The organism is Streptomyces sp. NPDC005262 (assembly GCF_042872425.1).
Lineage (GTDB): Bacteria > Actinomycetota > Actinomycetes > Streptomycetales > Streptomycetaceae > Streptomyces.
In genome coordinates, this window is sequence record NZ_JBIAKK010000026.1 from 1 (window position 1) to 57,671 (window position 57,671).

General features: G+C 69.9%; 47 protein-coding genes and 3 pseudogenes (1 of these 50 running past the window's edge). 29 read left to right on the forward strand and 21 right to left on the reverse strand.

Annotation, left to right across the window (positions count from 1 at the left end; all coding sequences use genetic code 11):
* The 3 genes and pseudogenes from ACFYP5_RS36840 to ACFYP5_RS36850 all read left to right on the forward strand — a co-directional run.
* Window positions 1-160, forward strand: a pseudogene (locus ACFYP5_RS36840) (4-hydroxy-3-methylbut-2-en-1-yl diphosphate synthase); the annotation flags it as partial.
* 174 nt (window positions 161-334) lie between these two features.
* Window positions 335-1,180, forward strand: a complete 846-nt coding sequence (locus tag ACFYP5_RS36845) for a GNAT family N-acetyltransferase (protein ID WP_389044061.1) — start codon at window positions 335-337, stop codon at window positions 1,178-1,180.
* A 117-nt stretch (window positions 1,181-1,297) separates the two neighbouring features.
* Window positions 1,298-1,867: a GNAT family N-acetyltransferase gene (locus ACFYP5_RS36850; protein WP_389044064.1), complete on the forward strand. Its 570-nt coding sequence runs from the start codon at window positions 1,298-1,300 to the stop codon at window positions 1,865-1,867.
* On the opposite strand, the gene ACFYP5_RS36855 is transcribed toward ACFYP5_RS36850, so the two are convergent.
* Together ACFYP5_RS36855 and ACFYP5_RS36860 are read right to left on the reverse strand one after the other, a co-directional pair.
* On the reverse strand, window positions 1,864-2,760 hold the full coding sequence (locus ACFYP5_RS36855) for an IS5 family transposase (RefSeq protein ID WP_389044066.1): 897 nt from the start codon (window positions 2,758-2,760) through the stop codon (window positions 1,864-1,866). The two genes, ACFYP5_RS36850 and ACFYP5_RS36855, sit on opposite strands and share 4 nt — an antisense overlap.
* Window positions 2,761-2,802: 42 nt before the next feature.
* Entirely contained in the window at window positions 2,803-3,408 is a 606-nt protein-coding gene (locus ACFYP5_RS36860) for a TetR family transcriptional regulator (RefSeq protein ID WP_389044069.1), read from the reverse strand.
* Window positions 3,409-3,504: 96 nt separating this feature from the next.
* Here ACFYP5_RS36860 and ACFYP5_RS36865 point away from each other — a divergent pair, with 96 nt between their 5' ends.
* Together ACFYP5_RS36865 and ACFYP5_RS36870 are read left to right on the forward strand one after the other, a co-directional pair.
* The gene (locus ACFYP5_RS36865; RefSeq protein ID WP_389044073.1) at window positions 3,505-4,467 is read left to right on the forward strand and encodes an aldo/keto reductase; all 963 of its coding nucleotides are present in this window, start codon (window positions 3,505-3,507) and stop codon (window positions 4,465-4,467) included.
* A 323-nt stretch (window positions 4,468-4,790) separates the two neighbouring features.
* Window positions 4,791-6,488 (forward strand): proline--tRNA ligase, encoded by a 1,698-nt coding sequence (locus ACFYP5_RS36870; protein ID WP_389044074.1) that lies wholly within the window; start codon window positions 4,791-4,793, stop codon window positions 6,486-6,488.
* An 88-nt stretch (window positions 6,489-6,576) separates the two neighbouring features.
* On the opposite strand, the gene ACFYP5_RS36875 is transcribed toward ACFYP5_RS36870, so the two are convergent.
* The 3 genes from ACFYP5_RS36875 to ACFYP5_RS36885 are packed head-to-tail and all read right to left on the reverse strand — an operon-like array spanning window position 6,577 to window position 8,536.
* The gene (locus ACFYP5_RS36875) at window positions 6,577-7,482 is read right to left on the reverse strand and encodes an aminoglycoside phosphotransferase family protein (protein WP_389044077.1); all 906 of its coding nucleotides are present in this window, start codon (window positions 7,480-7,482) and stop codon (window positions 6,577-6,579) included.
* Window positions 7,483-7,511: 29 nt separating this feature from the next.
* Window positions 7,512-8,021 (reverse strand): ferritin-like domain-containing protein, encoded by a 510-nt coding sequence (locus ACFYP5_RS36880; RefSeq protein WP_389044079.1) that lies wholly within the window; start codon window positions 8,019-8,021, stop codon window positions 7,512-7,514.
* Complete coding sequence (locus ACFYP5_RS36885) at window positions 8,018-8,536, reverse strand: hypothetical protein (RefSeq protein ID WP_389044081.1); 519 nt, start codon at window positions 8,534-8,536, stop codon at window positions 8,018-8,020. The genes ACFYP5_RS36880 and ACFYP5_RS36885 overlap by 4 nt, the downstream gene beginning before the upstream one ends.
* Before the next feature lie 177 nt (window positions 8,537-8,713).
* Here ACFYP5_RS36885 and rimP point away from each other — a divergent pair, with 177 nt between their 5' ends.
* The 10 genes and pseudogenes from rimP (at window position 8,714) to ACFYP5_RS36935 (ending at window position 19,792) form a co-directional block, all read left to right on the forward strand.
* A complete protein-coding gene (gene rimP / locus ACFYP5_RS36890) occupies window positions 8,714-9,220 on the forward strand; it encodes a ribosome maturation factor RimP (RefSeq protein ID WP_389044082.1) in 507 nt (168 codons plus the stop codon).
* Window positions 9,221-9,222: 2 nt separating this feature from the next.
* Window positions 9,223-10,263 (forward strand): transcription termination factor NusA, encoded by a 1,041-nt coding sequence (gene nusA, locus ACFYP5_RS36895; protein ID WP_030979797.1) that lies wholly within the window; start codon window positions 9,223-9,225, stop codon window positions 10,261-10,263.
* 225 nt (window positions 10,264-10,488) lie between these two features.
* Window positions 10,489-10,767, forward strand: coding sequence for a YlxR family protein (locus tag ACFYP5_RS36900; protein WP_078879240.1), 279 nt, complete (start codon window positions 10,489-10,491; stop codon window positions 10,765-10,767).
* Between the two features lie 149 nt (window positions 10,768-10,916).
* Window positions 10,917-14,024, forward strand: coding sequence for a translation initiation factor IF-2 (infB, locus tag ACFYP5_RS36905; RefSeq protein WP_389044085.1), 3,108 nt, complete (start codon window positions 10,917-10,919; stop codon window positions 14,022-14,024).
* Between the two features lie 137 nt (window positions 14,025-14,161).
* Complete coding sequence (locus tag ACFYP5_RS36910; protein ID WP_389044087.1) at window positions 14,162-14,455, forward strand: DUF503 domain-containing protein; 294 nt, start codon at window positions 14,162-14,164, stop codon at window positions 14,453-14,455.
* 100 nt (window positions 14,456-14,555) lie between these two features.
* Complete coding sequence (rbfA, locus tag ACFYP5_RS36915; protein WP_030933275.1) at window positions 14,556-15,020, forward strand: 30S ribosome-binding factor RbfA; 465 nt, start codon at window positions 14,556-14,558, stop codon at window positions 15,018-15,020.
* Window positions 15,017-15,916, forward strand: a complete 900-nt coding sequence (truB, locus tag ACFYP5_RS36920; RefSeq protein WP_389044089.1) for a tRNA pseudouridine(55) synthase TruB — start codon at window positions 15,017-15,019, stop codon at window positions 15,914-15,916. Before rbfA ends, truB begins: the two co-directional genes overlap by 4 nt.
* Window positions 15,917-16,138: 222 nt before the next feature.
* Window positions 16,139-16,579: pseudogene (locus ACFYP5_RS36925) on the forward strand (trypsin-like peptidase domain-containing protein); the annotation flags it as partial.
* A gap of 350 nt (window positions 16,580-16,929) precedes the next feature.
* Window positions 16,930-18,795: pseudogene (locus tag ACFYP5_RS36930) on the forward strand (serine protease); the annotation flags it as partial.
* Window positions 18,796-18,838: 43 nt separating this feature from the next.
* Window positions 18,839-19,792: a bifunctional riboflavin kinase/FAD synthetase gene (locus tag ACFYP5_RS36935; RefSeq protein WP_389044091.1), complete on the forward strand. Its 954-nt coding sequence runs from the start codon at window positions 18,839-18,841 to the stop codon at window positions 19,790-19,792.
* Window positions 19,793-19,871: 79 nt separating this feature from the next.
* Here ACFYP5_RS36935 and ACFYP5_RS36940 read toward each other — a convergent pair whose 3' ends face one another.
* The 4 genes from ACFYP5_RS36940 to ACFYP5_RS36955 form a co-directional block, all read right to left on the reverse strand.
* Window positions 19,872-21,236, reverse strand: coding sequence for an MFS transporter (locus ACFYP5_RS36940; RefSeq protein WP_267001143.1), 1,365 nt, complete (start codon window positions 21,234-21,236; stop codon window positions 19,872-19,874).
* Between the two features lie 189 nt (window positions 21,237-21,425).
* Window positions 21,426-23,726, reverse strand: a complete 2,301-nt coding sequence (locus tag ACFYP5_RS36945) for a xanthine dehydrogenase family protein molybdopterin-binding subunit (RefSeq protein WP_389044093.1) — start codon at window positions 23,724-23,726, stop codon at window positions 21,426-21,428.
* Complete coding sequence (locus ACFYP5_RS36950) at window positions 23,723-24,256, reverse strand: (2Fe-2S)-binding protein (protein WP_389044096.1); 534 nt, start codon at window positions 24,254-24,256, stop codon at window positions 23,723-23,725. The genes ACFYP5_RS36945 and ACFYP5_RS36950 overlap by 4 nt, the downstream gene beginning before the upstream one ends.
* On the reverse strand, window positions 24,253-25,074 hold the full coding sequence (locus ACFYP5_RS36955) for an FAD binding domain-containing protein (protein ID WP_389044099.1): 822 nt from the start codon (window positions 25,072-25,074) through the stop codon (window positions 24,253-24,255). Before ACFYP5_RS36955 ends, ACFYP5_RS36950 begins: the two co-directional genes overlap by 4 nt.
* Before the next feature lie 229 nt (window positions 25,075-25,303).
* Between ACFYP5_RS36955 and ACFYP5_RS36960 the strand changes: the two genes are divergently transcribed.
* A complete protein-coding gene (locus ACFYP5_RS36960; protein WP_389044101.1) occupies window positions 25,304-25,903 on the forward strand; it encodes a MarR family winged helix-turn-helix transcriptional regulator in 600 nt (199 codons plus the stop codon).
* Between the two features lie 71 nt (window positions 25,904-25,974).
* Here the strand turns inward: ACFYP5_RS36960 and ACFYP5_RS36965 are convergent, their stop codons facing one another.
* The 8 genes from ACFYP5_RS36965 to eccE all read right to left on the reverse strand — a co-directional run bounded on the left by ACFYP5_RS36965 (window position 25,975) and on the right by eccE (window position 37,323).
* The gene (locus ACFYP5_RS36965; RefSeq protein WP_389044104.1) at window positions 25,975-26,970 is read right to left on the reverse strand and encodes an oligopeptide/dipeptide ABC transporter ATP-binding protein; all 996 of its coding nucleotides are present in this window, start codon (window positions 26,968-26,970) and stop codon (window positions 25,975-25,977) included.
* The gene (locus tag ACFYP5_RS36970; protein ID WP_389044107.1) at window positions 26,967-27,995 is read right to left on the reverse strand and encodes an ABC transporter ATP-binding protein; all 1,029 of its coding nucleotides are present in this window, start codon (window positions 27,993-27,995) and stop codon (window positions 26,967-26,969) included. Before ACFYP5_RS36970 ends, ACFYP5_RS36965 begins: the two co-directional genes overlap by 4 nt.
* Complete coding sequence (locus tag ACFYP5_RS36975; RefSeq protein ID WP_389044110.1) at window positions 27,992-28,927, reverse strand: ABC transporter permease; 936 nt, start codon at window positions 28,925-28,927, stop codon at window positions 27,992-27,994. Before ACFYP5_RS36975 ends, ACFYP5_RS36970 begins: the two co-directional genes overlap by 4 nt.
* Window positions 28,924-30,006, reverse strand: a complete 1,083-nt coding sequence (locus ACFYP5_RS36980) for an ABC transporter permease (RefSeq protein ID WP_389044114.1) — start codon at window positions 30,004-30,006, stop codon at window positions 28,924-28,926. Before ACFYP5_RS36980 ends, ACFYP5_RS36975 begins: the two co-directional genes overlap by 4 nt.
* A gap of 95 nt (window positions 30,007-30,101) precedes the next feature.
* Window positions 30,102-31,982 carry an ABC transporter substrate-binding protein gene (locus tag ACFYP5_RS36985; RefSeq protein WP_389044116.1) on the reverse strand — a complete coding sequence of 627 codons (1,881 nt, stop codon included), beginning with the start codon at window positions 31,980-31,982 and terminating at the stop codon, window positions 30,102-30,104.
* 197 nt (window positions 31,983-32,179) lie between these two features.
* The gene (locus ACFYP5_RS36990; protein WP_389044120.1) at window positions 32,180-34,903 is read right to left on the reverse strand and encodes an SCO5717 family growth-regulating ATPase; all 2,724 of its coding nucleotides are present in this window, start codon (window positions 34,901-34,903) and stop codon (window positions 32,180-32,182) included.
* Between the two features lie 336 nt (window positions 34,904-35,239).
* Window positions 35,240-35,962 (reverse strand): hypothetical protein, encoded by a 723-nt coding sequence (locus ACFYP5_RS36995; RefSeq protein ID WP_389044122.1) that lies wholly within the window; start codon window positions 35,960-35,962, stop codon window positions 35,240-35,242.
* On the reverse strand, window positions 35,962-37,323 hold the full coding sequence (eccE, locus tag ACFYP5_RS37000; protein WP_389044158.1) for a type VII secretion protein EccE: 1,362 nt from the start codon (window positions 37,321-37,323) through the stop codon (window positions 35,962-35,964). Before eccE ends, ACFYP5_RS36995 begins: the two co-directional genes overlap by 1 nt.
* A 229-nt stretch (window positions 37,324-37,552) precedes the next feature.
* On the opposite strand from eccE, the gene eccB reads away from it, so the two are divergent.
* The 4 genes from eccB (at window position 37,553) to ACFYP5_RS37020 (ending at window position 41,343) form a co-directional block, all read left to right on the forward strand.
* Entirely contained in the window at window positions 37,553-39,103 is a 1,551-nt protein-coding gene (gene eccB, locus ACFYP5_RS37005; protein WP_389044125.1) for a type VII secretion protein EccB, read from the forward strand.
* 46 nt (window positions 39,104-39,149) lie between these two features.
* Window positions 39,150-40,373 (forward strand): type VII secretion-associated serine protease mycosin, encoded by a 1,224-nt coding sequence (gene mycP, locus ACFYP5_RS37010; protein ID WP_389044128.1) that lies wholly within the window; start codon window positions 39,150-39,152, stop codon window positions 40,371-40,373.
* Window positions 40,374-40,633: 260 nt separating this feature from the next.
* On the forward strand, window positions 40,634-40,984 hold the full coding sequence (locus ACFYP5_RS37015) for a WXG100 family type VII secretion target (RefSeq protein ID WP_030979817.1): 351 nt from the start codon (window positions 40,634-40,636) through the stop codon (window positions 40,982-40,984).
* 53 nt (window positions 40,985-41,037) lie between these two features.
* Window positions 41,038-41,343 (forward strand): WXG100 family type VII secretion target, encoded by a 306-nt coding sequence (locus ACFYP5_RS37020; RefSeq protein WP_389044130.1) that lies wholly within the window; start codon window positions 41,038-41,040, stop codon window positions 41,341-41,343.
* Between the two features lie 69 nt (window positions 41,344-41,412).
* Here ACFYP5_RS37020 and ACFYP5_RS37025 read toward each other — a convergent pair whose 3' ends face one another.
* Both ACFYP5_RS37025 and eccCa read right to left on the reverse strand, forming a co-directional pair.
* Window positions 41,413-41,646, reverse strand: a complete 234-nt coding sequence (locus ACFYP5_RS37025; RefSeq protein WP_030933207.1) for a DUF397 domain-containing protein — start codon at window positions 41,644-41,646, stop codon at window positions 41,413-41,415.
* 236 nt (window positions 41,647-41,882) lie between these two features.
* Window positions 41,883-45,842 (reverse strand): type VII secretion protein EccCa, encoded by a 3,960-nt coding sequence (eccCa, locus tag ACFYP5_RS37030; RefSeq protein WP_389044133.1) that lies wholly within the window; start codon window positions 45,840-45,842, stop codon window positions 41,883-41,885.
* 187 nt (window positions 45,843-46,029) lie between these two features.
* Between eccCa and eccD the strand changes: the two genes are divergently transcribed.
* From eccD to ACFYP5_RS37060, 6 genes are all read left to right on the forward strand, one after another.
* Window positions 46,030-47,511: a type VII secretion integral membrane protein EccD gene (gene eccD / locus ACFYP5_RS37035; protein WP_389044135.1), complete on the forward strand. Its 1,482-nt coding sequence runs from the start codon at window positions 46,030-46,032 to the stop codon at window positions 47,509-47,511.
* 242 nt (window positions 47,512-47,753) lie between these two features.
* The gene (rpsO, locus tag ACFYP5_RS37040) at window positions 47,754-48,044 is read left to right on the forward strand and encodes a 30S ribosomal protein S15 (RefSeq protein WP_030933198.1); all 291 of its coding nucleotides are present in this window, start codon (window positions 47,754-47,756) and stop codon (window positions 48,042-48,044) included.
* A 336-nt stretch (window positions 48,045-48,380) separates the two neighbouring features.
* On the forward strand, window positions 48,381-50,594 hold the full coding sequence (locus ACFYP5_RS37045; protein ID WP_389044138.1) for a polyribonucleotide nucleotidyltransferase: 2,214 nt from the start codon (window positions 48,381-48,383) through the stop codon (window positions 50,592-50,594).
* The gene (locus tag ACFYP5_RS37050; protein WP_389044141.1) at window positions 50,591-51,970 is read left to right on the forward strand and encodes a M16 family metallopeptidase; all 1,380 of its coding nucleotides are present in this window, start codon (window positions 50,591-50,593) and stop codon (window positions 51,968-51,970) included. Before ACFYP5_RS37045 ends, ACFYP5_RS37050 begins: the two co-directional genes overlap by 4 nt.
* Before the next feature lie 23 nt (window positions 51,971-51,993).
* Window positions 51,994-52,746, forward strand: coding sequence for a 4-hydroxy-tetrahydrodipicolinate reductase (dapB, locus tag ACFYP5_RS37055; RefSeq protein ID WP_389044142.1), 753 nt, complete (start codon window positions 51,994-51,996; stop codon window positions 52,744-52,746).
* Window positions 52,747-52,760: 14 nt separating this feature from the next.
* Complete coding sequence (locus ACFYP5_RS37060; RefSeq protein WP_389044145.1) at window positions 52,761-53,237, forward strand: hypothetical protein; 477 nt, start codon at window positions 52,761-52,763, stop codon at window positions 53,235-53,237.
* 63 nt (window positions 53,238-53,300) lie between these two features.
* Here ACFYP5_RS37060 and ACFYP5_RS37065 read toward each other — a convergent pair whose 3' ends face one another.
* Window positions 53,301-53,852 (reverse strand): hypothetical protein, encoded by a 552-nt coding sequence (locus ACFYP5_RS37065; protein ID WP_389044147.1) that lies wholly within the window; start codon window positions 53,850-53,852, stop codon window positions 53,301-53,303.
* A gap of 94 nt (window positions 53,853-53,946) precedes the next feature.
* Window positions 53,947-54,186, reverse strand: a complete 240-nt coding sequence (locus ACFYP5_RS37070; protein WP_389044149.1) for a hypothetical protein — start codon at window positions 54,184-54,186, stop codon at window positions 53,947-53,949.
* Between the two features lie 186 nt (window positions 54,187-54,372).
* Here ACFYP5_RS37070 and thyX point away from each other — a divergent pair, with 186 nt between their 5' ends.
* From thyX to ACFYP5_RS37085, 3 genes are all read left to right on the forward strand, one after another.
* Window positions 54,373-55,110 carry an FAD-dependent thymidylate synthase gene (thyX, locus tag ACFYP5_RS37075; RefSeq protein WP_389044152.1) on the forward strand — a complete coding sequence of 246 codons (738 nt, stop codon included), beginning with the start codon at window positions 54,373-54,375 and terminating at the stop codon, window positions 55,108-55,110.
* A gap of 152 nt (window positions 55,111-55,262) precedes the next feature.
* On the forward strand, window positions 55,263-56,162 hold the full coding sequence (dapA, locus tag ACFYP5_RS37080; RefSeq protein ID WP_389044153.1) for a 4-hydroxy-tetrahydrodipicolinate synthase: 900 nt from the start codon (window positions 55,263-55,265) through the stop codon (window positions 56,160-56,162).
* A gap of 129 nt (window positions 56,163-56,291) precedes the next feature.
* Window positions 56,292-57,671: the 5' portion of a ribonuclease J gene (locus tag ACFYP5_RS37085; protein WP_389044156.1), read on the forward strand. 306 nt of this gene lie beyond the right edge of the window; only the first 1,380 of its 1,686 coding nucleotides appear in the window; its start codon is at window positions 56,292-56,294; the stop codon falls past the right edge of the window.

Sequence of the window (57,671 nt, forward strand, 5' to 3'; positions counted from 1 at the left end):
GGGGAACGGCAAGGGGCAGATCTTCGTCAAGGGCGAGATCATCAAGACGGTTCCCGAGTCGAAGATCGTCGAGACGCTCATCGAGGAAGCCCTGAAGATCGCCGAACAGATGGAGAAGGACGGCATCGCCTCCGGCGAGCCCGAGGTCTCCATCAGCTGAGGCCGATCCCCACTTCCTGACTGTGCCCCGCCCGGCGGACGAACCGCCCGGCGGGGCACGGTCGTGAGAGACCTCACGGCGGGCCGGAGGTACCGGTGACGGCCATGGGGCGGCGTCCCCCAGCCTCTTTGGGTACAGTGCGGAAATCAGCAGACCGCATGGTGAGGCCCCCTCGTGTTGACGCAGACCACCACCCGGGTCCTCGAACCCAGCGACCTCGGCGCAGCGCTCGCCATCCTGGAGAGCGAGCCCGTCGCCAACGCTTTTGTGACGTCCCGGGTTCAGATCGCAGGACTCGACCCATGGCGCCTCGGTGGCGAGATGTGGGGCTGGTACGCCGACGGCCGACTGCGGTCGCTCTGCTACTCCGGCGCCAATCTCGTCCCCATCTGCGCCACCCCCGAGGCCATCAGGGCCTTCGCCGACCGGGCCCGCCGGGCCGGCCGCCGCTGCTCCTCCATCGTCGGTCCCGCCGAAGCGACCACACAGCTGTGGCGGCTTCTCGAACCCGGCTGGGGACCCGCCCGAGAGGTCAGGGCCAACCAGCCGCTCATGGTCACCGAGAGCCCCGCCGCCGATGTGACACCCGACCCTCTCGTACGTCGCATCCGCAAGGACGAGATAGACGTCCTGATGCCGGCCTGTGTCGCGATGTTCACCGAGGAGGTCGGCATCTCTCCGCTGGCCGGTGACGGCGGACTCCTCTACCAGGCACGCGTCGCCGAGCTCATCGGCGCCGGCCGCTCCTTCGCCCGTATCGAGGACGGCAAGGTCGTCTTCAAGGCGGAGATCGGCGCGGCCACCCCGCAGGCCTGTCAGATCCAGGGTGTCTGGGTCGCCCCCGAACACCGTGGCCGCGGCTTGTCCGAGACCGGTATGGCGGCGGTCCTGCGCTACGCGCTCGCCGATGTCGCTCCGGTCGTCAGCCTGTATGTGAACGACTACAACACCGCGGCCCGCAAGGCCTACACCCGGGTCGGCTTCCGCGAGGTCGGCGCGTTCATGAGTGTGCTCTTCTGACCTCGCCGTGGGAACCGCTCCGGCCCGGCCCCGGGCACCGTTCCGGCCGGTCCGAAGGTACGCCCGACCGTCCCGGGCACGTATCCCACAGCCCGGCGCGGACAGTAGGGTCGGCGCATGGCAGCAGTTTCCGGGGGCGGTGCCCACACTCCGAGTGTCCTGGTCGGGCCGATCGATCTCGCCGCACGCGTGGACGAGGCGCTTGCCGTGCAGGCCGTCGCCTTCGGTCTAGGGCGGAACGAGGTCGACGTACGCAGGCACATCGTCCTCAGACACCTGGAGCACCCGTGTGCCCGCGCCCTCGGAGCCACCACCGAATCCGGCCGGCTCATCGGTTTCGTGTACGGCATGCCGAACGAGCGCGGCCACTGGTGGTCCACCGTCGTCGAGCCGTATCTGCGCGCCACCGGCTCCGAGGACTGGCTCGACGACTCGTTCGTGATCACCGAACTGCATGTCCACCCGGAGTTCCAGAACCAGGGCATCGGCCGTTCGTTGATCACCACCATCACGGACGCGGTCGACCAGCCCCGTTCCATCCTCTCCGCCATCGACACGGAGAGCCCGGCACGTGGTCTGTATCGCACGCTCGGCTACCGGGACCTGGCCCGACAGGTGCTGTTTCCCAGCGCTCCCAAGCCGTACGCGGTGATGGGGGCGCCTCTTCCGCTGCGCCGCCGGGCCTAAGACGTGTCTGACAATCTCTTGGTCCAGGCGATGGTGGCGTGGATGAGGACGGCGGCGCGGTAGACGATCGCGTGTTTGTCGTAGCGGGTGGCGAGGCCCCGCCATTGCTTGGTGTGGCAGAAGCGGCGTTCGATGACGTTGCGGGATTTGTAGTCGTCGGCGTCGAGGCCGACGGGTCTGCCTCCGCGTGATCCGCGCCGTTTGCGATGTCCTTGCTGGTCACTCGGTTCTGGGATCACGGCCTTGATCTTGCGGCTCCGCAGGTGCGTCCGGATCGCTCGGGACGAGTACGCCTTGTCTCCCCTGACGGCATCCGGGCGGGTGCGGGGCCGGCCGGTCGGACGGTTCACACGCAGCTGCTCCAGCATCGGCAACAGCATGGGTGAATCACCTGCCTGGCCAGGCGTGATCACAGTGACCAGAGGAAGACCGTTGCCATCGACGAGTTGGTGGATCTTCGTCGAGAGCCCACCCCGGGAGCGGCCGATGCCGTGATCAGGCGGCTCGACGCCCACATTCGTGTAGTTCGATCGATCCCCCTGCGGGCGGGTCGTGTTCGTCGCGTGCTGGTGCGCGCGAGCGATCGTCGAGTCCACCGACACCGACCAGTCGACGATGTCCTCCGCATCGGCCTGCGCTATCAGCGTCTGAACGATCCTGTCCCAGGTGCCCTCGGTTGCGAGCCGGTGATGCCACGTCCACACCGTCTGCCACGGACCGAACACCTCCGGCAGATCCCGCCACGCGATGCCGCAGCGGTATCGGTAGATGATGCCCTCCAGCATCATCCTCGCATCCGAGAACTTCCGTCCCGGCCGCCCCGTCGGCTTCGGCAACATCGGCTGGATCAACGACCACTGAGCATCAGAGAGCAACCGGAATCGCGACACCATCCAGGCTTCCAGCCAACGACGACAACCTCTGTCAGGCATGCCCTAACTATTGGATATTGTCGCGAACGCCTCGTCCAGCAGCTTGTCGAGCGGTGTAGTCCCGCCGCGATGGGTCCATTCGGCCAGCGCGATGTCGAGGCAAGCGAGTGCGGCTTGGATGAGGGTCCTCGCGCGGTACTGCCTCGTGTCCTCCGGCCCGTCGAGGCGCGCGGTGATGACGGGTTCGAGCATCACGGCCCAGGCGTTGTGCTTCTCGGCGTTGCGTGCACGCAGCGAAGCAGTGCTCATCATGACGCGCATCGCGCGCAGCCACGATTCAGTAGCAGCAGCCGCTTTGTCGGTCACCGGGTCAAATGCGCGTCGGAGCGTCGTCCACACGCTCTCACCGTCAGGACGCCCAGCGGCAGCATCGCGGACGACCATGCCGAAAGGCGCCGGGTCCTCGACGACTACGTCTTCCTTCGTCGCGAAGTAGCGGAAGAACGTCCGTGATGACATCCCGACGGCCGCGGCGATGTCATCGACCGTCGTGGCATCGAACCCTCGCTCGTCAAACAGACGCCGCGCCTGGTCGGCGAGATGGTCGCGCACTGACGAGCGCGCAAGATCCCTGAGGCCTGAGCGTGGGTCGCTGGTCGGGTTGGTCATGAGGTCATCCTATCAGTCGACGGCGGAACATGACTCTATTGTCATGCCATGACACAGATGTCGTACAGTGAAGGCACGAGAGCGAAAGGAACGGACATGCAGAAGCGAACTCTTGGCCAGCAAGGCTTGACGACGTCCGCGATCGGCTACGGCGCGATGGGCATCAACCTCGCCTACGGCCCCAGCGACGAGCAGGAGGGCGTCCAGACCATCCAGCGCGCCTTCGACCTGGGCGTCACCTTCTTCGACACCGCTCAGGTCTACGGCTGGGGCGAGAACGAGAAGGTGGTCGGACGGGCCGTGAAGGACTTCCGCGACGAGGTGCAGATCGCCACGAAGTTCGGTTTCACCAAGGAGTGGGGCCACGACAGCCGCCCGGAGAACATCCGGTCCGTGATCGACGACAGCCTCCGCTACCTCGGCACCGACCACGTCGAGTTGTTCTACCAGCACCGCGTCGACAAGAACGTGCCCATCGAGGACGTCGCCGGCACGGTGAAGGAGCTCATCGAGGCCGGCAAGGTGAAGTACTTCGGCATGAGCGAAGCTGGCCCCGAGACGATCCGCCGCGCACACGCGGTGCAGCCTGTCACCGCGCTGCAGACCGAGTACTCCCTGTTCGAGCGCGACGTCGAGGCCCTGTTCCCCACCCTCAACGAGCTGGGTATCGGTTTCGTGCCGTACGCGCCCCTCGGCCGCGGCTTCCTCACCGGTACCGCAAAGCCTGCCGAGGAGTACGACGAGACCGACTTCCGTCGCACCGACGCGCGGTGGCAGCCGGGCAACTTCGAGAAGAACGTCGAAGCGATCCGACAGCTGACCGCTCTGGCCGAGTCCAAGGGTGGCACCGTCGCTCAGCTCGCCCTTGCCTGGCTGCTGACCCGAGGGGAGCACATCGTCCCCATCCCCGGCACCCGCAATGCCAAGCGCATCGCCGAGAACGCCGGCGCCGCCGACCTCACGCTGAGCGCCGAGGACCTGGCCCGCATCGACGAGATCCTGCCGACCGGCGGCTACGGAGCCCGATACGGCTCCGCGAGCCTCCCCGACTGGGAGTGACGTGCCCGTCCGGCAATAAGCGCGGAGCGGTGCCGCGGCCTTCGCGCCGCACCGCTCCGCGCTGCCGTGCGCCAGATGTCGCGGAATCACCGCGCGCGAGACGGCGTTCTAGCGACGGAAGTCGCTGACCGAGTCGCTCGCACGGCCCCGGAACGCGTAGACGCGGTTGGACGAGGTAACTGGAACCGCGACCTCACTCCAGGCTCCCAGCCAACGACGACCACCTTTGTCAGACACGTCCTAGGACGGCACCAATCGATTTCCGCCCGCCCGTACCACCCGGCTAACCTCCTGCACATCACCCTTCCGAGCAGGAGTTCACCATGGCCCAGGTCCAGCGCATGTCCCGATTGATGATCAAGACACTGCGCGACGACCCGGCGGACGCCGAGACGCTCAACCACAAGCTGCTCGTCCGGGCCGGATACGTACGCCGCACCGCCGCCGGAATCTGGACCTGGCTGCCCCTGGGCAAGAAGGTCCTGGAGAACATCACGCGCGTCGTGCGCGAGGAGATGGACGCCATCGGCGGCCAGGAGGTCCTGCTGCCGGCGCTGCTCCCCAAGGAGTCGTACGACGCGAGCGGCCGCTACGACGAGTACGGCGACCTGCTCTTCAGGCTCAAGGACCGCAAGGGCGCTGAGTACCTCCTCGGCCCCACCCACGAAGAGATCTTCACCCAGGTCGTCAAGGATCAGATCACGTCCTACAAGGACCTGCCCGTGATCCTGTACCAGATCCAGACCAAGTACCGCGACGAGGCCCGCCCCCGCGCCGGAGTGCTGCGCGGCCGCGAGTTCCAGATGAAGGACTCGTACTCCTTCGACACCACCGACGAGGGCCTGATCGAGGCCTACCAGCTGCACCGCGCCGCCTACATCCGCATCTTCGAGCGGCTCGGCCTCGACCACCGCATCGTCTCCGCGGTCTCCGGCGCGATGGGCGGCTCGGCGTCCGAGGAGTTCCTGGCGCCCGCCCCGGCCGGCGAGGACACCTTCGTCGACTGTCCCGCCTGCGACTACGCGGCCAACACGGAGGCCGTGACCTTCAAGGCCACCCCGGACGGCTCGGCGCACGGCCCCGTCGAGGAGCTGGACACCCCGGACACCCCGACCATCGAGACGCTCGCCGCCCACCTCGGGGTCCCGGCCTCCGCGACGCTGAAGAACCTTCTGGTCAAGGTCGACGGCGAGATCGTCGCCGTGGGCGTCCCCGGCGACCGCGAGGTCGACCTCGGCAAGCTCGGCGAGCACCTGGCCCCGGCCGTCGTCGAGCTGGTCACCGGCGAGGACTTCGTGGGCCGTCCCGACCTGGTACGCGGCTACGTCGGCCCGCAGGGCCTGGAGAAGGTCCGCTACATCGCCGACCCGCGCATCGCCCCCGGCACCGCCTGGGTCACCGGCGCCAACAAGCCCGACACCCACGCCAAGAACGTCGTCTGCGGCCGCGACTTCGAGGTCGACGACTACCTCGACGTCGTCGTCGTCGAGGCGGGCGACCCGTGCCCCAAGTGCGGTACCGGCCTGAAGCTGGACCGTGCCATCGAGATCGGCCACATCTTCCAGCTGGGCCGCAAGTTCGCGGACGCCTTCCAGCTCGATGTGCTCGGCCAGAACGGCAAGCCCGTCCGCGTCACCATGGGCTCGTACGGCATCGGCGTCTCCCGCGCCGTCGCCGCACTCGCCGAGCAGACAGCCGACGAGCAGGGCCTGTGCTGGCCGCGCGAGATCGCCCCGGCCGACGTCCACCTCGTCGCCGCCGGCAAGGCGCTCCAGACCGAGCTGGCCCTCGAGGTCGCCGAGAAGCTCGGCGCCGCGGGCGTGCGGGTCCTGGTCGACGACCGCGCCGGTGTCTCGCCCGGTGTGAAGTTCACCGACGCCGAGCTGATCGGTGTGCCGAAGATCCTGGTCGCGGGCCGCCGCTCGGCCGAGGGCGTCCTGGAGCTCAAGGACCGCCGTACGGGCGAGCGCGAGGAGCTGACGGTCGACGAGGCGATCGCCCGTCTCACCGTGCAGGGCTGACGCCCGCTCAGACCGACGAGGGCCCCCGCGCTGTCCGGCAGCGTGGGGGCCCTCGGCCGTTCGTCACCGGGCGGCGCCGTCGTGACGGCTACAGCCAGCCGGCGAACTCCAGGGTCAGCTCGCCTTCCCGGCGACGGCCGACCTCCAGCGCGCGGGTGCCCGACTCCACCGCACGGAACAGCGTCCAGCCATGGAGCCGTTCCCGGTCCACGTCCAGCGAATCCGCCAGCTTGTTGACCCGGCGACGGGCGGTCGCCGCGCCGCCGGGGGACGCGATCAGGTCCTCCACCCGGTCACGTACCAGTCGCGCCAGGTCGTAGGCGCGCTCGCCGACCAGCGGCTCCGGCCCGACCGTCAGCCAGGGCGTCCGTTCGCCCGCCAGTACCTTGCTCTGGCGGAAGTTGCCGTGCAGCAGCAGGACTTCGGGGGAGTGGGCGACCAGCTCCTCGCGAGCCGCCAGGGCCGCGGAGACCAGTGGTTCCAGCATCGGGTCGGCCTTCGCGGCAGCGCGCATCGGTTCCGTCCGGCGGCCCGTCCGCTTCTCGACGGTCTCGAAGGAGTGTCCGGCAGGCGGTTCGACCCATAGCCGCCGCACCGTCCCCGCCGCCTCCAGCAGCGCCTTCGCCTCCGGAAGCGAACGCAGCGAGACCTCGGGATGCAGCCGTTCCAGCAGCAGCGCGCCGCCATCGGAGCCCATGAGCTGTACCGCGCCCCAGCCGTTCCAGTGCGCCAGTGCCGCGCTTTCCAGCTCGGGCGCGGCCCCGGACGGAGCGATCTTCAGTGCCGCCGGGGTGCCGTCGGAGCGCCGCACCAGCAGAACCAGGCTGCTGCGCCCACCGGGCGCGGCCACCCGCTCCACGGTCAGCTCCGGCCCGTTCGCGGACAGCGCCTCGGCGGTCAGTGCGGGAAGCCGCGCGAGCCAGTCGGCGGCGGCCGGATCCCCGTACACCTCGCCGAGCGCTCGCACCAGACGCTGCGGCGGTTCGAAACCCATACGTGCTGTGTTCCCTTTCAGAGCCTTCTTCAGTGCGTCGGACCTGCCCCGGTCTTCGCAGTGGTGCCTGCCGTCGCATCGGTCCCGGTCGGACGGTCCGTCCCGGTGGTTCCGTCGGCGGACCGCTCGGCAAGCCCGGGAAAGGTTACGCCGCTGCCCCGCCAGCGGACCGCACGCACCGCGGCTTCCCGCAGCGCATCCGCGGCCTCTCGTCTGAGTGGCCCTCCGGCAGCCCGTACGAGATCGGAGTAGACGTCCGCGATCCGGTCCTCCAGGAGTCCGGCGAGTTTCACCGCCGCCGCCGAGTCCGGCACCGCGAACGGCAGAGCGTACGCGGAATCGGCAGCGACCGGTTCACCGCCCAGGTCCTGCACGGTCCGCACCAGCGCGTCGCGCCGGGCCCGGTGCGCGTGGTAAGCCGCCGTGGCCTCTGCCCGGCGGCCGTCGGCGACCCGGCCGCCGACCACCCCGTACCCGTACACCGCCGCATGTTCGGCGGCCAGCGATGCCTGCGCCGCCTGCAGCGTCTGCGCGCTCATGACGAGGTCTCCTTGGCCAGCTCGGTCAGCAGGTAGGCATGGGCGGCGCCCGCCGCGGCAATCGACGCCAGCAGCCGGGCCAGCTCCGGAGGTGCCTTCAGAAGTGTCGCCGTATGCGCGTCGGCGGTACGGCGCTCCGCCGCGGCCAGTTCTTCGACGGCGGCCTTCGCGTCGGTGGCGGGCGGGTGCGGGAGGGCGAGCGCCCTGCCCGCGCCCTGCGACAGCGCCGTCGTGTGTGCCCTTACGGCGTCCCGCAGCGGTGTGAGTCCGGCCTCGGTCCCCGGATGCGCCTTGACGACCTGGTCGTACTGGACGAGCAGCTTCCGGCTCGTGGTGGCGGCCGTCAGCCGCAAGGTGTTCTCCACCTGGGCCGCAGCGGCTTGTGCGTCGGCGATCATGGCGTCCTTCCGCCCGTCGCCGCCGTCATCGCCCCCGCAGCCGGCCAGTGCCGCCCCCAGAGCGATCGCCCCCGTCGCGGTGAGCGCACCCCTGCGCGTCGTCCCCGTGCGCCGCACCTGTTCTCCTTCGGGTGTCGATCTGTCCTGACAGGATCTGTCCTGAAGTGATCACCGCAGGCGAGCGTACCCGCGGCCGAGCGGTCGGCGGACGGCAACACCCCTCGGGACCGGATACCCTTTGACCTGACACGCGACGAACCACACAACAGCACACGCGGCCGAGGAGTCACCCGGATGAGCACCACCCAGAGCGAGAGGCTGCGCGGGCTGCTCGAACCGCTCGTCAGCGCCAAGGAGCTGGATCTCGAGGAGATCGAGGTGTCCCGGGCGGGCCGCCGTCGTGTGCTGCGCATCATCGTGGATTCGGACGAGGGCGTGGAGCTCGATGCCTGCGCCGAGCTGAGCCGCGCGATCTCCGAGAAGCTCGACGAGACCGACGCGATGGGCGAGGACGAGTACGTCCTCGAAGTGAGCTCTCCCGGTGCCGACCGTCCGCTGACGGAGCACCGCCACTACGTACGCGCCACCGGCCGACTGGTGAAGCTGCAGCTGACCACCGAGGGATCCGCCGGCGAAGTGGTGGCCCGCATCATCGCGGTCGACGACGACGGGCTGGACCTCGAAGTGCCGGGCGTCAAGGGCCGCAGGCCCACGTCCCGCCGGGTCGCCTTCGACGAGATCGCCAAGGCGCGCGTGGAGATCGAATTCAACCGCAAGGACAAGAAGGAAGAGGAGGCGTAGCCGTGGACATCGATGTGAAGCTCTTGAGGGGCTTGGCACAGGACAAGGAGATCCCCTTCGACGTGCTCGTCGAGGCGATCGAGTCGGCCCTCCTCATCGCCTACCACCGCACCGACGGGAGCTACCGCCGCGCGCGCGTGGAGCTCAACGAGCGCGGCCATGTGACGGTGTGGGCGAAGGAGGACCCGGCCGACCTCGAAGAGGGCCAGGAGCCCAAGGAGTTCGACGACACCCCGTCCGGCTTCGGCCGGATCGCCGCGACGACGGCCAAGCAGGTCATCCTGCAGCGACTGCGTGACGCCGAGGACGACAAGACGTTCGGCGAATACGCGGGCCACGAGGGCGATGTCGTCACCGGTGTCGTCCAGCAGGGCAAGGACCCGAAGAATGTCCTGGTCGACATCGGCAAGCTGGAAGCGATCCTGCCGGTGCAGGAGCAGGTGCCGGGCGAGGAGTACACGCACGGTCTGCGGCTTCGTTCGTATGTCGTACGGGTCGCCAAGGGTGTGCGCGGGCCGTCCGTGACCCTGTCCCGGACCCACCCCAGCCTGGTCAAGAAGCTCTTCGCACTGGAGGTCCCGGAGATCGCCGACGGTTCCGTCGAGATCTGCGCGATCGCCCGTGAGGCCGGCCACCGCACCAAGATCGCGGTCCGCTCGACCCGCTCGGGCCTGAACGCCAAGGGTGCCTGCATCGGCCCGATGGGCGGGCGTGTCCGCAACGTCATGGCCGAACTGCACGGCGAGAAGATCGACATCGTGGACTGGTCGGACGACCCGGCCGAGATGGTCGCGAACGCGCTGTCGCCCGCCCGGGTGAGCAAGGTCGAGGTCGTGGACCTCGGAGCGCGGTCCGCCCGGGTCACCGTCCCCGACTACCAGCTGTCCCTGGCCATCGGCAAGGAGGGACAGAACGCCCGCCTCGCCGCCCGCCTCACCGGATGGCGCATCGACATCCGCCCGGACACCGAGACCGACGCCGAGCGGGACATCGCCGACCGGGAGCGGGCCGAGCGCGCCCGCGACCGGTCCGACCGGTACTGATCCGGTACGGAATCGGCCGGCGCCGGTCCGAGCAGTGGACCGGCGCCTGTCCGGACGGCGGACCCGTCCGGTCCGGGAGATGGACCCGGAAACGGTCAGGAGCACGGGCCCGACATTGGGGGCCCCGGGGAATGGATCCACGCTCCATGCCGCTGAGAACACGACAACATCCGTTCGATTTTTGCCCCAAAGGGGTGAGGTCGGTGCGGGGAGGTAGACTTAACCGTGTCTGGCCGGACGCACGCCCGCGCTTGCCCTGAGCGAACCTGTGTGGGATGCCGGGAGCGAGCGGCCAAGAGCGAGCTGCTGCGCATCGCGGTGGACGAGGATGCTTGCGTCCCCGATCCTCGCGGTACGCTGCCCGGCCGGGGTGCATATGTGCACCCCGTCACTGTCTGTCTGGACCTGGCGGTTCGCCGCCGGGCATTCCCCCGGGCCTTCAAGGCCAAGGGGCCGCTCGATTCCGCGGAAGTGCAGCGGTACGTCGAGCGGGTGACACCGTAAGAAACGAGAACGGCACGGGACCCCGTGCGGTCAGGTACCTCGCGAGTTGGAAGTAGGTCGAGATTGCGATGAGCACTCGATGAGTACGCGATGAGTACGCCCATGAAGTAGCGACGGTCCGGCGGTAACCCGGACCTAAAAGGAGCGAAGTGGCTAAGGTCCGGGTATACGAACTCGCCAAGGAGTTCGGCGTCGAGAGCAAGGTCGTCATGGCCAAGCTCCAAGAACTCGGTGAATTCGTCCGTTCGGCGTCCTCGACGATCGAGGCGCCGGTTGTACGCAAGTTGACTGACGCACTGCAGGGGCCCGGCGGCAACGCCGGCAAGTCCGCTGCGAAGCCTGGCGCGCCTCGCAAGGCCGCGCCCACAAAGCCCGCAGCGCCCTCCCCGGCTGCTGCGGCACGTCCCGCTGCCCCGAAGCCCGGCGCCCCGGCCCCCAAGCCGGCCGCAGCCGAGGCCCCCGGCAGCACCCCTACCGCTGCCGCGCCTTCCGCGCCGTCGGCGGGCCCGCGTCCGGGTCCCAAGCCCGCGCCGAAGCCCGCTCCGGTCACCCCGGTGCCCGCAGCAGAGTTCTCCGCTCCGGCCCCGGCCCAGCCGGCCGCGCCGCAGCAGGCCCCGCGTCCCGCGGGTGCCACCCCCGGTCCTCGCCCCGCCCGTCCGGCTCCGGCCGGCGGCCAGCGTGACGGTGGCCGTGGCGGCGAGCGTGACGGTGGCCGTGGCGGCGACCGTCCGGCCCGTCCCGCAGGCCAGGGCGCCCCGCGCCCCGGCGGCTCCCGTCCGGCGGGTCCCCGTCCGGGCAACAACCCCTTCACCTCCGGTGGCTCGACGGGCATGGCCCGTCCGCAGGCACCCCGTCCCGGTGGCGCCCCGCGTCCCGGTGGCGGCCAGGAGCGTCCGGGCGCCTCGCGTCCGCAGGGCGGCCCCGGTGGCGCCCCGCGTCCGCAGGGTCAGGGCGGTGCTCGTCCGACTCCGGGCGGCATGCCCCGTCCGCAGTCTCCGCGTCCGGGCGGTGCGCCCGGTGGTAACCGTCCGAACCCCGGCATGATGCCGCAGCGTCCCGCTGCCGGCCCGCGTCCCGGTGGTGGCCCCGGCGGTGGCCGTGGTCCCGGTGGCGGCGCAGGCCGTCCCGGTGGCGGTGGCGGTGCAGGTCGTCCCGGCGGCGGCTTCGCCGGCCGTCCGGCCGGTCCCGGTGGCGGTGGCGGCGGTTTCGCCGGTCGTCCCGGTGGCGGCGGTGGCGGTGGCGGCGCAGGCCGTCCCGGTGGCGGTGGCGGCGGCTTCGGCGGTCGTCCCGGCTTCGGTGGACGTCCCGGCGGCCCCGGTGGCCGTGGTGGCACACAGGGTGCGTTCGGCCGTCCCGGCGGTCCCGCGCGTCGTGGTCGTAAGTCGAAGCGGCAGAGGCGCCAGGAGTACGAGGCCATGCAGGCCCCGTCGGTGGGCGGCGTCATGCTGCCTCGCGGCAACGGGCAGGCTGTCCGGCTGTCGCGCGGTGCCTCCCTCACCGACTTCGCGGAGAAGATCAACGCCAACCCGGCGTCGCTCGTCGCCGTGATGATGAACCTCGGCGAGATGGTCACTGCCACGCAGTCCGTCTCCGACGAGACCCTGAGGCTGCTGGCCGAGGAGATGAACTACATCCTCGAGATCGTCAGCCCGGAGGAGGAGGACCGCGAGCTGCTCGAGTCCTTCGACATCGAGTTCGGCGAGGACGAGGGCGGCGAAGAGGCTCTGGTCTCGCGTCCGCCGGTCGTGACCGTCATGGGTCACGTCGACCACGGTAAGACCCGACTGCTGGACGCGATCCGCAAGACGAACGTCGTTGCGGGCGAGGCCGGCGGCATCACGCAGCACATCGGTGCGTACCAGGTCTCCTCCGAGGTCAACGGTGAGGACCGCAGGATCACCTTCATCGACACCCCGGGTCACGAGGCGTTCACCGCCATGCGTGCCCGTGGTGCGAAGTCCACCGACATCGCGATCCTCGTGGTGGCGGCGAACGACGGTGTGATGCCCCAGACGATCGAGGCACTGAACCACGCCAAGGCGGCCGACGTGCCGATCGTGGTCGCGGTCAACAAGATCGACGTCGAGGGTGCCGACCCGACCAAGGTGCGCGGTCAGCTCACCGAGTTCGGTCTGGTGGCCGAGGAGTACGGCGGCGACACGATGTTCGTCGACATCTCCGCGAAGCAGGGCCTCAACATCGAGGCGCTTCTGGAGGCCGTCGTCCTCACCGCCGACGCCTCGCTCGACCTGCGGGCCAACCCGGAGCAGGACGCGCAGGGTATTGCGATCGAGTCCCACCTCGACCGCGGCCGTGGTGCCGTTGCGACCGTCCTGGTCCAGCGAGGCACGCTGCGCGTCGGCGACACGATGGTGGTCGGCGACGCCTACGGCCGAGTCCGCGCCATGCTCGACGACAAGGGTGAGAACGTCGAGGTAGCGGGTCCGTCGACCCCCGTCCTCGTCCTCGGTCTCACCAACGTCCCGGGTGCCGGCGACAACTTCCTGGTGGTCGACGAGGACCGTACGGCCCGTCAGATCGCCGAGAAGCGTGCCGCCCGTGAGCGCAACGCCAACTTCGCCCGCAAGGGTGTCCGGTTCTCCCTGGAGAACCTGGACGAGGCGCTCAAGGCCGGTCTGGTCCAGGAACTCAACCTCATCATCAAGGGCGACGCGTCCGGTTCGGTGGAGGCTCTCGAGTCCTCGCTGCTCCAGCTCGACGTCGGTGACGAGGTCGACATCCGGGTCCTGCACCGCGGTGTGGGTGCGGTCACCGAGTCGGACATCGACCTGGCGACCGGCTCCGACGCCATCGTGATCGGCTTCAACGTGCGCGCCGCAGGGCGTGCGCAGCAGATGGCCGAGCGCGAAGGCGTGGACGTCCGGTACTACTCGGTCATCTACCAGGCGATCGAAGAGATCGAAGCGGCCCTCAAGGGCATGCTCAAGCCGGAGTACGAAGAGGTCGAGCTCGGTACGGCGGAGATCCGCGAGATCTTCCGCTCGTCCAAGCTGGGCAACATCGCCGGTGTGCTGGTCCGGTCCGGCGAGGTCAAGCGCAACACCAAGGCGCGCCTGCTGCGCGATGGCAAGGTCATCGCGGAGAACCTCAACATCTCCGGTCTGCGCCGCTTCAAGGACGACGTCACCGAGATCCGCGAAGGCTTCGAGGGCGGTATCAACCTCGGAAACTTCAACGACATCAAGATCGACGACGTCATCGCGACGTACGAGATGCGCGAGAAGCCGCGAGGCTGACCCGTACCTCAACAGTCGGGGCCGGTCGACGGGTCGTATTCCCGTCGATCGGCCCCGGCCGTTCCGTGTACGGTTCTTGTGTCCCTGCCAAGAACTGGCAGGGCACGAACCCGAACCGGCGGGACATCCGGACATACATGTATGTGGGGACACTGTCCTTCGATCTGCTCCTCGGCGACGTACGGTCGTTGAAGGAGAAACGCTCCATCGTCCGGCCGATCGTCGCCGAGCTGCAGCGCAAGTACGCGGTGAGTGCGGCGGAGACGGGGGGACAGGATCTGCATCGCAGGGCAGAGATCGGCCTTGCCGTGGTCTCCGGGGACTCCGGACACCTCACAGACGTACTGGACCGGTGCGAGCGGCTGGTCGCCGCCCGGCCCGAGGTGGAGCTGCTGTCGGTTCGACGGCGGCTGCACAGCGACGAAGACTGAACAACGTCAGAACTGTTCGACGCGGCACCGTCCGACGCACAGGCGTCGGACCCCGGAAGCGTCGGACCGTAAGCAACCCAGAAGGAAGAGTGACGGACCGGTGACCGACAACGCGCGGGCCCGCAAGCTGGCCGATCGCATCCAGGTCGTGGTCGCGGAGACCCTGGACCGGCGTATCAAGGATCCGCGGCTCGGATTCGTGACCATCACGGACGCCCGGGTGACCGGCGACCTGCGGGAGGCCACGGTCTTCTACACGGTCTACGGCGACGACGAGGAGCGGGCGGCATCCGCCGCAGCGCTGGAGAGCGCCAAGGGTGTGCTCCGCTCCGAGGTCGGCCGGCAGACCGGGGTCCGGTTCACGCCGACCCTGGCCTTCGTCCCGGATGCCCTGCCGGACAACGCCCGCACCATCGAGGACCTCCTCGACAAGGCGCGAGCCAAGGACGCGGAGGTTCGCGAGGTGTCCACCGGCGCGAAGTACGCGGGTGACGCCGACCCGTACCGCAAGCCGGAGGACGAAGCGGACGAGTCCGACGAGAACGAGGGCTCAGCCTCCGAATGACACAGCAGAACAGGACGCCGGACGGCCTTGTCATCGTCGACAAGCCGTCCGGCTTCACTTCGCACGACGTCGTCGCCAAGATGCGCGGCATCGCCCGCACCCGCCGCGTCGGGCACGCCGGCACGCTGGACCCGATGGCGACCGGCGTTCTCGTGCTCGGTGTCGAGAAGGCCACCAAGCTCCTCGGCCATCTCGCACTGACCGAGAAGGAGTACCTCGGCACGATCCGGCTCGGCCAGGACACCGTCACGGACGACGCGGAGGGCGAGATCACCTCGTCCACCGATGCGTCGGGCGTCACGCGTGAGGGCATCGACGCCGGTGTCGCGGCGCTGACCGGGGCGATCATGCAGGTGCCTTCCAAGGTCAGCGCCATCAAGATCGACGGCAAGCGGTCGTACGCGCGGGTGCGCGGAGGCGAGGAGTTCGAGATCCCGGCCCGGCCGGTGACGATCTCGTCCTTCAACGTCTACGACGTCCGCGAGGCGGTCGCGGAGGACGGGACCCCGGTCGTCGACCTGGTCGTCTCCGTCGTCTGCTCCTCCGGTACGTACATCCGCGCCCTCGCCCGTGACCTGGGCGCCGGACTGGGTGTCGGTGGGCATCTGACCGCTCTGCGGCGGACCCGCGTCGGTCCGTACGGTCTCGATGCGGCGCGGACGCTGGATCAGCACCAGGAGGAGCTGACGGTGATGCCGGTCGCGGAGGCCGCCGCCGCCGCGTTCCCCCGCTGGGACGTGGACGAGAAGCGGGCCAAACTGCTGCTGAACGGGGTGCGGCTGGACATGCCCTCGTACCCGCCGGGCCCGGTCGCGGTCTTCGGGCCCGACGGAACCTTCCTGGTACTCGTCGAGGAGCAGAAGGGCAAGGCCAGGAGCCTCGCCGTCTTCGGCTGACGGCGGGCCGCCGGCGTCGGGATCGCGACCGGACACCGGATTCCCATCGTGGAGCGGGCAGCCCCCCTTACCCGCTCCACGATCCCCCTCGGGGTGTCTGTCCACCCGAACCCACGAATTCACCCCCACGAGCAGGCGCTCGGAGTGAATCAGGGGTGCATTTGGGGGCGCGTTTGCTCCGAGTGGTTCTCGCGCTGATCACGGCCGACCTAACGTCGGACCATGGGAAGCGGGAACCGGTCGACGCTGGTACGTATCTGCGATCCGGCCGGCCGGCAGCGAGGGACGGGGTTCGTCGCGGACGACCGTGGCACGGTCGTCACCAGTCACGAAGCGGTCGACGGCCTGCTGCGACTCGTCCTGTACGGGAAGGGTGACCGCAGCTGCCTCGTCGAGGCCGATGCGATCACCAACCTCCCTGAGCTGGACCTTGCGCTGGTGCGCACCGGCGGACTCGATGCACTCGGCGTGGAGCCGCTGCCGGTCGCCCTGCGGGACCGGATCGAGGCGGGTACGTACGTACGCGTCGCCGCCCACGGCTGGCGCGAGGCGCGCGTGCTGGGCGTGGCCCCGGTGACGTACACCGCGACCGACCGCTCCTACCGGGTCGGTGCCGCGATGGAGCTGGCGCTCGGCACGGACGGCAGAGACGCCCTGCGGCTGCGTGGGGCGGCGGTCGGCGGGCCTGTGCTCGATCCGGACAGTGGCGCGGTCATCGCCGTGGTCGGCACCGCCCTGCGCGGCGGACACTCCGCCGCCGGGTTCGCCGTGCCGCTGGTGGGAGCGGGCACCGTCGAGCCGCTGGGCGAGTTGCTGCGGCGCAATGCGACGACCGTCCCCGGATACGGACGCGACCTCAACCTTGCCGGTGCCCTGCAGCTCGCCGCGATGTCCATCGGGGCCGCGGCAGGTCCGGGCGCCTGGCCCGACCCGGTCGAACGCCCGGACATCACTGCGGAGTTCACGGCGTTCACCGCCTCCGGAGAACGCCCCGCGGTCGTGCTCGGCCTCGTCGCGGAGCCCGGCACCGGGCGCACCACCGAACTCGCCGCGCTCGCCGCCCGCCGGGCCCGTGGTTGCGACCCCGCCCTCACTCTCTGGCTGCGCGGCGCCGATCTGCTGGCCGACGACGCCTCGGTCGCCGACGCGATCGCCCGCACGCTCGAGCAGGCCGGGCGGGGCCCGGCAGGGCCGAGGACGCCGGCGCGCTCAGCGACGCCTCCTGGTGGGCCGCTCACCTCCTGTCGCAGACGTTGCTCCGGGTGCCCGATGCCGGTCCGCACGTGGAAGTGCTGCGGCTCCTGGCCGGTCATATCGTCCGGCGGTCCGGCGCCGAGGGACGGACGGGGAAGCCAGGAGGCGCCCGGGATGTCCCCACCGGCCGGGAACATCGCCGACGCCCCCTGGGGGCGTACGCCGAGTTCGGACCGTGGTTCTGGCGGCGGCTGCGGCTGCCCGAGGCGGACCGCATCGACCTGCTGCGGCGGCTGGTCCCCGCGGACGGCCCGCCGCGCGGAGGCGGGTGGGGCGGAGACCGCGACGGCCGACGGGGCCGGGCCGGCGCGTGCCGTGACGAGGGCGGGGACAGCGGCGAGGAGCGGTTCCTGGATGTGGTGGCCAGGCGGCTCGTCGCCCGGCCCCGGATCGTGCAGCCCCTGCTCTGTCGCTGGTTCACCGATGAGCGCCCGTTGTCCGCCGAGGACGGTGTGGCGCTGCGGCCGACCGTCGCCGCCGCAGCGCAGGCGCTCCTCCACGCCCGTCGTGACCTCGCTGTCGACGATCTGACCGACGCCCTCGTCACGACCGTCCACCCGCGCGCCGACGAGCTGCTCACCGCGCTGGCCGAGGACGAGCCGGCCGCGCTGTGCCGGGCTGTCGAGCGCTGGGCCCGCGACGGCGGAGGGCGGGCCCGGCGGGGCGCCGCCGCCACGTACGGGCTCGTCACCGCACCGCATGCCACCGCCGAAGCCGACCGTGCACTGCTGCGCCGCTCGGCGCTCGCCCTGCTGGCCCACGCCGACGTCGCCCTGCACGGAGCCGGGCTGACCCCCCTCGTACGTGATCCGCAGACCCGGGACCGCTATCTGCCGCAGGCCCTGCGGGTCTTCGTGCAGGGCGATCCGCAGCTGTCCGCGGCCGAGCTCGTCATCGCCCTGCCGACCCATCGCGAGCCGGTGATCGCCGCGTTCCGGGAGGCGCTCACCCGGCCCGGGGACGGTGCCGGCGAGGTGCTGCGCTCGCTCGCCGCGATCGACGCCCCGGCGCTGGCCCTGCACGCGGCCGGTCTGGTGCGGGCCTACGTCGACAGCCGGCCGGAGGGCGGCGCGCATGTCGCCGCGTACATCGACCGCAGGCTGGAGCACGGGCCCGCCGCCCGCGCCCTGCTGCTGCCCCTGATGAGCGGTCTGCTGCGGGACAGTCCGGCCCCCGCACCCGTGCGGGGCGCCCTCGCCGGGGTGCTCGCCGCACCCGGCACCCCGGCATCCGGGGCCCTGCGGGCCGAGCTGCTGGAGGTCCTGCTGGAGTTCGAGCAGGGCACCCACGGTGACCCGGTCGTGCTCGACGCACTGCTCTGTGCGGTGGCGACCGGGTCCGGCCGGCGTGCGCCGGCCCGCACCCGAGCTCTGGTCCACCGCACCGGGATGCTGCTCGTCCGCACCCCCGAAGGAGCGGCCCACTTCGACCGCAGGCTGGTCGAACTGGCCCGTGACGGGCCCGGATTCGGCCGACTGGCCACCGGATGGCTGGCCGATGCGCCGCAGGAGTGGGCGGCCGTCGTCGGCCCCGGTGCGCAGCGGACCATGGAGTCCCTGTCCACCGCGATGACGATGCCGATGCGGGACCCGGGCCGGGGGCATGGCAGTCTTAGACCTGCATAAGAGGTAAACCCACGTACACAGGTTCGGGCGAGGAGCGGTCACAGTGCAGCGCTGGCGTGGCTTGGAGGACATCCCCCAGGACTGGGGACGCAGCGTCGTCACCATCGGCTCCTACGACGGGGTGCACCGCGGACACCAGCTGATCATCGGCAGGGCCGTGGACCGCGCGCGCGAGCTGGGCGTGCCCTCGGTCGTCGTGACCTTCGACCCGCACCCCAGCGAGGTCGTACGGCCCGGCAGCCATCCGCCGCTGCTGGCCCCGCACCACCGGCGCGCCGAGCTGATGGCCGAGCTAGGGGTGGACGCGCTGCTGATCCTGCCTTTCACGACCGAGTTCTCGAAGCTGGCGCCGGCCGACTTCATCGTGAAGGTGCTGGTCGACAAGTTGCACGCGCAACTCGTCATCGAGGGTCCCAACTTCCGCTTCGGCCACAAGGCCGCGGGGAACGTGCAGCTTCTCACCGAGTTCGGTGCGACGTACGACTACAGCGTCGAGGTCATCGACCTGTATGTGAGCGGCGAGGCGGGCGGCGGCGAGCCGTTCTCGTCCACCCTCACCCGCCGGCTCGTCGCCGAGGGCGATGTGGCGGGCGCCGCCGAGATCCTGGGCCGTCCGCACCGTGTCGAGGGCACCGTGGTGCGCGGCGCCCAGCGCGGCCGCGACATGGGCTTCCCGACGGCGAACGTGGAGACCCTGCCGCACACCGCGATCCCCGCCGACGGCGTGTACGCGGGCTGGCTGAACGCGAACGGCGAGAGGATGCCCGCCGCTATCTCGGTCGGCACGAATCCGCAGTTCGACGGCACGGAGCGGACGGTGGAGGCGTACGCGATCGACCGTGTGGGTCTTGATCTGTACGGACTCCATGTCTCCGTCGACTTCCTCGCGTACGTCCGCGGGATGGCCAAGTTCGACTCGCTCGACGACCTGCTGGTGGCGATCGCCGCCGATGTGAAGCGGGCCGGCGAGCTGATCGCGGCGTACGACCGCGGCTGATCCTTCTCTCACCAACGGCTCCGGCCGGGACCGCGCACAAGCCGTCCCGGCCGGAGCCGTAGGTGCATCGGGGGGCGGCTCAGGAGTTGAGCTCCTCCAGCGTCTTCCCCTTGGTTTCCACCGCGAACAGTGCGATCACGGCACCCACCACGGCCATGCAGCCCAGCTGGGCGAAGACCATCGTCAGGCTGCCCCCGGAGCCGATGATGGCGCCGACCACGATCGGTCCGAGGATGACACCGAGCCTGTTCCACACCCCGCCGAACGACGCCCCGCGCGCACGGCTGCGGGTCGGGTACAGCTCCGGTGTGTAGAGGTACAGGCTGACATTGGTCGCGAAGACGAAGAGCGTCGCGACCGACGCCCAGACCGCGACCTGTCCGCCCGAGGTGGCACCGGAGACGGCCAGTGAGAGCAGGGCCACCGCCGCACCGCCGAGCCCGATGGTGAGCGAGATCCGGCGGCCCACCCGGTCGATGATCAGGGCCACGAGGAGACAGCCGATCAGCCCGGTCACATTGCTCAGCAGCGAGTAGTTCAGCGCGGTGCGCAGATCGAGGCCGAACGTCTTGGTGTAGAGCGAGGGCAGCCAGGTCGCGATGCCGTGGTTGACGTAGTACGCGACGAACCACAGACCCGAGACGACCACCGTGCGCCGCAGATAGCGGCCGGTGAACAGGTCGCGCAGGCCGCCGCGGGCCGTCTCGACGGCTGTCGCCGGGCCGGGCTCCGGCAGCTGCGCGCCGATGGACTTCTCGACGTCCTGCTCGATCCGGGCGATGACCTGCTCGGCCTCCTCGACCCGGCCGCGGGAGAGCAGCCAGCGTGGCGACTCGGGGACCTGGCGGCGCAGGACGACCACCAGGAGCACCGGCAGGGCGCCGATCAGGAACATCACACGCCAGCCGAAGCTGGGCACCACCCAGCTGGCCACCAGGGTCGCCGAGGCCAGACCGGCCGGGAAGATGAGCTCGTACAGCAGCACGAACCGGCCGCGGTGGTCGGCGCGCGCTATCTCGTTGATGTACGTGGCGGCGACGGGCACGACGCCGCCGATGCCGAGCCCCTGGACGAACCGGAAGGCGGTGAACAGGGCGAAGCCGGGCGAGACGGCGACGGCGAGGCTGGCAAGCGCGGTCACGGCCACGCCGAGCGCGACGGTACGGACCCGGCCGATGCGGTCGCCGAGCCAGCCGGCGACGAGTGCGCCGAGCAGCATGCCGACCGAACCGCTGGTGACGATCAGCGTGCCCTGGCCGGTGCTCAGCTTCCACTGTTCGGTCAGGACGGGCAGTGCGGAGGCGGTCAGCAGCTGGTCGAACGCCTCGAAGAACGTGACGGCGCCGATGAGCGTGCGGACCTTGATGTGCCAGCGAGAGCTCGGCAGGCGTTCGAGCCTGGCCGAGATGGAGCTCACGGTGGGGCCGGTGGCCACGATTGACATGGGGATCCTTCCGCGAACAGAGGAGTTGCGGCGACCCTAGAAAGAAGTGTCTTAGGGGTCAATAACTAAGCACTTAAATTTCATAACGAAGTGAACCTCGCCTGAACAGGCATTTTGATGGCGAGCGCGGTACGGGCATGGCTCACCGGCCCATGGCGGATGCGCCATGGGCCGGTTGGGCGGTGCGGGTCAGCGCAGCTCTGTGCGCTCCCGTGGCAGTGCCTGCAGCGCGTCGAAGACCCGCTCGGGGGAGAGCGGCAGGGTGGTCACCCGCGCCCCCGTGGCGTCCTGCACCGCATTGGCGACGGCCGCCGCGACCGGGACCATCGCACCCTCGCCGGCCCCCTTGGCACCGAACGGGCCGGGCCCGTGCCCCTGCTCCTGGGTGATCGACACGAAACGCTCGGGGAGGTCCTCGGCCATCGGCACCCGGTAGTCCAGCGCCTCACCGTTGAGCAGTGCGCCGTCCTCGTACCGCATCTCCTCGAACATCGCCTGCGCCAGCCCCATCACGGCAGCGCCCTCGTCCTGACCGCGGCAGAGCAGCTTGTTGACTGCCCGGCCGACATCGCCGCTCGCCACCAACTGCAGGACCGTCACCTTTCCGGTGTCCGGGTCGACCTCGACCTCCGCGCCCGCCCAGCCGATCTCCCAGAAGAGGCAGGGGGACTCCAGCGGGGCGTCGGAGGAGAGCGGCGCCTTGAAGAAGCCCTCGCCGTGGAATTCGTAACCCGTACCGCCGAAGACCCTCGCCACCAGGCCCGGCAGCGGAACCGGTGCGTCTTCCCCGCGCTGAACCGTCCAGTCCCGCAAGGTCAGTTCGGCCGGATCGCAGCCGAGCTGCCCGGCTGCGAAAGCGAGCACCTTCGACCTGGCGTCCTGGGCCGCCCTGAGTACCGCGGTGCCCATCACCGTCATCCCGGACGAGGCGTTGGTGCCCTGGTCGTAGGGGGTGACATCGGTGTCGACCGGCGCGTACCGCACCCGCTCCAGATCCGTGCCGAGCACCTCGGCTGCGACCTGGCAGAGCGAGGTTGAGGCGCCCTGGCCGATCTCGACCGTGCCGGAACTGACATAGACCGAGCCGGTGGCCGTGATCTTCACCCGTGCCTGCGCGGGCTTGTTCACCCCGCCGCCGTCCTTGAAACCGATGGCCAGCCCCATCCCGCGACCGGGTACGCGTTCGCGCCCCTGATAACCGAGCGCATCTGCGACGGCGTCCAGGCCTTCGGCGAGATCGCTGTCGATCCCGCTCTCGCCCGGCACGAACGGCTCCCCGAGCCGCTTGAGGTTCTTCATGCGCAGCTCGTACGGATCCATCCCGAGCCGCTCGGCGATCATGTCCACCTGGCTCTCGGACGCCCAGGTGGCCTGCGTCGCCCCGAAGCCGCGGAACGGTCCCGCCGGTGTGGTCGTCGTCATCACGCACGACGAGGAGGAGCGTATGTGCTGCCAGCGGTACGGTCCCGGCATCCGGTAGCAGGCCTTCTCCGCGACCAGCGGGCTGCCGTCGGAGTACGCCCCCGCGTCCAGCAGCACCTCGCTCTCGCGCGCGACGAACGTCCCGTCCGCCATGACGCCCGTCCTCACCTTCAGGACGGCGGCGTGCTGGCTGAGCGTGAGGAAACCTTCCTCCGTCGTCAGGCAGTAGCGCACCGGCCGGCCGGCCGCCCGCGACAGCAGGATGGCGATCGGCTCGGTCTTGCAGTTGTGCTTCGAGCCGAACCCGCCGCCCACGTACGGCACATGGACATGGATCCGGCTCTCCGGGGTGCGCAGCACCCGCGCCAGCTCCTTGCGCAGCGGGAACGGGTTCTGGGTGGAGGCCCAGATCTCGATCTCTTCGCCGCGCACATCCGCGACCGTGACGAACGGCTCCAGATGGAAGTGATTCATCCGGGAGAAGGTGAAGGAGTCCTCGAAGATGTGGTCGCAGTCGTCCCAGACGGAGTCCGGGCCGGTCTCGTACCGGAACTCGTAACAGACGTTGGGCCGCGGCCGGAGCTGACCGGAGGCCCCTGTTCCATACGGAGGGACGATGCCCGGCGGAGCCTGTTCGAACAGCTCCGGGGCGTCGGGTGCGAGAGCGGCCTCGATGTCGGGGACGGCCGGCAGCGGCTCGTACGTCACCTCGATCAGCTCCAGCGCGTGCAGTGCCACCGCCTCGGTCTCGGCGGCGACGGCCGCCACCACGTCACCCGCGTACCGCACCCGGTCCAGGGCGACGATCGGCTGGTCCTTGATGAAGTAGCCGTAGGTGGGGTCGAGTCCGTCGAGCTCGTCGCGGGTCAGCACTGCGTGCACGCCCGGCAGCGCGCGGGCCTTGGCGCTGTCGACCGACACCAGGCGGGCGTGGGCGTGCGGACTGCGGAGCACCTTGGCGTGCAGCATGCCGGGGAGCCGGATGTCGGCGGTGTACTGCGCGGCGCCGGTGACCTTGAGGGTCGCGTCGGTGCGGCGGTCGCGCGTGCCGATCAGGGATCTGCTCATCGGGCGTCCTCGGTGTCACGGGCCGGCTCGTCGTCCCGGATCAGCTCGGCCGCTCGGCGCACCGAGTCGATGATCATCTGGTAGCCGGTGCAGCGGCACACGTTGGAGGAGATCCAGGAGCGGATCGTCTCGTCGTCCGGCTCCGGGTCCTCCCTCAGCAGGGCGGTGGTCAGCATGACCATGCCGGGGGTGCAGTAACCGCACTGGAAGCCGCCGCACTCCGCGAAGGCGCGCTGCACCGGGCTCAGTTCCCCGTCCGTGGCCTGTCCCGCGATGGTCTCCACCGCCCGGCCGTCGACGCTGAACGCGAAGACGCTGCAGGAGGCGGAAGGAGTGCCGTCGATCAGCGTGGTGCAGGCGCCGCAGACGCCGCGCTCGCAGGACGCCTTGACACCGGTCATGCCGTAGCGGTCGCGGAGCAGGTCGAGCAGGACGGTGCTGGGTGCGATCCGCTCGGAGCGAGGTCGGCCGTCGACGGCGAAGTCGATGGTGAGCCGGGCGCCCGTGTCACTGGTCAGGTCGCTGTTCATCGGGGGATTCCCTCTCCGGTGGTGCGTCGTTCCAGCAGCCGTCCGAGGAGCACGGCGGCGACGTGGCGCCGGTAGCGGGCGCTCCCGGCCGCGTCGCCGATCGCCTCGGGCAGTGCGGCCGCGATCTCGGTGGGGTCGGTGCCCAGCGGGGCGCCGACGGTGTAGGGACGGGTGTACTCGGAACCCACCGCCATCGTGACCGTCCCCGTGCGGACCGCTGCGGCCACCGTCATCAGCGGGCGCATCGAGCGCTCGTACCCGAACCACACCTGACGTACGTCCGTGATCCTGATCGCGCGCAGCAGACCGCCCGGCGGCTCCGCCCGGTCCCACAGTGCGGCCGGCTGGACGGTGGCCGTCCCGTCGAGTGTCAGGAAGTCCAGCTCCGCGTGGAGGGCGCTCAGCATCACCGACATCTCGTACCGGGTACGTCGCGCCATCAGATTCCCGCCGAGGGTGGCCCGTCGCCGGATCCGCTGCGTGGCGATGCTGCCCCAGCCCGCGGCCAGGCCCGGCAGGGCGGCCCGCACCCGGGCGTCGTGCGAGCCGGCGTGATGGTCGACCCCGGCGCCGATCTCCAGCGTCGAGCCGTCCCATTCGATCGCGCCGAGCTCCGATACGCGCTCCAGCGATACGAGGGTCCGGCAGTCGAGACCCTCGCGGAACTGTGCGAAGAGGTCGCTGCAGCCCTGTGCATAGACCGCACCGCGGGTCACCCCCGCGGCCACGGCCTCGGCCGCCGTCACGGGACGTTCCAGGGCGAAGTCGGGGATGGTGCGCTGGGTGGGCGCCACCATCCCGGTGGGGAGCAGGAGCATGCGGACCGTGCCTCCTGGGGTGGCGCAGCGGTCGATCACCGATATCACCACGGAGAGTTATCTAAGAACTGAAACAGCTAATGCTGAGATTTCTAGCACTTGGTGACAGCCACCACAAGGGTCCGGCTTCGGGCGCCGGTTGTATCGTGGGCGGTCACTACCGCACCGCACGCTCCATTCCCGGAAGGAGGCGCGGGGTCCCGGCGCCGGCGCCGTCCTCCCACCGCACATGACTCGTAGAGCTTCCAGCAGCCCCGACGCGGTCGACCTCATTCTGGAGCAGTGGAAACGGGAGCTGCCCGGTCTCGACGCCTCGCCGATGGAGGTCCTCGGCCGGCTCCACCGCAGCTACCTGCGCTACCAGGGGCTGCTGTCCGATCTCTTCGACTGCTTCGACCTGAACATGGCGGCCTTCGATGTGCTCGCGGCCCTGCGCAGGTCAGGCCCGCCCTACCGGCGGACCGCCGGTGAACTCGCCGACATATCCCTGGTCACCACCGGCGGCATCACGCTGCGTCTGGACCGGCTGGAGAAGGCCGGTCTGGTGACCCGGGAGCGCGATCCCGGCGACCGCAGGGTCGTGTACGCGCGGCTCACCGACCGGGGGATCGAGATCGCCGATGTCGTCGCGGTCGCGCACTTCGCCAACGAGGAGCGGATGCTGGCGGAGCTGACGGGGACCGAGCGGCGTCAGCTGGGCCGCCTCCTCGGCAAGCTGGAACGCTCCCTGGAGACGGCGGAACGGACCCCGCCCGACCCCGGGACGGCCACCGGGGCGGGCGGCCGGCCCGGGCCGAAAAGCCGTCGGCAGTCAGTATCTGAGCACTGAGGCATCGACCGGGACGGGGTCGCATCCGGCCGTAGCGGTCGGCCGGACGCCCGGCCGACCGGAGGGCCGCCCTACGGCTGCGCGCCCACCACCGCATGCGCCCAGTGGCACGCCACCTGCGTCTCCCCGCCCCCCACGAGCACCGGAAGATCCTTCGTACGGCACGCGTCCGCCACCCCTGCCCGCTCCGCCTCGCCCGAGGCCAGGATCTGACAGCGCGCGTGGAAGCGACAGCCGGACGGGACCTTCGACGGGTCAGGCGGCTCACCCGTGAGGATCACCGGATCGCCCTCGGCCTCCGGCAGCACCGACAGCAGTGCCTGGGTGTAGGGATGCTGCGGGGCCGTCAGGATCTGCTCGACCTCGCCCGTCTCGACGATCCGGCCGAGATACATCACCGCGACCCGGTCGGCGATGTTCCACGCCAGGCCGAGGTCGTGCGTGACCACCAGGGCCGACAGGCCCAGTTCGTCTCTCAGCCGTAGCAGCAGGGCCAGGATCTCGCCGCGCACCGACGCGTCCAACGAGGCCACCGGCTCGTCGGCCACGATGAGTTCCGGTTCCAGGACGAGGGCACCCGCGATCACGACGCGCTGGCGCTGGCCGCCCGACAGCTCGTGCGGGTAGCGCAGGAAGAATCGCTCCGGGGGCCGCAGCCCGGCCCGCGACAGGGCCTCCGCGACAGCGGCCCGTTCGTCACCGGCGTAGCCGTGGATCCGCAGGCCCTCCGCCACCGCCTCGTACACCGTGTGCCGCGGGTTGAGCGAACCACTGGGGTCCTGGAGCACCAGCTGCACCCGCTTGCGGTACGCCTTCAGCGCGCGTCCCGCGTAGTCGAGCGGCTTGCCGTCGAAGGTGACCGTCCCGGACGTCGGGGGCACCAGCCCCAGCAGGGAGCGGGCCAGCGTCGTCTTGCCGCACCCGGATTCGCCGACCAGTGCGACGATCTCGCCGGGCCGGATGTCCAGGTCGACGCCGTCCACCGCCCGCGCCGTAGCCGCACCGCGCCGGCCGGGGAAGGTGACCTTCAGTCCCTCCGCGCTGAGCAGAGGAGTGGTGGTGGTCATGATGTGCTCCTTGCTTCCTCGGCGCCCTGCCGGAGCGAGGCGTCGGCTGCCGCCGGCTCCACCAGCACACAGGCCGCCCGCCGCGCCGCACCGGCGTCCCGCAGCTCCTGGTCCTGCGTGGTGCAGGAGTCCAGTGCCACCGGACAGCGCGGATGGAACGTGCAGCCGGCCGGCAGCGCCGACGGGTCCGGCGGGTCACCGGGCAGCCCGCGGGGCGCGAACCGGGAGGACCGGTCGCCGATCCGCGGGAAGGCGCCCGACAGGGCCTTGCTGTAAGGGTGTTGTGCGTTCTCGAACACCGCGGCGGAGGGACCCTCCTCCACGACCCGGCCCGCGTACATCACCGCGAGCCGGTCGCAGGTGTCCGAGAGCACCGCCAGGTCGTGGCTGATCATGATCAGCCCGAGGTCCTGCTGGGACACCAGTTGCTCGATCAGCCGCAGGATCTGAGCCTGGATCATCACGTCGAGGGCCGTCGTCGGCTCGTCCGCGATGATCAGGCCCGGGTCGCAGGCCAGCGCCATCGCGATCATCACGCGCTGCCGCTGACCGCCGGAGAGCTCGTGCGGATACGCGTTCGCGCGCGCGGCAGGCAGCCCCACATGCTCCAGGAGTTCACCGGCCTTCTTCTTCGCCCCGGCCGGTGTCGCCTTCTTGTGCAGCAGGATCGGCTCGGCGATCTGGTCACCGATGCGGTGCACGGCGTTGAGCGAGTGCATCGCCCCCTGGAAGACGATCGAGGCACCCGCCCAGCGTACGGCCCTGACCTGGCCCCACTTCATGGCGAGGACGTCCTCGCCGTTCAGCAGGATCTCGCCGGTGACCTTCGTCCGGGCGGGCAGCAGCCGCAGCAGCGCGAGTGCGAGCGTCGACTTGCCGCACCCGGACTCACCGGCGATGCCGAGCTTCCGGCCCGCGTCGACGGTGAGGTTCACACCCCGGACCGCCTGCGCTCCGCCGGCGTACGTCACCGAGAGGTCGCGTACCTCCAGCAAGGGGGTCTTCTGCGTGCTCGGTGTACTCAACGGGCCACCCCCAGCTTGGGATTGAGGACGGACTCGATGGCACGCCCGCACAGTGTGAACGACAGCGCCACCACGGCGATGGCGATACCGGGCGGTGCCAGGTACCACCAGTCGCCGGCGCTCACGGCGCCCGCCTCGCGCGCGTCCTGAAGCATGCCGCCCCAGGAGGTGATGGTCGGGTCGCCGAGGCCGAGGAAGGCGAGCGTGGCCTCGGTGAGAATCGCGCTGGAGATCACGAGCGTGGTCTGCGCGAGCACCAGCGGCATCACGTTCGGCAGGACGTGACGGGCCATGATGTGCCCGTGGCCGGCGCCCAGGGCGCGGGCGCGCTCGATGTAGGGACGGGACTCGACGGCGAGCGTCTGGGCGCGGACCAGGCGGGCCGTGGTCGGCCAGGTCGTCACGCCGATGGCGAGGATGACCGTCCAGATGGAACGGTCCATCACGGTGGCGAGCGCGATCGCGAGAACGAGGGTCGGCATCACCAGGAACCAGTCGGTGACGCGCATCAGAACCGTCGAGTACCAGCCGTGGAAGTGTCCCGCGACGATCCCGACGACCGTACCGATCGCCACGCACAGGAACGCGGCGAGCAGCCCCACCGTGAGCGAGACGCGGGCGCCCCACACCAGCAGTGCCAGGACGCTGCGTCCGAACTGGTCCGTACCGAGCGGAAATTCTCCGCTGGGCGATTCGAGAGCGCCCCCGGGTGCGTCGGTGACGCTCTGCGAGTCGGCGCCGGCCAGCGTGGGCGCGAACACCGCGATCAGCGCGATCAGGATGAGTCCGGCCAGCCCCCACAGACCGCCCCGGTGTGACCGGTACTCCCGCCAGAAGCGGGCCAGTGACTGGCGCTTGCGGGCCCGGGCCAGAGCGCGCGGGGTCTTGGTCACGCCCGCTTCGTTCTGCACGGGCAACTGTTCGGTCGTCATCGGCCCACCCGGGGATCGAGCAGCGGATACAGCACGTCGGCGAGGGTGTTCGCCAGGATCACCGCGGTGGCGAAGACGAAGAACAGCCCTTGGACGAGGGGAAGGTCGGGCACGCTCAGCGCCTGGTAGAAGAGACCGCCGAGCCCCGGCCAGGAGAACACCGTCTCGACCAGGATCTGGCCCGCCACCACATGACCCAGGTTCACGAACATCAGTGTGAACGTCGGCAGCATCGCGTTCGGGACGGCGTGCTTGCGCCGTACGACATCGTCACGGAGCCCCTTCGCGCGGGCTGTCGTCAGATAGTCGCTGCCCATCTCGTCGAGGAGCGAGGAACGCATCACGAGGAGTGTCTGCGCATAGCCGACCGCGACCAGTGTGATCACGGGAAGCACCAGGTGATGGGCGACGTCGAGGACGTAGGCGACGCCTGTCTCGCCGCCCGACTCCAGGCCGCCCGTCGGGAACATGCCCGGGATCGGGCCGATGCCCACGGAGAAGACAATGATCAGGAGCAGACCCAGCCAGAACGACGGCACCGAGTAGAGCGTCAGCGCGAACGCGGTGTTGAAGCGGTCGCTGCGGGAGCCGTTGCGCCAGGCGGTACGGGTGCCCAGCCAGATGCCGAGCGCCGTGTAGAGGACGTACGCCGTGCCGGTGAGCAGCAGCGTCGCCGGGAGCGCCTCGGTGATCTTGTCGATGACGGGGGTGTGGAACTGGAACGAGGTACCGAAGTCCCCGGTCAGCGCATCACCCACGTAGCTCGTGAACTGCTTCCAGAGCGGCTGGTCGAGGCCGAACTGGTGTCTGAGTGACTGGAGCTGCTCGGCGGAGACGCGGCGACCGCCGGTCATCTGCTTCACGGGGTCGCTGGGGATGAGGCGGAAGAGGAAGAAGCTGGTGACGAGAACGGCGAACAGGGAGATGACCGCTCCCGCGATCTTTGCCGCCACGTACTGGAGATAGACCTTGATGTTGCGCGCCCGTGCGTCGCGGGTGACCGACGGCCCGGCCGGAGCCCGGCCGTCGGTGTCCGCATCCGCGTTCTGCACGAGCGCCGGAGTGCTGTCAGCTGTCATGGGGAACTCTCGTTACTCGTACTGCACTTGGAGGGACCGGCAGGGGGATGCGATGTCGTGGCCCCCTGCCGGTCCCTCTCATCCCGTTCGGGTGATTATTCGCGTTCCTCCGCCGTGCTGCGGCGGCGCCGCGCGAGGAGGAACCCGCCACCGGCGACCACCACCACGGCGACGAGGATGCCGATGACGACACCGGTGGAGTTACCACCGCTGTCCGCGGCCGAGCCGTTCTTGCCGTCGGCGGCCGCCGGAACGGCCGACCACCAACTCCAGTACCCGTCCTGGCCGTAGATGTTGCCGGCCGCCTCGGGCATGGTGGTGATGGACTTGATCTGGTCGGTGCGGTACGCCTCGACGGCGTTCGGGTACGCGATGATGTTCATGTACCCGGAGTCGTACATCCACGACTCCATCTGCTTGACGATGTCCGCCCGCTTGGCCGGGTCGTACTCGGCGAGCTGCTTCTTGTACAGCTCGTCGTACGTCTTGTCGCAGATGAAGTTGTCCGTGGCCGCGCTCTCCTTGGCCTTGGCGGGCAGGGCCGAGCAGGTGTGGATGCCCAGCACGAAGTCCGGGTCCGGGTTGACGGACCAGCCGTCGAAGGCGAGGTCGTACTCACCGGCGTACCAGGGCACCGAGACGTCGTCGCGGCAGTCGACCTTCAGGCCGATGCCGAGCTTGCCCCACCACTCCTTGAGGTACTTGCCGATCGCCTTGTCGTTCGGGTCCGTGGCGTGGCACAGGATGCGCAGGTCGAGCGGCTTGCCGTCCTTGCCGACGCGCTGGTCGCCCTTGAGCTTGTACCCCGCCTGGTCGAGGAGCTTGGCCGCCCGGTCAGGGTCGTACGACAGGCTCTGGCTGTCGGACGGCTGCCAGAAGTAGTCCGAGAAACGCGGCGGAATGTAGCCCTGGCCCTCGACGGCGTGACCCTGGAAGACCTTGTCGATGATGGTCTTGCGGTCGATCGACAGGAAGAGCGCCTGGCGGACCTTCTGGTCGAGCAGGGCCTTGTTGCCGTCGCCGAACTTCTTGCCGTCCTTGGTCTGCGCGCCCGGGTTGGTGGCCAGCGCGAAGAAGCGGCGGCCCGGACCCTCATTGACCTTGATGTTCGCGTCGCCCTTGAGGGACGCCGCCTGGGCGGGCGTGAGTGCGGGGGCGCCCGCGACGAACGAGACCTCACCCTTGCGCAGGGCGGCGACCGCGGCGTCCTGGTCCTTGTACGTCTTGAAGACCAGTTCGTCGAACTTGGGCGCGCCGCGCCAGAAGCTCTTGTTGGCCTTGAGCTTCACGTACTGGTCGACCTTGTAGTCGGTCAGGATGTACGGCCCGTTGCCGACGATCGGGAACTTGGTGTCGTTGTTGAACTTCGAGAAGTCCCCGACCTTCTCCCAGACATGCTTCGGCACGATCGGCACATCGAGGGCGGCCATGGTGGCCTGAGGCTGCTTCAGCTCGATGACCAGCTTGTCCGGGCTGGGCGCCGTCACCTTCTTGAAGTTCGCGACGAAGCTGCCGTTCGCGGTGGCAGCGCCTTCGTCGGTCATCATCTTGTTGAAGGTCCACGCCGCGTCGTCGGCGGTCGTCTGCTGCCCGTCGGACCACTTGGAGTTGGACCGTATGGTGTACGTCCAGGTCAGCTTGTCGGCTGACGGCTCCCACTTGGTGGCGAGCCCAGGGACCGTGTGGTTGTCCTTGGGGTCGTAGTTGGTGAGGAAGTCGTACATGAGCCGGTGGACGCTGGTGCTCATCAGCCGCTGAGCGAGGAACGGGCTCAGTGAGTCGACGCTCTGTGCGACCGCGACGGTCAGCGTCGTCTTGCCGTTGTCGGCGGCCTGCGCCTGCTGCGGCGCGGCGCCGAGGGGCATCCCGGGGACGATCGACCCGGCCGCCAACGCGAGGGCCGCGGCACCGGATGCCAGGAGGATACGCATACGTGAGCGTGGCTGAGCGGAGGGTGGTGGGACTCTTGTGACCATGGACAGGGACCTCGCGTCATGACTCGCACGGAGAAGGCGGGTTGATCTCTGGTTCGCCAACTGGTGAAGCGAAGGTCTACCAGCGCTGGTCGAGTCGCGTCAACGGTGCCCCAAACGGCGTGTGGGCTGCAGGAATGCCCAAAGGGCCCGCACCGTCGGGACGGTGCGGGCCCTCATTGGTTCAGACCTCTGATGCCTTACTGCTGAGGCGCTGACGGCGGCTGCGGAGGGTGCTGCTGCCAGCCCGCGGGCGGGACGGGGCCTTGCAGTTCGGGGTGGTCCTGCTGTGGCGGCGAGCCGGGCTGACCGCCGTGCTGCTGCGGCGCCGGCGGGCCGGCCGGGCTCGCCGGGGACTGGGCCTGGGACGGCAGCGACTGCTGCCAGCCGTTCTGCTGCACACCGGGACCGGGGTGCGGGGGATACGGCTGCTGTCCCCCGTACGGCTGATAGGGCGGGTAGGGCTGCTGGGGCTGCTGAGGCGGGTACGGCTGGCCCGTCTGCTGCGGTGGGTACGGCTGCTGACCGGGCATCTGGTGCCCGGGCATCGGAGGGGCGAACTGCGGCGGCGGGTTGTTGCCGTCCGACGTCCACAGACCCTGCTGCTGCTGGGCGCGCGGGAAGTCCTCGGCGACGAGGGCGGAGAGGTTGAAGTACGCCTCACGGGTCTTCGGGCGCATCATGTCCAGGTCGACCTCGGCGCCGGCCGACAGGTGCTCGTCGAACGGTACGACGATCACGCCCCGGCAGCGCGTCTCGAAGTGCTGCACGATGTCATCGACCTTGATCATCTTTCCGGTCTCGCGGACCCCGGAGATGACGGTGATCGAGCGCTGCACCAGTTCCGCGTACCCGTGCGCCGACAGCCAGTCCAGCGTCGTGGAAGCACTGGACGCGCCGTCGACCGACGGCGTCGAGATGATGATCAACTGGTCGGCGAGGTCCAGCACTCCGCGCATCGCGCTGTAGAGGAGACCGGTACCCGAGTCGGTGAGGATGATCGGGTACTGCTTGCCGAGGACGTCGATCGCGCGCCGGTAGTCCTCGTCGTTGAAGGTCGTCGAGACCGCCGGGTCCACGTCGTTGGCGATGATCTCCAGACCGGAGGGCGCCTGTGAGGTGAAGCGGCGGATGTCCATGTACGAGTTGAGGTACGGGATCGCCTGGACCAGGTCGCGGATGGTGGCCCCGGTCTCGCGACGCACGCGACGGCCGAGCGTACCGGCGTCCGGGTTGGCGTCGATGGCGAGGATCTTGTCCTGGCGCTCGGTGGCCAGGGTCGCGCCGAGCGCGGTGGTCGTCGTGGTCTTGCCGACACCGCCCTTGAGGCTGATGACCGCGATCCGGTAGCACGACAGCACGGGCGTACGGATCAGGTCGAGCTTGCGCTGCCGCTCGGCCTCCTCCTTCTTGTTGCCCAGCTTGAAGCGGGACGCGGCGGACGGCGCGCGACTGCTCTTGGCCTTCTGCTTGCCCCGGACCAGGCGGTCGGAGGACAGCTCCACGGCCGCCGTGTAACCGAGGGGCGCGCCGGGAACGGAACGCTCGCGCTGGTCATGGGTGACCGGGGTGGGCCAGGCCGCGCCGGTGCGCGGGTCGACGGGCGGGCCCTGCGGCGGCTGCTGTTGCGGGTGTTGCTGCTGCTGGGCGGGCGGCTGGGGCGCGACCGGCGCGGGCAGATTGGGCGCGCCCTGGACCGGCGGCTGGTGGCCCTGAGGCGGCTGCGGGGTGCTCTGCGGTGCGGGCCACTGCGGTGACTGCGGCACCTGAGGCGGTTGCGGGAACCCGTATGCGCCCTGCGCGGGGTGCTGCGGAAGCTGCGGCGGCAGCGGCACTCCCTGGGCGGGCCCCTGCGGCTGCGGCGGGAATCCGTAACCGCTCTGCGGCGCCGGGGCGTTCCGCTGTGCGGGCAGCTGAGGCGCTTGCGGTGCCTGAGGCGTGTGCGGTGCCTGCGCGGGGTTCGGGAACCCGTAACCGCCCGGCGCCTGGTTCGTCTGGGCAGGCCCCGTAGCCGGCCACTGCGGCGCCGGCTGGGGCGCGTCGGGCTGCGGTGTGGCGGGCTGGAAGGCGGGCGGCAGCGGCGGCAGCCCGCCCTGCGCGGGCGGTGCCGGGGTCCAGGGGGTCGGCGGCGCAGCGGCCGGCGGTGCGTTCTGCGGCACCGCATCCGAAATCGCGTCCGAGGACACAGGGCCGACAGCCTCGTCCGCGTCGGCAGGAACGCCGGCCGGAATCTCGTCCGTAACGGCGTCCCTGACCGCATCGGTCACCGGTCCCGCATCACCGTTGCCGTCGTCGGTCGCCGCGTCGGAAGACGGCACGGGGCCGGATCCGGCGGTCGCGGCCGAATCGACAGCGCCACCGTCCCCGCCGCGATCGCCGGCCTCACCTGCCGGCGGGGCAGTTGTCGCGGCCGCGGTCGCGGCCACAGCGGCGTCCGCGGCCTCCGCGGCCGCCGCCTCCCGCTCGGCGATCTCCCGCTTCAGCGCGGCCGGTGAGAACCGCATGGTCGCGCCGCTCTCCAGGTCTCCGCCTCCGAAAGGAGCCGGCGCACCACTCGGCTCCCCCGCCCCGGGCGCGGAGGAGGAAGAGGAATCAGCGGCAGCGGCAGCCGCGGGGGGCGTCGGCTCGACCGGTGCCACCGGCGGTGCGGGTGCGGGTGCGGGCGGCGCCGGAGCCCAGGTGGGCTCGAAGCCGCCCCCGGCCGGCAGCCCGGGCACGGCCACGGGCGCCCCGTTGGGCGGCGGAGGCGGCGCCAGGTGCGATCCGGCCCCGCCCGACGAGTCCCCGGACGCGTTCTGCGTGTACCAGGCGGGCGGGGTGTAGTCGATGGTGAACTCACCCGTCATCTCGGCGGGCTCCGCGTCGGACGACTCGTCGACGGGCCTGCTCCAGCCCTCTCGGATTTCGTCCCGATCGCCGTTCACTTTGCCTCCTGGTGTGGTCGAGCACCCTTGTGCCGTGGTGGGTGGGGGCGACCGTTCCCGTATTCCGAACCGCCCGGCTCTCCCCCTTGGGACGCGCATTGCCTGCCCGCAGGTTCTTCTGCGGCGCCCCCACCCACCCTAATCGTCATCGGGCCCCATCCGGCAGGCCGTAGGGCACCGCAAGAGCTGTCCAGTACGTCACGCGTAGCCCCCAAGTGAACCGAGAACGGCAGTGCGTGAAGAGTGAAGTGGTCAAACTCGTACATCTGCACACGGATATGTGAACATTCCGTGCGCCTTGTCCAGGTCGGTACCTACCTCGCGCCCATACGAGGGTCAGTCCATTCGGCGTGCGCCGCCCAGCAGTCCGGTCTCCGCATCGGTGGCCTGCGTCATCACGAACTGCCGGTCCCGTTCCGTGTACCAGAGGGTGACCCCGTCCGCCAGCGTCGACAGCGCCTGCGTCGCGGTCGCCGGCAGATGCGCGATTCGCCCGATCTGCTCGGCTTCATCGGGAGATACCCGTTGAATCCCCACCAGGGACGCCTTCTTCATCAACGCGGGCGCCACCGGGCTCAGATACGGCAGCAGCGTCACCACCGACTGCCAGGGCCCGGACACCACTCGCCCGCGCGGCGGCCGCATCCCGCAGTCGCGCACCACGACCACCGGATTGCCGGCCGAGGCGCCCTGCGGTGGCACCCGTCCCACGTCGTGCAGCGAAATGCACGGCTGGCCACCCCCGGCCGCCTGCGCCAGCCCCGTCCAGGCGTGGGCCCGGCCGGTCTCCACGACGATCCGGGCGCCGGTCGCGGCCGCCCGCAGGGCCAGCACCTGCGCCGTCCACAGCCCGCCGATCAGTGTGACGTCGTACGGCGTCGGCCGGTTGATGCCGAGCACGGCGGGCCGCCCCTCGGCGTCCACACCGATCACCATGCCGTCGTCGCCGACCGGCAGGGCCATCGAGGCGAGTTGCTCGACGGAGACCGCATGCCGGCTGCGACGCGGTCCGATCAGTCCGAAGCCCAGCCGGGCGCGGGCACTGGTGGACACGGACATCAGCGGGTACCCCCGAGCGGCAGCGTGGCGAGCACACCGGGCAGCTGCTCGCGGTCGAGTCGTACCAGCGACGTCTTCACGCCACGCGCGGTGCGCTCCAACTCATGCCGGGCGGCGAGCAGTTCCTCGTCGCTGCGTCCCGTTATCCGGACGTGGCCGGCGATCGAGACCTCCTGCCGGTCGCCGTGTCCCAGCGTCAGGCTGAAGGTCGTGGCGAGCGCCGGGAGCGAGGTGAGCAGCGCGACCAGCTGCGGCATCGACGCCCCGCCCCCGCTCGTCGCCCCGCCGAACTGCGGCCAGCGCCCCACCCAGTAGGTGGTGTGCCACCGGTCGTCGCATCGCCAGGTCCGCGCGGTCTCCTCGGTGCGCCGCGCCGGTGTGTGGGCCCGGCCCGCCTGCTCCATCGCCGACGGGCTGACACAGGCCGAGGTCGCGATCGCCGACGTCAACTCCTGCTCGGTCAGCACCGTCGCGCGGAAGCCGGCCCCCGTCAGTCTGCTGGCCAGTTGATCGGCAGCCCGTACGAGGCACTTCTGCGCCCCCTCGGTCCCGCCGCCGCGCGCCTGCACGGCCTCCGGGCAGAGCTCCGGGTCCAGTTTGAGCGCGATCCAGGTGATCCGGACCGCCGGCGATCCCGTCCGGGCCTGCAGCGGTGCGTAGTTGCGCGCCGCGACGGACTGCGGGGGCAGATGCGGGGCAGGCGCGGGCTGGGTGTGCTGCACGATCTGTGCCGACTCCAGGCGGATGCCGTCGACGTCGAGCACGTCCCGGACCAGGGTCAGGGGCAGCGGCTGCGCGGACCGGTCGGGACGCAGCGCCGTGGCATCCGACTCGATCTGCAGTACGGCCGTGAGGAACGTACCGTCGCCGATCATCCCGACCGGCCGGCGGTCACGGTCGCTGAACGAGTATGTGCGCAGCGCCGGGTCGCACTCGACGGCGGGCGCGATCCCCGGCTCGGTACCCGCGGGCGGCACCAGCGACGCGGCCCTGCGGGTGCGCGCGCGCAGCGCGATCGCGGTGCCCAGCCACTCGGGCAGCGAACGGCGGTGTCTGCGGAGGACGGCGAGCAGCACCAGCGCGGTGGCGACCGCACCGGCCGGAACCAGCAGCAGAGGCTCGATCACCCACGCCACGAGCAGCAGCGCGGCCGCGATCTCGATCAGTACGAGTTGTTGCAATCGGAACGAACCGAAGTGCCCGGGGCGTCCGTTCACCCGCGGGAGGGCCTGTCGGCCGGGGGCGGAGGAGCCGCGAGCCGGTCCGCCGGGCGGGTACGGGGAGGGTGCCGCTCCGGTGGGTGTGCGGGCTGCGGAGGGCGGTGCGTTCCCGGCCGGACGTGTCCGCGTCGCGGAAGACATCATTCCGGCATTCCCCCGTTCATAAGGCCCCCGATTCGACCCGATCACCCCAGTCCCGCCGGGGGCTTTGGCGGCTGGATCACCCTACCCGCCCCGCAGCCGCCCGGGGTCGGCAGGCATAGTAGGGGCCTGTCCGGCAGCGCGGTCCGGCATCCGGGGGGCCGGCGCAGGGGTCGGGGGACGCGAACTCCTGGAGCCGCGCGGGGAGACACGGGAGACACGCAGACTCATGGCATCACGGCGGGATGAACTCAACGCGTACACCTTTGCGAAGAAACGCACGGTGGCGGCATTTCTCCAACCCTCGTCCACCGGCACCGAGGAGGGCGCGCCACGCCCGCTGCGCACAGTCCTCCCGAGCATCGTGGCCGGGGCGCTGATCCTCGCGGGCTTCGGCGCCTACGGCATGTTCAAGCCCACCGCACCCAAGGACTGGGACAAGCCCTTCACCAACGTGATCGTCGGCAAGCAGTCCACCACCCGCTATGTCGTGCTCACCACCGGCAAGGGCACGAAGAAAAAGACCCTGCTGCATCCCGTACTGAATCTCGCCTCCGCCCGACTGCTCCTCACCCCGCAGCAGTACGGCGTCATCCAGGTACCCGACGACATCCTCGACGCGGGCAAGCCGCCGCGCGGACCGGTCCTCGGCATCCCGTACGCGCCCGACCGGCTGCCGGAGGCGAACGACGCGGGCACGGCCAAGCGGTGGGCCGTCTGCGAACAGCCCGGAGGCAAGGGCAACACCGTGCAGAAGGCCGCCTTCGTCTTCGCCGAACGCGACAACGAGCGGACCGAAGGCGCTCACAGGCTGAGCGGCGGCGAGGTCCTGTACGTCAAGGGCCAGACCGGCGCCCGCTATGTCGTCGATGCGAGCGGCACGAAATACCGCATCGACGAGACCGCCGCCGACAAAGGCCACCTGACCGGCGCCCTCGTCGGCAGCCGGCAGCCGCAGTCCGTCACCGACGACTGGCTGGCCACCCTGAACGACGGCAGCCCGATCGTCTTCCCGCAGATCCCCGGCACCGTCGGCGCGGACGCGCACATCCCAGGACAGCTCTCCACGGAGGAAAAAAGGGTCGGCATGGTCCTGCGGACCCGTACCGGCGAAGGCACCACCTACTACGTGGTCCTCGACGGCAAGGTCCAGCCGGTCTCCGAGTTCACCGCCTGGCTGCTGATCAACTCCCCGCAGACCGCCCAACTCGACCTGAACGGCGAAGCGCGCGCCGTCGGACTCCAGAAGTTCGTCCCCGACCCTGCTGCCTTCACCGGCCAGGCGGCACACTGGCCCACGCGGAGGACCGGCCAGGTGAACGCGACCGAGGGCGGCAGCGGCGACCGGGACACCGTCTGCAGCGTGCTGCGCAAGGTGGACGGCAACGGTCGCCCGACGCTCAGCACCTGGGCGGGCGCCGCGTACCCCGCCTCCATCAGCGCCGGTGGCACCAGCACCTACGTCACCCCCGGCAGCGGCCTCCTCTACACCCAGGTACGGGGACAGCAGACGCGCCCCGACGGCTCACTCTTCCTGGTGACCGACACCGGACTGCGGTACGCCGTTCAGGCGAACGGCGACAGCGACGCCGAGCGTTCCGACATCGGCACCGGCGAGCAGCAGATCGGGACGGACGGCCGTCCCGAGCCGAGCCAGGCGCAGATCAGGCTGGGGTACGAGAAGGTGACGCCCTCTCTTGTCCCCCTCGCCTGGTCCGAATTCCTGTCCAAGGGCCCGCGACTCGACACCAACAGCGCTCGCCAGCCCCAGGGCTCATGACCGGGATTTTCGCGAAAGGCTCGTAGAACTCGGGGGAGAGGAACAGATGTTGCACCGGAAGACGGCCCTGCTCACGGCAGCCACCGCCGCGCTGGCCGCACTGGCGGCGCCGCAGGCGGCGTACGCCGTGGAACGCCCGGGCGGCCGGAGCGGTGTCGGGATAGACGGCAGCGGCGAATGCGCGTTCCCGATGAAGAAGCAGTACGAGGGGCGCCCCTGGTCGCTGCAGCGGGTCCTGCTCGACGAACTGTGGCAGGACACCAAGGGCGAGGGCGTCCGCGTCGCGGTGATCGACACCGGTGTCGACAACACCAACCCGCAGCTCCAGAACGCCGTCGACGCCTCAGCAGGCGCCGACTACCTCAAGGGCGGCAGGAGCGACGGCACCGTCGACGAGGTCGGCCACGGCACCAAGGTCGCCGGCATCATCGCCGCCCGCCCCCGCAAGGGCACCGGCTTCGTCGGCCTGGCGCCCGAGGCCACCATCATCCCGATCCGCCAGAACGACGAAAGGAACAGCGGCAAGGACACCACGATGGCCGCGGCGATCGGCCACGCGATCGCCGCCGGCGCCCAGGTCATCAACATCTCCCAGGACACGACGAAGTCGCTGGCCCCGGATTCCACGCTGGGGAAGGCGGTGGCCAGGGCGCTCGCCAAGAACGTCGTCGTGGTCGCCTCCGCGGGCAACGACGGCATGGACGGCAGGCTGAGGAACACCTATCCGGCAGCCTTCGACGGTGTCCTCGCCGTCGCCTCGTCGGACCGCAACAACGAGCGCGCCGCGTTCTCCCAGGCCGGTACGTTCGTCGACGTCGCAGCGCCCGGCGTCGACATCGTCTCCACCGTCCCCGGCAACGGCCAGTGCACCGACAACGGCACCAGCTTCTCCGCGCCGTACGTCGCCGGCGTCGTCGCCCTGATGCGCGCCAAGTACCCGAAATGGACCGCGCCCCAGATCGTCGCCCGGATCGAGCAGACCGCCGAACGCTCCGTCACCGGCCACGACGACTTCGTCGGCTGGGGCGTGGTCGACCCGGTCCGCGCACTCTCCGGCGACGACACCCCGCAGGACGCCCCGCATCCCGACCCGGCCCCGCCCCGGGCCCAGGCTCCCTCGCCCGCGCACCTGTCGCTGTCGGAGACGTCGCAGGAACGCAGCGAGCGGTACGCGACCTACGCCCTGGCCCTGGCGGGTGTACTGATCTCCGTGGTCGCCGGCACCGCGACTGTCGTCCGCGATGTCCGGCGGCGACGCGGTTTGCGATGACAGCACTACCCGGTGAAGTGGATCCCTCCCGATAAAGCGCAGTTGGGGAGAGATGATGAAGTGACTAGGGTGGTAGCCGACTTCACGTGTGTGACGGGGGAACGAGAAGTGGTCGCATCCGATTTCGGGGCGTGGGGACACTGCCGCGCCCTTCCCCGTCCCCGCACTTCCCCGACTCCGCAACCGGAGCACACGGGGCAGGCGGGAACCCTGGCCGCGATGGGCGGACAGGACCGGGAACTCAGAGATAGGACCTCCGGATGACCAACCCCGCAGGTGGTTTCGGACTCGCCGACGATCCGATCGTCCAGGCGAAGAACAAGATCATCGAAACCGCGGAGCAGGTGTCCAAGCAGTCCAGGGAGTTGGCCGACATCCTCGCGACGGTCAGCGCGGGATGGACCGGTGTCGGCGCCTCGGGATTCACATCCGCACAGATCGTGATCAACGAGGACCATGACGAGATCCGCCGGCTCCTCAACGTGCTCCTCAACGCGGTGGGCCAGACCAAGAACCTCAGCAACGCCAACGACGACGAGGTCCGCGCGGCCTTCAACGCGGTGAAGGAGCCGGCTTCGTCCGGCAACACCTCCGGGCTGAACGGCATCTGAGCCGCGCCGCAGCACCCCTTCCGTACACACGCCGAGCACCGAGGAGCAGACAGATGGCGACCGACCCGAACACCAAGGTCAGGTACGAGAGCGTCCAGGAGATGGCGAACCGCATCCGTGTGGTCTCGCAGAACATCATCAAGGACCTCCAGGAGATGGACGCGGCGCTGAAGGTCGTCACCGACACCTGGGACGGTGAGGCACACGGGGAGTACGTGCACCTCCAGTCCAAGTACAAGGGCAAGGCGGAGCACATGAAGAACCGCCTGGAGCACGTCGCGAAGATCATCGAGTCCGGCAAGGACAGCTACCGCTCGACGGACGTGAAGGCCTCGCGCCTGTTCACCGAGGCGTACTGACCGCGGCACCGCACACGCAGAAGGGGCACGCTCGTCGCAGCGTGCCCCTTCTCATGTCCGTACGGCGTCCTACGTGAGGTCGAACTCGCCGTCCCGCGCACCCAGTACGAACGCCCGCCACTCGGCCTCCGTGTACCGCAGCACCGTCTCCGGATCCAGCGAGGACCGCATCGCCACGGCCCCGCCCGGCAGATGCGCGATCTCGACGCGCTCCTCGGCCTCTTCCGTACCGGGCGCACTCAGCCACTCGACCCCCGAGATGTCGAGTGCGTACAGCTCGTCCTTCTCCTGCTGCGTGCCCATCAGATGCCTTTCCTCTCCTGCGGCGGAACAGGTTCGTCGCCCGCGTGCAGACTATCCCCGCCCCCGCGCCCCGCAGGCCCGGTATGGACAGCTCCCGACCCGCGGTGGTAGAGACCGCGCGCCCCCATGGAAACCTCGCCGGAGCATGCGCGCGACGCGGGTGCGGTCGCCCGCGAAGTCGTCGAGGAACCGGTCCGCCTCGTCGTCGGCGAGGCGGAACTCCCGGTCCCGTGGGCTCAGCGCTGCTCCGGCAGCCGCCCGATCTGCACCAGCGGGTTCCCCCGCCGGCGCGAGGCGAAGTACCCGCGTCCCGGGGGCATCGGATGCCCCCGCACCGGACCGATCAGGTCGCCCTCGGACGGATCGCCGGACAGCACCACGCCCTGTGCCCCAAGCTCCTTGATGCGCTGCATGAACGACTCGTACATGGACCGCGAGGCCCCCGCCGAGTTGCGCGCGATGATGAACCGGACGCCCGTGTCCCGGGCGAACGGCAGATACTCCGCGAGCGGTGCGAGCGGGTTGCCCGCGTTCGTCGCCACCAGGTCGTAGTCGTCGACGATGATGAAGATCTGCGGACCGGTCCACCAGCTGCGGTCGCGCAGCTGCTGCGGTGTGACATCCGTCGGCGGCTGCCGCCGTGAGAACACACCGGCCAGCGCCTCCATGTGCATCTGCAGGGAACTCGCCATCGGCGCGTACTCCAGCAGATGACTCTCGGGCAGCGCACCCAGCAGGGCCCGCCGGTAGTCGCCGACGACGAGCTTCGCCTCGTCGGGGGAGTAGCGCTCCGCGATCTGCTTCGCGATCAGACGCAGCAGATTCGTCTTCCCCGATTCGCTCTCGCCGAAGATCAGGAAGAACGGATCCGTCTCGAAGTCGACGAACACCGGTTCCAGATCGGTCTCGTCGATACCGATCGCGATCCCGCGCTGCGGGTACTCGAAACCCTTCGGCAGCTGCTCGGCGGGCAGTTTCCGCGGGAGCAGCCGTACGGCGGGCGCGGAAGGACTCGCCCAGTCGGACTTCACCGTCTCGACGAAGGCCGCCGTGCCGTCGGAGAGATCCGCCGCGCTGCCGGTGGAGTCGATACGCGGCAGTGCACCCATGAAGTGCAGCTTCTCCGGCACCTGGCCGCGTCCCGGCACTCCCTGCGGCACGTTCACCGCGACCCTGCGGTCGAACTCGGAGTCCATGACGTCGCCGAGCCGCAGTTCGAGCCGGCCGAGGATCTGGTCCTTGAGCGCGGCACGTACCTCCATGTACCGGGCGGCCGTGATCACCACATGGACGCCGTACCCGAGACCGCGCGAGGCGATGTCCGTGACGACCTGCTCCAGCATCTCGTACTCGGCCCGGAAGCCGCCCCAGCCGTCGACGACCAGGAACACGTCGCCCCACGGCTCGCCCGGCAGCTCACCGAGAGCGCGCTTGCGCCGGTATGTGGCGACGGAGTCGATGGAGTGGGCGCGGAAGAACTCCTCGCGCCGGTTCAGCACCCCCGCGACCTCGGCGACCGTACGCCGCACCCGCTCCGGGTCCAGCCGCGAAGCCATCCCGCCCACATGCGGTAGACCCGCCAGTGAGGCCAGTCCGCCGCCACCGAAGTCGAGCCCGTAGAACTGCACTTCGCGCGGGGTGTGGGTGAGTGCGAACGACGAGATCAGCGTCCGCAACATCGTCGACTTCCCGGACTGCGGACCGCCGACCACCATCATGTGGCCCGCCGCACCGGAGAAGTCCCGGTACAGCACCTCGCGCCGCTGTTCGAAAGGTTTGTCGATGAGACCGAGCGGAACGGTCAGCCCGCCCGGCCGTGTGTACTCGGTCGACGTGAACCCCCGGTCCGCGGTCGGCGCGAGCCCCGGCAGCAGCTGGTCCAGCGTCGGCGCCCGGTCCAGCGGCGGCAGCCACACCTGATGGGCGGGCACCCCCTGCCCCTCCAGGCGCCGCACGATCACGTCGAGCACCGTGTCCGCGAGCGCGTCGTCCTCCGCACTCGTCCGCGAGGCGACCACATGCGCCGGGTCCGGCGCCGCGTACACCACCGGCACCGGCCGAGCGCTGAACACCGCGGGCCGCCGCTCGACCGGCAGCGCGCCCACCGACAGATCGGGCCCACCCGTGCGGTACGCCCCCGACACGTACGCCGCCTTGAACCGGGTCATCTCGTCCGTACCGAACTTGAGATAGCCGGAACCCGGCACCGACGGCAGGTGATACGCGTCGGGCACCCCCAGTGCCGTACGCGACTCCGCGGCCGAGAAGGTCCGCAGGCCGATCCGGTACGAGAGATAGGTGTCCAGACCGCGCAGCTTGCCCTCTTCCAGACGCTGCGAGGCGAGCAGCAGATGCACACCCAGCGAGCGGCCGATGCGACCGATCTGGATGAACATGTCGATGAAGTCCGGCTTGGCGGTGAGCAGTTCGGAGAACTCGTCGATGACCAGGACCAGCGAGGCCAGCGGCTCCAGCGCCGCGCCGGCCGCCCGCGCCTTCTCGTAGTCGTGGATGTTGGCGTAGTTGCCGGCCGACCGGAGCAGTTCCTGCCGCCGTTGCAGCTCGCCGCGGATCGCGTCACCCATGCGGTCGACGAGCGTCAGATCGTCCGCCAGGTTGGTGATGACCGCCGCCACGTGCGGCATGTGCGACATCCCGGCGAACGTCGCACCACCCTTGAAGTCCGCCAGCACGAAGTTGAGCGTCTCCGAGGAGTGCGTGACCGCGAGCCCCAGGACCAGCGTCCGCAGCAGCTCCGACTTGCCGGAGCCGGTCGCCCCGACACACAGACCGTGCGGACCCATGCCCTCCTGCGCGGCCTCCTTGAGGTCCAGCATCACCGGCTGGCCGTCCTCGCCGACCCCGATCGGCACCCGCAGCCGCTCGGAGACCGACCGCGGCCGCCAGGTGCGCGCCACATCGACCGCACCCGCGTCGCCGAGGTTCAGCAGGTCCGTGAAGTCCAGGTTGGCGAGCAGCGGTTCGTCGTCGTCGCCCCCGCCCATGCGCAGCGGTGCGAGCTGCCGGGCCAGCGCCTCGGCCGCGGGCAGCGACAGCCCGTCCGGCACACCCTCGTACGCCAGTCCGGCCCCCGACTCCAGCCGCAGCAGCCCCGGCCGCACCACCACCGACAGACCGCCGCGCGGCTCGTCCAGCTCACCCGGGACGACCTCGACGATCGTCACGCCCTGCAGTCCCTCGGCCGCCGCGAACAGCGAATCCGGCGGCACCATTCCGCCGTCGAGGACCACCACGATGTGCGGCTGGTCCAGCAGTGGCTGACTCTCCCGCCCGAACCGCGGCCGCCCCTCCAGCCGGCTCGCCAGCAGCTGCTCCAGCTCACCCAGATCGTCGCCGAACAACCGCTTCGTACCTGCGCCGTCGACCTGACCCGGCAGCTGCGCATGCGGAAGCCACTTCGTCCAGTCCCAGCGCGCCACCGCACCGGGCGCCGCCACCACGGCGACCATCAGATCGTCGGGGGAGTGCAGCGTCACCAGCTGTGCGACCAGCGCCCGCGCCGTCGACTGCGCCGCCTCCGGCTGACCGGAGACCGTCACGTGATAGAAGGCCCGCATCGATACGGCCATCGGCAGACCGTCCAACGACCCATGCACCGCGAGGAATTGCTGCATCGCGCCCGCACACATCGGCTCCAGCTCATCCACCGGCGCGGTGTCCGGGGCGATCAGTGGAGTGGACAGCTGCTGCGCTCCGAGCCCGACCCGTACCTGCCCGAAGTCGTTGTCCCCGACCCGCCGTTCCCACACCCGGCTGCCCTCGGCGACCACCGACCACAACTGCTCGGGAGCGGGCTGCAGATACAGCTGTACGTCGCGCTGGGCGCGTGCGGTCCGGCGCACCGTTCGTCGCGTCTGCGCCAGATATTTGAGGTAGTCGCGCCGCACATCTGCCATTTGCCCCTGCGTACCGCGACGGTGGCGGACCAGCTGCGCGACGACCATGCCGACGGTCGATACAAGCATCAGAACGCCCATGATGCGCATGAACGGAGGAGCCTGCTGCGAGAAGAAGAAGACCACCGACGAACCCATGCCGAGCACCGGCAGGATCTGCATCAGCATGCCCTCCTGCTGCCCGCGCGGCAGTTCGGGAGGGGCCTCCAACATCAACTCGTCCGTGGGCACTTCGGGCGGCAGGGACCGCGGCGGTCGTTTCACGACGATCTGGCTCACCGGAACATCAATCCCTCGGTACGGACGGGCGGAAGACCGGTCGAACCCGCACCGAAGCCCCCCGTGGCTGCCTTTGCTTGCGGACGTCCCTCCGCGCGACCGTGATCCTACTTGCCGATGACCTTTCCTCCTCCCGGTAGGGTGGCGCGCGCACCGTGCGCAACCGCGAATCAGGGGGACCAGACACGTGAGTACGACTGCAGCGACGGGCTTCTGCCGCGTCACTGTCGTGGCGCCCGACAGCCGTATCGACGTCGCCCTGCCGGAGGACATCGCAGTCGCCGACATCTACCCGGAGATACTCCGGCTCACCGGCCAGACCCAGGCGGCCGGCGACCCCACCGGTTACCACCTGGTGCGCCGCGACGGCACGGTGCTCGACGGCGCGCGCACGCTCGCCTCCCAGCAGGTGCTCGACGGCGAACTCCTCAGCCTGCGCCCGTTCGCGCAGTCACTGCCGCCCGCCGTCTTCGACGACGTGTCGGACGCCGTCGCCTCGGCCGTCACCCGGGACCGACACCTGTGGAGCGACGAACTGCTGCGCGGCGCCGGACTGCTGGGCGGCGTACTCCTCCTCGTACTGATGGGCTTCGTCCTCTGGTTCGCCGACCCCGTCCGGCACGACATGCACAGCCTGCCCGGACTCATCGCGGGCGCCGCCGGACTGCTGCTCACCGCGTTCGCGGGGGTGCGCGCCCGGGTCTACGGGGACCGGGTCACCGCGGTCGCGCTCGGCCTCGGCGCGCTGCCCCTCGTACTCATCGCAGGCTCGGGCATCATCGGCCCGGACGCCGGCCAGGGCCCCGGCCGGCTGCAGTTCCTGCTCGGCTGCGTGTCCGTCCTGGTCGCGTCCGTCGTCCTGGTCGCTCTGACCCCGAGCGGCGACGCCCCGTTCGTCGCGGCGACCTTCGTCGCCACCGTCGGCACCCTCGCCACCTTCGTCGCGATCCTCACCGAGGTCTCCGCCACCGGGACCGCTGCGGTCTGTGCCCCGGTCGCCCTCGGCCTCGTCGCCTTCCTGCCCGGCCTTTCCGCCCGCTTCGCCCGGCTGCCCATCGGCTACGCGTCACCACGCACCGCTCCGGGGGGTTACGACGACAGCTTCACGGACCCGAACGCCTCCCCGGAGCCCGAAGGCGCCCCCGTCGACGCCGAGCGCATCGCCGCACAGGCCCGCCGCGGCCACGAGATGCTGCTCGGTCTGGTCGGCGGCTGCGCGGCAGTCGTCGTCGGGTCCGCCGCCGTCCTGGGTTTCTCCGGCAACGTCTGGGGCCGGCTCCTCGCCCTCGCAGCCGGACTCGCGATGCTGCTGCGTGCCCGCCTCTTCCGCTACACCTCGCAGGTCGCCTGTGTCCTGGCGGCGGGCCTCGGCGCGGTCGCCCTGCTGATCCTCGGCCTCTCCCTGAACCCACCGGCCGACCTGGTGGGGGAGCTGGCCCGGTACGGGGAGAGCGGCTCCCTGGACATCCGCACGGTCTGGCTCTCCGCGGCTGTGGCCGCGGGCGCCGCACTGCTGACGGCGATCGGCCTGAGCATTCCCCGCAGGGGCCTCTCCCCGTTCTGGGGGCGCCTCCTCGACCTCACGGAGAGCGCCCTCCTCCTCTCCCTGGTACCGCTCTGCCTGGCCGTACTGGACGTCTTCGCCAGAGCGAGAGCCCTCACCAGCTGAACCGATCCACGCCGGGCACAATCGATCCTGTCCGGCGATCGAGGACGAAGCGGCACCTGGAGGCCCCCGGCAACCCGGCTCTGCCGGCCTGGTACGCTGTGTGACGGCCGTTTGTGTACGCGCCCCCGGATCATCCTGAGGGCTGCGCTCATCGGACCTTCGTCCTCGAGTAACGGAAGACCCCCTGAGATCAAGACCAGGGGCGCTCGTGGGCGCATCGGAACATCAAAGAGGAGTACCGCGTGTCGCTCGACGCCGCTACGAAGAAGCAGATCATGTCCGAGTTCGCCACCAAGGAGGGTGACACCGGTTCCCCCGAGGTCCAGGTGGCCATGCTCTCCCGTCGCATCTCGGACCTGACGGAGCACCTCAAGACGCACAAGCACGACCACCACTCCCGCCGTGGTCTGCTGATCCTCGTCGGCCAGCGTCGCCGCCTCCTGCAGTACCTGGCCAAGAAGGACATCCAGCGCTTCCGTGCCCTGGTCGACCGCCTCGGCATCCGCCGCGGTGCGGCCGGCGGCGCCAAGTAAGACGCCGTGAAGGGAGCGGTTCCCATGACTGAGGGAACCGCTCCCTTTGTTGTACGTACAGGTGTGCGTGCAACAGCATGTACGGGACGTGACCGGCTCGCCCGGTCGACCGGAATGCCAAGCTGAGCCGAATCTCAGTAACCTGGTTCCGGAACGTCCCGCAGACGAGCGGAAGAAGCAGCCTCCCCGCCGCCGGTCCTCGGTAGTGGCCCCCGGACAGAGCAACCCGGGTGCTTCGATCGAAGACCGGCCCGCCGATGGAGCGCGCTTCTCCGCACCGTCCCCCGCCACACGGGCGTGGGGGCGAGAAGACGATATGTATCGGAGAAAACGCTAGTGGAGAACGAGACCCACTACGCCGAGGCCGTTATCGACAACGGAACCTTCGGCACCCGCACCATCCGCTTCGAGACGGGCCGCCTGGCCAAGCAGGCCGCCGGCTCCGCCGTTGCGTACCTGGACGACGACACCATGGTGCTGTCGGCCACCACGGCCTCCAAGAAGCCGAAGGACCAGCTCGACTTCTTCCCCCTCACGGTGGACGTCGAGGAGCGGCAGTACGCCGCGGGCAAGATTCCCGGCTCCTTCTTCCGCCGCGAGGGCCGCCCCTCCGAGGACGCGATCCTCACCTGCCGTCTGATCGACCGGCCGCTGCGCCCCTCCTTCAAGAAGGGCCTGCGCAACGAGATCCAGATCGTCGAGACGATCATGGCGCTCAACCCCGATCACCTGTACGACGTGATCGCGATCAACGCCGCCTCCTGCTCCACGCAGCTGGCCGGCCTGCCCTTCTCCGGCCCGATCGGTGGCACCCGTGTCGCCCTGATCAAGGGCCAGTGGGTCGCCTTCCCGACGCACACCGAGCTCGAGGACGCCGTCTTCGACATGGTCGTCGCCGGTCGCGTCCTGGAGGACGGCGACGTCGCGATCATGATGGTCGAGGCCGAGGCCACCGAGAAGACCATCCAGCTCGTCAAGGACGGCGCCGAGGCCCCGACCGAAGAGGTCGTCGCCGCCGGTCTCGAGGCCGCGAAGCCGTTCATCAAGGCCCTCTGCAAGGCCCAGTCGGAGCTCGCCGCCAAGGCTGCCAAGCCCACCGGCGAGTTCCCGGTCTTCCTCGACTACCAGGACGACGTCCTGGAGGCGCTCACCGCCGCCGTCAGCACCGAGCTCGCCAAGGCGCTCACCATCGCCGGCAAGCAGGAGCGCGAGGCCGAGCTGGACCGCATCAAGGAGATCGCCGGCGAGAAGCTGCTCCCGCAGTTCGAGGGCCGCGAGAAGGAGATCTCCGGTGCCTACCGCGCGCTGACCAAGAAGCTGGTCCGCGAGCGCGTCATCAAGGACAAGGTCCGCATCGACGGCCGTGGCGTCACGGACATCCGTACGCTCGCCGCCGAGGTCGAGGCCATCCCGCGCGTGCACGGCTCGGCGCTGTTCGAGCGTGGCGAGACCCAGATCCTGGGCGTCACCACGCTGAACATGCTCCGCATGGAGCAGCAGCTGGACACCCTCTCCCCGGTGACCCGCAAGCGCTACATGCACAACTACAACTTCCCGCCGTACTCCGTCGGTGAGACCGGCCGCGTGGGCTCGCCCAAGCGCCGCGAGATCGGCCACGGTGCGCTCGCCGAGCGCGCCATCGTGCCGGTGCTGCCGTCGCGCGAGGAGTTCCCCTACGCGATCCGCCAGGTCTCCGAGGCGCTGGGCTCCAACGGCTCGACGTCCATGGGCTCGGTCTGCGCCTCCACCATGTCGCTGCTGAACGCCGGTGTGCCGCTCAAGGCCGCCGTCGCCGGTATCGCCATGGGTCTGATCTCCCAGGAGATCGACGGCAAGACCCACTACGTCGCCCTGACCGACATCCTCGGTGCCGAGGACGCGTTCGGTGACATGGACTTCAAGGTCGCCGGTACGAAGCAGTTCGTCACCGCGCTCCAGCTCGACACCAAGCTCGACGGCATCCCCGCCTCGGTCCTGGCCGCCGCGCTGAAGCAGGCCCGCGACGCCCGCCTCCACATCCTCGATGTGATGAACGAGGCCATCGACGTCCCGGACGAGATGTCCCCCAACGCCCCGCGGATCATCACCGTCAAGATCCCGGTGGACAAGATCGGTGAGGTCATCGGCCCCAAGGGCAAGATGATCAACCAGATCCAGGAGGACACCGGCGCCGACATCACGATCGAGGACGACGGCACCATCTACATCGGTGCCCAGCAGGGCTCGCAGGCCGAGGCCGCCCGCGCCACGATCAATGCGATCGCCAACCCGACCATGCCGGAGGTCGGCGAGCGTTACCTGGGTACGGTCGTCAAGACCACCACCTTCGGTGCGTTCGTCTCGCTCATGCCGGGCAAGGACGGCCTGCTGCACATCTCGCAGATCCGCAAGCTCGCCGGTGGCAAGCGCGTGGAGAACGTCGAGGACGTGGTTGCGGTCGGAGCCAAGGTCCAGGTCGAGATCGCCGAGATCGACTCCCGCGGCAAGCTCTCCCTCATGCCCGTGATCGAGGGCGAAGAGGACGAGAAGAAGGACGACGCTGCCAAGTGACGTCCCGTAGTTCCGTGGCGACGGCCCGCACCTCCTCGGAGGCGCGGGCCGTCGCCCGTACCCAAACGCTCCTCAAGGGCACCAACGGCATCGGCACCGTTCGCCGCACGGTTCTCCCCGGCGGCCTCCGGATCGTCACCGAGACCCTGCCCTCCGTACGCTCCGCCACCTTCGGTATCTGGGCCAACGTCGGATCACGCGACGAGACGCCCAGCCTGAACGGCGCGACGCACTACCTCGAGCACCTCCTCTTCAAGGGCACCGCCGCGCGCAACGCCCTCGACATCTCGTCCGCGATCGACGCGGTCGGCGGCGAGATGAACGCCTTCACGGCGAAGGAGTACACCTGCTACTACGCGCGGGTCCTCGACACCGACCTGCCGCTGGCCATCGACGTCGTCTGCGACATGCTGACCGGCTCGCTGATCGCCGCCGAGGACGTCGACGCCGAGCGAGGCGTCATCCTCGAAGAGATCGCGATGACCGAGGACGACCCGGGCGACTGCGTGCACGACCTGTTCGCGCACACGATGCTCGGCGACACGCCCCTGGGCCGCCCGGTCCTCGGCACCGTCGACACCATCAACGCACTGAACCGCGGCCAGATCGCCCGCTTCTACAAGAAGCACTACGACCCCACCCACCTGGTCGTCGCCGCCGCCGGCAACGTCGACCACGCCACGGTCGTACGCCAGGTCCGTAAGGCCTTCGAGCGCGCCGGCGCCCTGTCCCGTACGGAAGCCGTCCCGGTCGCACCCCGCGAAGGCTCCCGCACCCTGCGCACCGCGGGCCGGGTCGAGCTGCTGAACCGCAAGACCGAGCAGGCCCATGTCGTCCTCGGCGTCCCGGGCCTCGCCCGTACCGACGACCGGCGCTGGGCACTCGGCGTACTCAACACCGCCCTCGGCGGTGGAATGAGCTCCCGCCTCTTCCAGGAGGTACGGGAGAAGCGCGGCCTCGCCTACAGCGTGTACTCGTACACCTCGGGCTTCGCCGACTGCGGACTCTTCGGCGTGTACGCGGGGTGCCGGCCCAGCCAGGTCCACGACGTCCTGAAGATCTGCCGCGACGAACTCGACCGGGTAGCGTCCGACGGACTGAGCGACGAAGAGATCAGCCGCGCCGTCGGCCAGCTCTCCGGCTCCACCGTGCTCGGCCTGGAGGACACCGGCGCCCTGATGAACCGCATCGGCAAGAGCGAGCTGTGCTGGGGCGAGCAGATGTCGGTCGACGACATGCTGAGCCGGATCGCGCAGGTCACCCCGGACGACGTCCGGGCAGTCGCCGGCGAGGTACTCGGCCGGCGCCCCTCGCTCTCCGTCATCGGTCCGCTCAAGGACAAGCAGGCCGGCCGCCTCGACGAAGCGGTCTCCTAATCCACCCGTAAGGAAGCAGAGCAATGAGCAAGCTGCGCGTGGCCGTTCTCGGCGCCAAGGGCCGTATCGGATCCGAAGCGGTACGAGCCGTCGAGGCCGCCGACGACATGGAACTGGTGGCCGCACTCAGCCGCGGCGACAAGCTGGAGACGCTCGCGGAAGCCGGCGCCCAGGTCGCGGTCGAACTCACCACCCCCGCGTCGGTGATGGGAAACCTCGACTTCTGCATCCGGCACGGAATCAACGCGGTCGTCGGCACCACCGGCTGGACCGACGAACGGCTCGCGCAGCTGGACACGTGGCTCTCCGCCTCCCCGGAGACCGGTGTGCTCATCGCGCCGAACTTCTCCATCGGCGCCGTCCTCACCATGAAGTTCGCGGAGCAGGCCGCACGCTACTTCGAGTCCGTCGAGGTCGTCGAACTGCACCACCCCAACAAGGTCGACGCCCCCTCCGGCACCGCCACCCGCACCGCCCAGCTGATCGCCGAAGCCCGGAAGAGGGCCGGCTCCGCCCCGCAGCCCGACGCCACGGCCACGGCCCTCGACGGCGCCCGCGGTGCGAACGTCGACGGCGTCCCGGTCCACGCGATCAGGCTCCGTGGCCTCCTCGCCCACCAGGAGGTACTGCTCGGCGGCGAGGGCGAGACCCTCACCATCCGCCACGACTCCCTGCACCACAGCAGCTTCATGCCGGGCATCCTGCTGGGTGCACGCCGTGTGGTGACCACTCCGGGCCTCACCTTCGGCCTGGAACACTTCCTCGACCTGAACTGACTGAGCCCACCGCCATGCGCGCAAAGATCACATACTCCGTCACCGCCGCCGTCCTGGTCTTCTACTTCGCCCTGGTCGGCAGCCGTGGCCTGCTGCTCATCAAGCACGGCACGCTGCTCACGGTCACCTTCGGGGTCGCGGTGCTGATCCTGCCGGTGATCGGCATCTGGTTCCTGTGGAAGAACACCCAGTTCGTCCGCAGGGCCAACGCCCTCGCCGCAGAGCTGGACGCCGAGGGCGGCCTGCCCGTCGACGAACTGGTCCGTACCCCGGCCGGCCGTATCGACCGTGACTCGGCCGACGCCGTCTTCGTACGGCGCCGCGAGGAGACCGAGGACTCCCCGGACGACTGGCGCTGCTGGTTCCGGCTCGCGGTCGCCTACCAGGACGCCCGGGACACCCCGCGCGCCCGCAAGGCCATGCAGCGCGCCATCGCCCTGCACATGAGCACGTCGAGCCCGGCGGCCGCATCGAGCTCGTCCGGCGACTGAGGACGTCCTTCGAGCCCGTCCGGCGACCGTGGACAGAACCGGCCGCCGGGCGGGCTCGAAGCTCTAGCCGGGCCGGTACTCGTCGTCCCAGGCCTCTATCGTGTCCGCGGCCCGGTCGAACGCCTCGCTGCGCCCCAGGAAGTCCGCGTTGCTGTCGGTGAGCAGCGGCGGGACGGCCTCGCCACCCAGACGTACGAGGATCAGGGCCTGTCCCTGCACCGTGCGCGGGAATCCGAGCCACTTCACCGGCTGCTGCACCGTACGGACCGCGGTGACCCGGTTCCACGGCACGGTGGTCGTTATGAAGAAGCCCACCCGCCGCACTCCGTGCCGGCTCACCCAGGCACCGACCCGAAGCATCCGCAGGGCACAGAGGATCACCACGAGGGCGAGCCCGAGGCATGCCACGGCCCCGGGCAGCGCCCCGGCGAACGCGATGATCATTCCTGCGATCAGCACGTACGAAGCGAGCAACAACAGGGTGGCCGCCGCGGCGACCCGCCACGGCCCGGGGCGGTAGGGGCGCCGCCAGCTGTCGTGGTCGTCGAACGGCAGCGCGATGTCGTCAGCGCTCGCGTCAAACGCGCGGTCGGCCGTCAGAAAGGGCAGGGGCACGACTGATCCTCACTCACAAGCACGCTCGATTGCTGTGCCCGGTGAGGCTACCGAGCAGGCCACCGCCGCTACCACCCCAGGGGCCCCGTACGAGTCAGGGGCCGTGCGCGGCCTCGGTCTGCTGAGTGTGCGAGGGGGCGTCGGCCGGGGCAAGCGCGGGAAGGCCGAAAATCAATGATCCGGCAAGGCCGGCGAGGACCGTCAGTCCTACGAGGGAACGGGCCGCCAGCTGGGCGGCGGTGGCGCGTTCACGGGGCGGAGGCGTGACGTTGCTACGGAATCGGTCGGCCTCGGCCACGAAGGCGAACGGGACGGCTTCACGCCGGCGGAACATGAGGAAGCTCTCCTTGATCTCTGTTACAGGTGCTGCTACAGAGTCAGACGCACGACGCGCCCATTCGGTGCCCCGAATCACCGGATTGGCCGAAGAAATCCCCGGACGGGCCTTCCGCGCCTCGTTGTCAGTGGCGGCCCGTAGAGTGGGCGCCGCCCGAGCGACGCAATTGGAAGGACCCCGCCGGTGACCGAGACCCCCGAGCCCGCAAAGCCCAGCTTCCGCAGCGATGTCACCGTCGAGCTGGTGAAGCACTCCGCAGCCGACTCCGACGTCCTGTTCGCCGCCCGTGTCTCCACGGCCGGAGAGCAGTCCCTGGAGGAGGTCAGCAAGGACCCGGAGCGTTCGAAGGGGCTCATCAACTTCCTGATGCGCGACCGCCACGGGTCCCCGTTCGAGCACAACTCGATGACGTTCTTCATCAGCGCCCCGATCTTTGTGTTCCGTGAGTTCATGCGTCACCGGGTCGGCTGGTCGTACAACGAGGAATCGGGCCGCTACCGGGAGCTGGAGCCGGTCTTCTACGTCCCCGGTGAGGCGCGCAAGCTCGTTCAGCAGGGCCGCCCCGGCAAGTACGAGTTCGTCGAGGGCACCGCGGCCCAGCAGGAGCTCACGGGCCGTGTGATGGAGGACTCGTACCGCCAGGCGTACGAGGCCTACCAGGAGATGCTCGAAGCCGGAGTGGCCCGTGAGGTCGCCCGCGCCGTGCTCCCGGTGGGACTCTTCTCGTCGATGTACGCCACCTGCAATGCCCGCTCGCTGATGCACTTCCTCGGCCTGCGCACCCAGCACGAGCTGGCGAAGGTGCCGTCCTTCCCCCAGCGGGAGATCGAAATGGTCGGTGAACAGATGGAGGAACAGTGGGCGCAGCTCATGCCGCTCACCCATGCAGCCTTCAACAAAAATGGACGCGTAGCCCCGTAGGCGGTGTCCGTATTGCGACGTTTCGTGAAGTTCATCTAGGCTGATCAAACGGACCCGGCACTGCTTGAACCCCCGAGCAGGCAGTGCCGGGCTCCTATCCCTTGTCCCCCCGAGGGGACACCGCGCGCTTAGCAACGAGTAGCGTGTTACCCATGGCTCCGATCTCCACTCCGCAGACCCCCTTCGGGCGGGTCCTCACCGCTATGGTCACGCCCTTCACGGCGGACGGCGCACTCGACCTCGACGGCGCCCAGCGGCTCGCCGCCCATCTGGTGGACGCAGGCAATGACGGCCTGGTCATCAATGGCACCACCGGCGAGTCCCCGACCACCAGCGACGCGGAGAAAGAGCAGCTCGTACGGGCTGTCCTGGAAGCAGTGGGGGACCGAGCCCATGTCGTCGCCGGTATCGGCACGAACGACACCCGCCACAGCGTGGAGCTGGCCCGTACGGCCGAGCGCGCCGGCGCCCACGGCCTTCTCGCCGTGACGCCGTACTACAACAAGCCGCCGCAGGAAGGCCTCCTCCGCCACTTCACGGCGATCGCGGACGCCACCGGTCTGCCGGTGATGCTCTACGACATTCCCGGCCGCAGCGGTGTGCCGATCGACACAGAGACGCTGGTCCGGCTCGCCGAGCATCCGCGCATCGTCGCCAACAAGGACGCCAAGGGCGACCTGGGCCGCGCCAGCTGGGCCATCGCCCGGTCCGGCCTCGCCTGGTACTCCGGCGACGACATGCTGAACCTGCCGCTGCTCTCGGTCGGCGCCATCGGATTCGTCTCCGTCGTCGGCCACGTCGTCACCCCCGACCTGCGCGCCCTCATCGAGGCGTACCTCGGCGGAGACGTCCAGAAGGCCACGGAGATCCACCAGAAGCTTCTGCCGGTCTTCACCGGCATGTTCCGTACCCAGGGCGTGATCACCACCAAGGCCGCGCTCGCGCTGCAGGGCCTGCCCGCCGGCCCGCTCCGCCTCCCTCTGGTGGAACTCACCGCACAGGAAACGGCGCAGCTCAAGATCGATCTCGCCGCCGGTGGGGTACAGCTGTAACCACAGACTTCACAACTGAATACGCGAGGAAAGCTCGCAACAGCGACAACACAGACAACAGCAAGTGCACGAATGACATGCGCGCCACGTGCCTCAGCGGTACGTGGCGTGCGTGGTAAGGAGAGTCTTTTGAGTCATCCGCACCCCGAACTCGGCACCCCGCCGAAGCTCCCGAAGGGTGGCCTCCGGGTCACCCCGCTGGGCGGCCTCGGCGAAATCGGCCGCAACATGACGGTTTTCGAGTATGGCGGCCGCCTGCTCATCGTCGACTGCGGAGTGCTCTTCCCCGAGGAGGAGCAGCCCGGAATCGACCTGATCCTGCCGGACTTCACCACGATCCGGGACCGTCTCGACGACATCGAGGGCATCGTCCTCACGCACGGCCACGAGGACCACATCGGTGGTGTCCCGTATCTGCTGCGGCTGAAGCCGGACATCCCGCTCATCGGCTCCAAGCTGACCCTCGCCCTGATCGAGGCGAAGCTCCAGGAGCACCGCATCCGTCCGTACACCCTCGAAGTCGCAGAGGGCCAGCGCGAGCGCATCGGCGTCTTCGACTGCGAGTTCATCGCGGTCAACCACTCCATCCCGGACGCTCTTGCGGTCGCCATCCGCACGCCCGCGGGCATGGCGGTCGCGACCGGTGACTTCAAGATGGACCAGCTCCCGCTGGACGGCCGTCTCACCGACCTGCACGCCTTCGCCCGGCTGAGCGAAGAAGGCATCGACCTTCTCCTCTCCGACTCGACGAACGCAGAGGTCCCCGGCTTCGTACCGCCCGAGCGGGACATCTCCAACGTCCTGCGCACGGTCTTCGCGAACGCGCAGAAGCGCATCATCGTGGCGAGCTTCGCCAGCCATGTGCACCGCATCCAGCAGATCCTCGACGCGGCACATGAGTACGGCCGCCGGGTCGCCTTCGTCGGCCGTTCGATGGTCCGCAACATGGGTATCGCCCGTGATCTCGGCTATCTGAAGGTCCCCGCGGGCCTGGTCGTCGACGTCAAGACCCTCGACGACCTGCCGGACGACGAGGTCGTGCTGGTCTGCACGGGTTCCCAGGGCGAGCCGATGGCCGCGCTGTCCCGCATGGCCAACCGCGACCACCAGATCCGGATCGTCCCGGGCGACACGGTGATCCTCGCGTCGTCCCTGATCCCGGGCAACGAGAACGCGGTCTACCGCGTGATCAACGGCCTGACCCGATGGGGTGCCAACGTCGTCCACAAGGGCAACGCCAAGGTCCACGTCTCGGGCCACGCCTCGGCCGGCGAGCTGCTGTACTTCTACAACATCTGCAAGCCGAAGAACTTGATGCCGGTCCACGGCGAATGGCGCCACCTGCGGGCCAACGCCGAATTGGGCGCCCTCACAGGCGTACCCAAGGACCACATCGTCATCGCCGAGGACGGCGTCGTCGTCGACCTCGTCGACGGCAAGGCCAAGATCGTCGGCAAGGTCCAGGCCGGTTATGTGTACGTCGACGGCCTCTCGGTCGGAGACGTCACG

Excerpts from the sequence above, each read along its gene's own strand:
- ACFYP5_RS36850 (WP_389044064.1), top strand. The coding sequence starts at position 1,298 with ATGGCAGCAGTTTCCGGGGGCGGTGCCCACACTCCGAGTGTCCTGGTC.
- ACFYP5_RS36855 (WP_389044066.1), bottom strand. The coding sequence starts at position 2,760 with ATGGTGTCGCGATTCCGGTTGCTCTCTGATGCTCAGTGGTCGTTGATC.
- ACFYP5_RS36860 (WP_389044069.1), bottom strand. The coding sequence starts at position 3,408 with ATGACCAACCCGACCAGCGACCCACGCTCAGGCCTCAGGGATCTTGCG.
- ACFYP5_RS36865 (WP_389044073.1), top strand. The coding sequence starts at position 3,505 with ATGCAGAAGCGAACTCTTGGCCAGCAAGGCTTGACGACGTCCGCGATC.
- ACFYP5_RS36870 (WP_389044074.1), top strand. The coding sequence starts at position 4,791 with ATGGCCCAGGTCCAGCGCATGTCCCGATTGATGATCAAGACACTGCGC.
- ACFYP5_RS36875 (WP_389044077.1), bottom strand. The coding sequence starts at position 7,482 with ATGGGTTTCGAACCGCCGCAGCGTCTGGTGCGAGCGCTCGGCGAGGTG.
- ACFYP5_RS36880 (WP_389044079.1), bottom strand. The coding sequence starts at position 8,021 with ATGAGCGCGCAGACGCTGCAGGCGGCGCAGGCATCGCTGGCCGCCGAA.
- rimP (WP_389044082.1), top strand. The coding sequence starts at position 8,714 with ATGAGCACCACCCAGAGCGAGAGGCTGCGCGGGCTGCTCGAACCGCTC.
- ACFYP5_RS36910 (WP_389044087.1), top strand. The coding sequence starts at position 14,162 with ATGTATGTGGGGACACTGTCCTTCGATCTGCTCCTCGGCGACGTACGG.
- truB (WP_389044089.1), top strand. The coding sequence starts at position 15,017 with ATGACACAGCAGAACAGGACGCCGGACGGCCTTGTCATCGTCGACAAG.
- ACFYP5_RS36940 (WP_267001143.1), bottom strand. The coding sequence starts at position 21,236 with ATGTCAATCGTGGCCACCGGCCCCACCGTGAGCTCCATCTCGGCCAGG.
- ACFYP5_RS36945 (WP_389044093.1), bottom strand. The coding sequence starts at position 23,726 with ATGAGCAGATCCCTGATCGGCACGCGCGACCGCCGCACCGACGCGACC.
- ACFYP5_RS36950 (WP_389044096.1), bottom strand. The coding sequence starts at position 24,256 with ATGAACAGCGACCTGACCAGTGACACGGGCGCCCGGCTCACCATCGAC.
- ACFYP5_RS36955 (WP_389044099.1), bottom strand. The coding sequence starts at position 25,074 with ATGCTCCTGCTCCCCACCGGGATGGTGGCGCCCACCCAGCGCACCATC.
- ACFYP5_RS36960 (WP_389044101.1), top strand. The coding sequence starts at position 25,304 with ATGACTCGTAGAGCTTCCAGCAGCCCCGACGCGGTCGACCTCATTCTG.
- ACFYP5_RS36965 (WP_389044104.1), bottom strand. The coding sequence starts at position 26,970 with ATGACCACCACCACTCCTCTGCTCAGCGCGGAGGGACTGAAGGTCACC.
- ACFYP5_RS36975 (WP_389044110.1), bottom strand. The coding sequence starts at position 28,927 with ATGACGACCGAACAGTTGCCCGTGCAGAACGAAGCGGGCGTGACCAAG.
- ACFYP5_RS36980 (WP_389044114.1), bottom strand. The coding sequence starts at position 30,006 with ATGACAGCTGACAGCACTCCGGCGCTCGTGCAGAACGCGGATGCGGAC.
- ACFYP5_RS36985 (WP_389044116.1), bottom strand. The coding sequence starts at position 31,982 with ATGGTCACAAGAGTCCCACCACCCTCCGCTCAGCCACGCTCACGTATG.
- ACFYP5_RS36995 (WP_389044122.1), bottom strand. The coding sequence starts at position 35,962 with ATGTCCGTGTCCACCAGTGCCCGCGCCCGGCTGGGCTTCGGACTGATC.
- eccE (WP_389044158.1), bottom strand. The coding sequence starts at position 37,323 with ATGTCTTCCGCGACGCGGACACGTCCGGCCGGGAACGCACCGCCCTCC.
- eccB (WP_389044125.1), top strand. The coding sequence starts at position 37,553 with ATGGCATCACGGCGGGATGAACTCAACGCGTACACCTTTGCGAAGAAA.
- mycP (WP_389044128.1), top strand. The coding sequence starts at position 39,150 with ATGTTGCACCGGAAGACGGCCCTGCTCACGGCAGCCACCGCCGCGCTG.
- ACFYP5_RS37015 (WP_030979817.1), top strand. The coding sequence starts at position 40,634 with ATGACCAACCCCGCAGGTGGTTTCGGACTCGCCGACGATCCGATCGTC.
- ACFYP5_RS37020 (WP_389044130.1), top strand. The coding sequence starts at position 41,038 with ATGGCGACCGACCCGAACACCAAGGTCAGGTACGAGAGCGTCCAGGAG.
- ACFYP5_RS37025 (WP_030933207.1), bottom strand. The coding sequence starts at position 41,646 with ATGGGCACGCAGCAGGAGAAGGACGAGCTGTACGCACTCGACATCTCG.
- dapB (WP_389044142.1), top strand. The coding sequence starts at position 51,994 with ATGAGCAAGCTGCGCGTGGCCGTTCTCGGCGCCAAGGGCCGTATCGGA.
- ACFYP5_RS37060 (WP_389044145.1), top strand. The coding sequence starts at position 52,761 with ATGCGCGCAAAGATCACATACTCCGTCACCGCCGCCGTCCTGGTCTTC.
- ACFYP5_RS37070 (WP_389044149.1), bottom strand. The coding sequence starts at position 54,186 with ATGTTCCGCCGGCGTGAAGCCGTCCCGTTCGCCTTCGTGGCCGAGGCC.
- dapA (WP_389044153.1), top strand. The coding sequence starts at position 55,263 with ATGGCTCCGATCTCCACTCCGCAGACCCCCTTCGGGCGGGTCCTCACC.